55 protein-coding genes and 1 tRNA gene (1 of these 56 running past the window's edge) are annotated in these 56,003 nt (G+C 65.1%); 22 read left to right on the forward strand and 34 right to left on the reverse strand.

Annotated elements, in window-relative coordinates; translation table 11 throughout:
• A partial coding sequence (locus IR187_RS06550) for a DUF1109 domain-containing protein (RefSeq protein ID WP_194953803.1) occupies positions 1-572 on the forward strand: 572 nt, incomplete at its 5' end.
• Positions 573-645: 73 nt separating this feature from the next.
• Positions 646-1,110, forward strand: a complete 465-nt coding sequence (locus IR187_RS06555; RefSeq protein WP_194953804.1) for a YHS domain-containing (seleno)protein — start codon at positions 646-648, stop codon at positions 1,108-1,110.
• 213 nt (positions 1,111-1,323) lie between these two features.
• Here IR187_RS06555 and IR187_RS06560 read toward each other — a convergent pair whose 3' ends face one another.
• Positions 1,324-2,340, reverse strand: coding sequence for a winged helix-turn-helix domain-containing protein (locus IR187_RS06560; protein WP_194953805.1), 1,017 nt, complete (start codon positions 2,338-2,340; stop codon positions 1,324-1,326).
• 137 nt (positions 2,341-2,477) lie between these two features.
• Between IR187_RS06560 and IR187_RS06565 the strand changes: the two genes are divergently transcribed.
• Positions 2,478-3,029 carry a hypothetical protein gene (locus IR187_RS06565; RefSeq protein WP_194953806.1) on the forward strand — a complete coding sequence of 184 codons (552 nt, stop codon included), beginning with the start codon at positions 2,478-2,480 and terminating at the stop codon, positions 3,027-3,029.
• Positions 3,030-3,213: 184 nt separating this feature from the next.
• On the opposite strand, the gene IR187_RS06570 is transcribed toward IR187_RS06565, so the two are convergent.
• Both IR187_RS06570 and IR187_RS06575 read right to left on the reverse strand, forming a co-directional pair.
• Positions 3,214-4,062, reverse strand: coding sequence for a hypothetical protein (locus tag IR187_RS06570; protein ID WP_194953807.1), 849 nt, complete (start codon positions 4,060-4,062; stop codon positions 3,214-3,216).
• Positions 4,063-4,157: 95 nt separating this feature from the next.
• A complete protein-coding gene (locus IR187_RS06575; protein WP_194953808.1) occupies positions 4,158-5,429 on the reverse strand; it encodes a S8 family serine peptidase in 1,272 nt (423 codons plus the stop codon).
• A 124-nt stretch (positions 5,430-5,553) separates the two neighbouring features.
• On the opposite strand from IR187_RS06575, the gene IR187_RS06580 reads away from it, so the two are divergent.
• Positions 5,554-6,042 carry an RNA polymerase sigma factor gene (locus tag IR187_RS06580; protein WP_194953809.1) on the forward strand — a complete coding sequence of 163 codons (489 nt, stop codon included), beginning with the start codon at positions 5,554-5,556 and terminating at the stop codon, positions 6,040-6,042.
• Positions 6,039-6,734 carry an anti-sigma factor family protein gene (locus tag IR187_RS06585; protein WP_194953810.1) on the forward strand — a complete coding sequence of 232 codons (696 nt, stop codon included), beginning with the start codon at positions 6,039-6,041 and terminating at the stop codon, positions 6,732-6,734. Before IR187_RS06580 ends, IR187_RS06585 begins: the two co-directional genes overlap by 4 nt.
• Before the next feature lie 258 nt (positions 6,735-6,992).
• Here the strand turns inward: IR187_RS06585 and IR187_RS06590 are convergent, their stop codons facing one another.
• The 9 genes from IR187_RS06590 to IR187_RS06630 form a co-directional block, all read right to left on the reverse strand.
• Positions 6,993-8,345, reverse strand: a complete 1,353-nt coding sequence (locus IR187_RS06590) for an MFS transporter (RefSeq protein ID WP_194953811.1) — start codon at positions 8,343-8,345, stop codon at positions 6,993-6,995.
• Positions 8,330-9,607: an MFS transporter gene (locus IR187_RS06595; protein WP_194953812.1), complete on the reverse strand. Its 1,278-nt coding sequence runs from the start codon at positions 9,605-9,607 to the stop codon at positions 8,330-8,332. The genes IR187_RS06590 and IR187_RS06595 overlap by 16 nt, the downstream gene beginning before the upstream one ends.
• 21 nt (positions 9,608-9,628) lie before the next feature.
• On the reverse strand, positions 9,629-11,068 hold the full coding sequence (locus tag IR187_RS06600; RefSeq protein WP_194953813.1) for an aspartate kinase: 1,440 nt from the start codon (positions 11,066-11,068) through the stop codon (positions 9,629-9,631).
• Positions 11,065-11,985: an ectoine hydroxylase gene (gene thpD, locus IR187_RS06605; RefSeq protein ID WP_194953814.1), complete on the reverse strand. Its 921-nt coding sequence runs from the start codon at positions 11,983-11,985 to the stop codon at positions 11,065-11,067. The genes IR187_RS06600 and thpD overlap by 4 nt, the downstream gene beginning before the upstream one ends.
• A gap of 31 nt (positions 11,986-12,016) precedes the next feature.
• Positions 12,017-12,430, reverse strand: coding sequence for an ectoine synthase (locus tag IR187_RS06610; RefSeq protein WP_194953815.1), 414 nt, complete (start codon positions 12,428-12,430; stop codon positions 12,017-12,019).
• Between the two features lie 17 nt (positions 12,431-12,447).
• Positions 12,448-13,755 carry a diaminobutyrate--2-oxoglutarate transaminase gene (gene ectB / locus IR187_RS06615; RefSeq protein ID WP_194953816.1) on the reverse strand — a complete coding sequence of 436 codons (1,308 nt, stop codon included), beginning with the start codon at positions 13,753-13,755 and terminating at the stop codon, positions 12,448-12,450.
• A gap of 561 nt (positions 13,756-14,316) precedes the next feature.
• On the reverse strand, positions 14,317-15,669 hold the full coding sequence (locus IR187_RS06620) for a tyrosine-type recombinase/integrase (RefSeq protein ID WP_228765603.1): 1,353 nt from the start codon (positions 15,667-15,669) through the stop codon (positions 14,317-14,319).
• A 107-nt stretch (positions 15,670-15,776) separates the two neighbouring features.
• Positions 15,777-15,851 (reverse strand) — tRNA-Gln (locus IR187_RS06625).
• A gap of 58 nt (positions 15,852-15,909) precedes the next feature.
• Positions 15,910-16,995 (reverse strand): branched-chain amino acid aminotransferase, encoded by a 1,086-nt coding sequence (locus tag IR187_RS06630; RefSeq protein ID WP_194953817.1) that lies wholly within the window; start codon positions 16,993-16,995, stop codon positions 15,910-15,912.
• 79 nt (positions 16,996-17,074) lie between these two features.
• Here IR187_RS06630 and IR187_RS06635 point away from each other — a divergent pair, with 79 nt between their 5' ends.
• On the forward strand, positions 17,075-17,587 hold the full coding sequence (locus tag IR187_RS06635) for a MarR family winged helix-turn-helix transcriptional regulator (protein WP_194953818.1): 513 nt from the start codon (positions 17,075-17,077) through the stop codon (positions 17,585-17,587).
• On the opposite strand, the gene proC is transcribed toward IR187_RS06635, so the two are convergent.
• The gene (proC, locus tag IR187_RS06640; RefSeq protein ID WP_194953819.1) at positions 17,584-18,414 is read right to left on the reverse strand and encodes a pyrroline-5-carboxylate reductase; all 831 of its coding nucleotides are present in this window, start codon (positions 18,412-18,414) and stop codon (positions 17,584-17,586) included. The genes IR187_RS06635 and proC overlap by 4 nt on opposite strands.
• A 16-nt stretch (positions 18,415-18,430) precedes the next feature.
• On the reverse strand, positions 18,431-20,110 hold the full coding sequence (locus tag IR187_RS06645) for an alkaline phosphatase family protein (RefSeq protein WP_194953820.1): 1,680 nt from the start codon (positions 20,108-20,110) through the stop codon (positions 18,431-18,433).
• 92 nt (positions 20,111-20,202) lie between these two features.
• Between IR187_RS06645 and IR187_RS06650 the strand changes: the two genes are divergently transcribed.
• From IR187_RS06650 to IR187_RS06670, 5 genes are all read left to right on the forward strand, one after another.
• Positions 20,203-22,269 carry a protein-disulfide reductase DsbD family protein gene (locus IR187_RS06650; RefSeq protein WP_194953821.1) on the forward strand — a complete coding sequence of 689 codons (2,067 nt, stop codon included), beginning with the start codon at positions 20,203-20,205 and terminating at the stop codon, positions 22,267-22,269.
• A 94-nt stretch (positions 22,270-22,363) separates the two neighbouring features.
• Positions 22,364-23,104, forward strand: coding sequence for a TlyA family RNA methyltransferase (locus tag IR187_RS06655; RefSeq protein ID WP_194953822.1), 741 nt, complete (start codon positions 22,364-22,366; stop codon positions 23,102-23,104).
• Positions 23,105-23,165: 61 nt separating this feature from the next.
• Complete coding sequence (locus IR187_RS06660; RefSeq protein WP_194953823.1) at positions 23,166-23,717, forward strand: TspO/MBR family protein; 552 nt, start codon at positions 23,166-23,168, stop codon at positions 23,715-23,717.
• Between the two features lie 36 nt (positions 23,718-23,753).
• The gene (locus tag IR187_RS06665) at positions 23,754-24,047 is read left to right on the forward strand and encodes an accessory factor UbiK family protein (protein WP_194953824.1); all 294 of its coding nucleotides are present in this window, start codon (positions 23,754-23,756) and stop codon (positions 24,045-24,047) included.
• Positions 24,048-24,186: 139 nt separating this feature from the next.
• On the forward strand, positions 24,187-24,693 hold the full coding sequence (locus IR187_RS06670; RefSeq protein WP_194953825.1) for a type III secretion system chaperone family protein: 507 nt from the start codon (positions 24,187-24,189) through the stop codon (positions 24,691-24,693).
• Positions 24,694-24,729: 36 nt separating this feature from the next.
• Here the strand turns inward: IR187_RS06670 and IR187_RS06675 are convergent, their stop codons facing one another.
• The 5 genes from IR187_RS06675 to IR187_RS06695 form a co-directional block, all read right to left on the reverse strand.
• Entirely contained in the window at positions 24,730-25,683 is a 954-nt protein-coding gene (locus IR187_RS06675) for a right-handed parallel beta-helix repeat-containing protein (protein ID WP_194953826.1), read from the reverse strand.
• Positions 25,684-25,801: 118 nt separating this feature from the next.
• Positions 25,802-28,426 carry a methionine synthase gene (metH, locus tag IR187_RS06680; RefSeq protein WP_194953827.1) on the reverse strand — a complete coding sequence of 875 codons (2,625 nt, stop codon included), beginning with the start codon at positions 28,424-28,426 and terminating at the stop codon, positions 25,802-25,804.
• A 212-nt stretch (positions 28,427-28,638) separates the two neighbouring features.
• The gene (locus IR187_RS06685) at positions 28,639-29,703 is read right to left on the reverse strand and encodes a homocysteine S-methyltransferase family protein (RefSeq protein ID WP_194953828.1); all 1,065 of its coding nucleotides are present in this window, start codon (positions 29,701-29,703) and stop codon (positions 28,639-28,641) included.
• Positions 29,700-30,638, reverse strand: a complete 939-nt coding sequence (metF, locus tag IR187_RS06690) for a methylenetetrahydrofolate reductase (protein WP_194953829.1) — start codon at positions 30,636-30,638, stop codon at positions 29,700-29,702. The genes IR187_RS06685 and metF overlap by 4 nt, the downstream gene beginning before the upstream one ends.
• Positions 30,635-31,627, reverse strand: coding sequence for an ArsR/SmtB family transcription factor (locus IR187_RS06695; RefSeq protein ID WP_194953830.1), 993 nt, complete (start codon positions 31,625-31,627; stop codon positions 30,635-30,637). Before IR187_RS06695 ends, metF begins: the two co-directional genes overlap by 4 nt.
• Before the next feature lie 229 nt (positions 31,628-31,856).
• Here IR187_RS06695 and IR187_RS06700 point away from each other — a divergent pair, with 229 nt between their 5' ends.
• The 4 genes from IR187_RS06700 to IR187_RS06715 all read left to right on the forward strand — a co-directional run bounded on the left by IR187_RS06700 (position 31,857) and on the right by IR187_RS06715 (position 33,594).
• Positions 31,857-32,162: a hypothetical protein gene (locus tag IR187_RS06700; protein ID WP_194953831.1), complete on the forward strand. Its 306-nt coding sequence runs from the start codon at positions 31,857-31,859 to the stop codon at positions 32,160-32,162.
• Between the two features lie 173 nt (positions 32,163-32,335).
• Positions 32,336-32,632, forward strand: coding sequence for an entericidin EcnAB (locus tag IR187_RS06705; protein ID WP_194953832.1), 297 nt, complete (start codon positions 32,336-32,338; stop codon positions 32,630-32,632).
• 75 nt (positions 32,633-32,707) lie between these two features.
• On the forward strand, positions 32,708-32,917 hold the full coding sequence (locus IR187_RS06710) for a hypothetical protein (RefSeq protein ID WP_194953833.1): 210 nt from the start codon (positions 32,708-32,710) through the stop codon (positions 32,915-32,917).
• Positions 32,914-33,594 (forward strand): DJ-1/PfpI family protein, encoded by a 681-nt coding sequence (locus tag IR187_RS06715; protein ID WP_194953834.1) that lies wholly within the window; start codon positions 32,914-32,916, stop codon positions 33,592-33,594. Before IR187_RS06710 ends, IR187_RS06715 begins: the two co-directional genes overlap by 4 nt.
• Positions 33,595-33,737: 143 nt before the next feature.
• Here the strand turns inward: IR187_RS06715 and IR187_RS06720 are convergent, their stop codons facing one another.
• The 5 genes from IR187_RS06720 to IR187_RS06740 all read right to left on the reverse strand — a co-directional run bounded on the left by IR187_RS06720 (position 33,738) and on the right by IR187_RS06740 (position 39,004).
• The gene (locus IR187_RS06720) at positions 33,738-34,499 is read right to left on the reverse strand and encodes a glutaminyl-peptide cyclotransferase (protein ID WP_228765604.1); all 762 of its coding nucleotides are present in this window, start codon (positions 34,497-34,499) and stop codon (positions 33,738-33,740) included.
• Positions 34,500-34,668: 169 nt separating this feature from the next.
• On the reverse strand, positions 34,669-36,312 hold the full coding sequence (groL, locus tag IR187_RS06725; protein WP_194953836.1) for a chaperonin GroEL: 1,644 nt from the start codon (positions 36,310-36,312) through the stop codon (positions 34,669-34,671).
• A gap of 63 nt (positions 36,313-36,375) precedes the next feature.
• Entirely contained in the window at positions 36,376-36,663 is a 288-nt protein-coding gene (groES, locus tag IR187_RS06730; RefSeq protein ID WP_011540765.1) for a co-chaperone GroES, read from the reverse strand.
• Positions 36,664-36,797: 134 nt separating this feature from the next.
• On the reverse strand, positions 36,798-38,231 hold the full coding sequence (locus tag IR187_RS06735; RefSeq protein WP_194953837.1) for an MATE family efflux transporter: 1,434 nt from the start codon (positions 38,229-38,231) through the stop codon (positions 36,798-36,800).
• A gap of 200 nt (positions 38,232-38,431) precedes the next feature.
• Complete coding sequence (locus tag IR187_RS06740; protein WP_194953838.1) at positions 38,432-39,004, reverse strand: Pycsar system effector family protein; 573 nt, start codon at positions 39,002-39,004, stop codon at positions 38,432-38,434.
• 151 nt (positions 39,005-39,155) lie between these two features.
• Here IR187_RS06740 and IR187_RS06745 point away from each other — a divergent pair, with 151 nt between their 5' ends.
• From IR187_RS06745 to IR187_RS06755, 3 genes are all read left to right on the forward strand, one after another.
• Positions 39,156-39,392 carry an acyl carrier protein gene (locus tag IR187_RS06745; protein ID WP_194953839.1) on the forward strand — a complete coding sequence of 79 codons (237 nt, stop codon included), beginning with the start codon at positions 39,156-39,158 and terminating at the stop codon, positions 39,390-39,392.
• A gap of 105 nt (positions 39,393-39,497) precedes the next feature.
• Positions 39,498-40,700, forward strand: a complete 1,203-nt coding sequence (gene spt / locus IR187_RS06750) for a serine palmitoyltransferase (RefSeq protein WP_194953840.1) — start codon at positions 39,498-39,500, stop codon at positions 40,698-40,700.
• A 102-nt stretch (positions 40,701-40,802) separates the two neighbouring features.
• Positions 40,803-42,773: an ATP-binding protein gene (locus IR187_RS06755; RefSeq protein WP_194953841.1), complete on the forward strand. Its 1,971-nt coding sequence runs from the start codon at positions 40,803-40,805 to the stop codon at positions 42,771-42,773.
• Between the two features lie 28 nt (positions 42,774-42,801).
• Here IR187_RS06755 and IR187_RS06760 read toward each other — a convergent pair whose 3' ends face one another.
• From IR187_RS06760 to IR187_RS06770, 3 genes are read right to left on the reverse strand one after another with little or no spacing between them, the layout of a single operon-like run.
• Positions 42,802-43,662, reverse strand: a complete 861-nt coding sequence (locus IR187_RS06760; RefSeq protein WP_194953842.1) for a hypothetical protein — start codon at positions 43,660-43,662, stop codon at positions 42,802-42,804.
• Between the two features lie 8 nt (positions 43,663-43,670).
• The gene (locus IR187_RS06765; RefSeq protein ID WP_194953843.1) at positions 43,671-44,645 is read right to left on the reverse strand and encodes a diacylglycerol/lipid kinase family protein; all 975 of its coding nucleotides are present in this window, start codon (positions 44,643-44,645) and stop codon (positions 43,671-43,673) included.
• 6 nt (positions 44,646-44,651) lie between these two features.
• On the reverse strand, positions 44,652-45,125 hold the full coding sequence (locus IR187_RS06770; RefSeq protein ID WP_194953844.1) for a DUF2141 domain-containing protein: 474 nt from the start codon (positions 45,123-45,125) through the stop codon (positions 44,652-44,654).
• Positions 45,126-45,245: 120 nt separating this feature from the next.
• On the opposite strand from IR187_RS06770, the gene lptF reads away from it, so the two are divergent.
• From lptF to IR187_RS06785, 3 genes are read left to right on the forward strand one after another with little or no spacing between them, the layout of a single operon-like run.
• The gene (gene lptF / locus IR187_RS06775; protein WP_194953845.1) at positions 45,246-46,454 is read left to right on the forward strand and encodes an LPS export ABC transporter permease LptF; all 1,209 of its coding nucleotides are present in this window, start codon (positions 45,246-45,248) and stop codon (positions 46,452-46,454) included.
• Positions 46,454-47,554: an LPS export ABC transporter permease LptG gene (lptG, locus tag IR187_RS06780; RefSeq protein ID WP_194953846.1), complete on the forward strand. Its 1,101-nt coding sequence runs from the start codon at positions 46,454-46,456 to the stop codon at positions 47,552-47,554. The genes lptF and lptG overlap by 1 nt, the downstream gene beginning before the upstream one ends.
• Positions 47,555-47,571: 17 nt before the next feature.
• Complete coding sequence (locus IR187_RS06785) at positions 47,572-47,922, forward strand: hypothetical protein (protein ID WP_228765605.1); 351 nt, start codon at positions 47,572-47,574, stop codon at positions 47,920-47,922.
• A 3-nt stretch (positions 47,923-47,925) separates the two neighbouring features.
• Here IR187_RS06785 and IR187_RS06790 read toward each other — a convergent pair whose 3' ends face one another.
• The gene (locus IR187_RS06790) at positions 47,926-49,032 is read right to left on the reverse strand and encodes a fatty acid desaturase family protein (RefSeq protein WP_194953848.1); all 1,107 of its coding nucleotides are present in this window, start codon (positions 49,030-49,032) and stop codon (positions 47,926-47,928) included.
• 119 nt (positions 49,033-49,151) lie between these two features.
• On the opposite strand from IR187_RS06790, the gene IR187_RS06795 reads away from it, so the two are divergent.
• Entirely contained in the window at positions 49,152-50,321 is a 1,170-nt protein-coding gene (locus IR187_RS06795) for an N-acetyltransferase (protein ID WP_194953849.1), read from the forward strand.
• 4 nt (positions 50,322-50,325) lie between these two features.
• On the opposite strand, the gene xth is transcribed toward IR187_RS06795, so the two are convergent.
• The 6 genes from xth to IR187_RS06825 form a co-directional block, all read right to left on the reverse strand.
• Entirely contained in the window at positions 50,326-51,096 is a 771-nt protein-coding gene (gene xth, locus IR187_RS06800) for an exodeoxyribonuclease III (protein ID WP_194953850.1), read from the reverse strand.
• A gap of 40 nt (positions 51,097-51,136) precedes the next feature.
• Entirely contained in the window at positions 51,137-51,478 is a 342-nt protein-coding gene (erpA, locus tag IR187_RS06805; RefSeq protein ID WP_194953851.1) for an iron-sulfur cluster insertion protein ErpA, read from the reverse strand.
• A gap of 97 nt (positions 51,479-51,575) precedes the next feature.
• Entirely contained in the window at positions 51,576-52,277 is a 702-nt protein-coding gene (locus IR187_RS06810; protein ID WP_194953852.1) for a M23 family metallopeptidase, read from the reverse strand.
• Positions 52,278-52,392: 115 nt separating this feature from the next.
• Positions 52,393-53,184 (reverse strand): ferritin-like domain-containing protein, encoded by a 792-nt coding sequence (locus tag IR187_RS06815; protein ID WP_194953853.1) that lies wholly within the window; start codon positions 53,182-53,184, stop codon positions 52,393-52,395.
• Complete coding sequence (locus IR187_RS06820) at positions 53,184-53,648, reverse strand: peroxiredoxin (RefSeq protein WP_194953854.1); 465 nt, start codon at positions 53,646-53,648, stop codon at positions 53,184-53,186. The genes IR187_RS06815 and IR187_RS06820 overlap by 1 nt, the downstream gene beginning before the upstream one ends.
• Positions 53,645-56,003: the 3' portion of a bifunctional [glutamine synthetase] adenylyltransferase/[glutamine synthetase]-adenylyl-L-tyrosine phosphorylase gene (locus IR187_RS06825; RefSeq protein WP_194953855.1), read on the reverse strand. The gene runs 350 nt beyond the window's last position; 2,359 of the gene's 2,709 nt are visible here — the last part of the coding sequence; its start codon lies beyond the right edge, outside the window — the gene reads right to left on this strand; the stop codon is at positions 53,645-53,647. The genes IR187_RS06820 and IR187_RS06825 overlap by 4 nt, the downstream gene beginning before the upstream one ends.

The following is a 56,003-nucleotide window of genomic DNA, read 5'->3' on the forward strand; positions in this document are numbered from 1 at the left end:
AGCAGGGGTCGCTGTGGGTCCTGCTTGGGTGGGTGGGTGGGGCGACAGCGCTTATCGCCTATGCTGGAATGCGGCGCGATCTTCTGGACGGTCAAATGCCGATGCTGTCGATGCTGTCCTTTTGGCTGATCGCCGGAGTGGGCATGGCCGCAGTGTGGAGCGCGATCCGCATGGGCATGCCGGGTGTCGGCCGCGACTATGGCGGTTGGCGCTGGGCCGGGCTGGTCGCGCTTGCGCTGCCCCTGTCCGCGCTGCTCGTGTCGATGGGTAACAGCCACGCCGCGTTGGAATCGGCGCGCATGGGTGCGGGTACGCGCTGCCTGACCGAGGCGGTCATCTCTGGCCTGGGCGTCGGCGGGGCGCTCTTCGCCTGGCTCAAGGCGGGGGCCCCGACCTCCCCGGAGCGCGCGGGGCTGGTAGTCGGGCTTGCCGCGGGCAGCGCCGGGGCGACGATCGTCGCGCTACATTGCCCGATTGACAACATTGTTCACATTTCGCTGTGGCACGGGCTGGCCGTGATGATCTCGGCCGCGGCCGGGCGGCTTTTCCTTCCGCGCTTCCTGCGCTGGTAGACTCGGACCCACCTCGCAACCGGCGTTGTCGTCGGAGGTAGCTCATCCCTCAATTAAAGTGGAACGAACCTTCATGCGTATCATTATTGCCGCCATCCTGCTCGCCCTGACACCTGCCGCGACTTTTGCTGCGCCGTCACAATCGTCTCCGCCCGTTTCGGTATCCCAAGAGGGCATCGCCATCGGCGGCTATGACGCCGTGTCGTATTTCTCGGACGGCGGGCCGGTCGTCGGATCGCCAGCGTTCGAGCATCGCTGGAACGGAGCAGTATGGCGCTTCGCTTCGGCGGAGGCGCGCGATCTCTTTTCTACGAACGCCGAGGCCTTCGCCCCGCAGTTCGGCGGCTATTGCGCCTGGGCTATCAGCCAGAATTACATCGCACCCGGCGATCCCAAGGTGTGGCGCATCGTCGACGGGCGTTTGTATCTGAATTTCAACGAACGTGCGAAAGAACTGTGGGAGGCTGACCTTGCGGACGCGATCCAACGTGGCAAGGCGAATTGGCCTACCGTTCTTGAACAGGCCGATAATCGCTAAGGCACGCCGCCCACTGCCAACTCCGATGTGTCTCGCATCACACTTGTCGATGGGATAGTTCATCCTGGTTTCGAGGCTCATTGCCGCGGTACCTGCTGCGGCAAATCAAACCGCCATTTCTGTCCAAGCCCCATAAGCTTGCGCATCAGAAAATGTCGTTGTTCCTTTCCAAAAGGAGCAGTGCGTCGAGCAGGAAGAATGGGGTAGCCTATATCAAGCGGACTTCATTGCCCGATTGCGCACAGCGAGGAGGCCTGTTCCAATCGACAGAATGAAGATTTGACATTCGGCGGCGACCGTCAGCCCTATTGCAGTCCTCGTGAGCCCGTCCTCGCCGATTACGATCCCGATTTTGGCGAGATGGAGTTGGGTTCCTGTAAGACCTTGCGCAAGGGCTTGCAGCGAGCCAGCCAGCAAAGTCCCTCCAGAGAAGAAAATGAGGGCGGCCGCGCCAAAGGCTGCGAGCAAGCAAACGGCGATGACTGTCCAACGCGCGCGCCCATCCAGCGCGGCCCAAGCCGCAAAACCCGCGGCGGTGCCGAGCACCACGCCTTCAAAGGGTCCGGTTGCATTCATTACGGACACCCCCGAAAGGAGCCCCACGCTCTCGCGTCCGAGCAGGTTGCCCAGAGCGCCAACGGCAAGGCCGCCGATCGCGGTGCAGGCCACCATCCATCCGTCGGCACGTTCGCGCCATGTGAGAGCGGCAGCCATTCCCGCGCCAAGCCCCGCACCGGCGAGCAGGCCGAGCGCGCCGATCATCGCCGCAAGGACCAGCACCTGCGCGCCGCCACTGGTCGCTGAAATCATGCCGTAGATCAGGCCGGCCAAGGCGCCTGACGCAAGGCCCGCCAAGGTGCAAGCTCCGGCGACATGCGATCCTTGCGCGCGCCCCGTTACCAGCGCCCGCGTGGTTTGATCGGCGATGAAACGGTAGCCATGTTTCGGCACGGTTTCGATGAAGCGCGGATTGGTCGCGTCGTCCTCCAAGGTTCGTCGCAGGGTCCGAATGCACTGCGTCAGCGCTTCGTCCGTTACCGGAATCCCGTGCCAGACCTGATCCATGAACAAATCCTTGGTGACGAGCTCCCCGCGGCGCGAGACGAGCAGGGCCAGCGCGTCGAAATAGCGGCTACCAAGTTCGATCGGCAGACCGTGCTTGCTGAGCTGCCGGTTGTCGCAATCGAGCTGAAAGGCGTCGAAGTGCAGGATGCGGGGCTGTGTCTCCATGATCTCGCGGTCTGGTGCCATCCCGAGGCGGAGGCAAGCGCTGAGCGCTGTTTCAGCCATTGCTCATGAATTGCTCATGCCTTTCACCTGGGGCCGAGCCACGGTCTGCATCAGGAAAAGCCAAACGAGACCCGATCATGAACGACCTTTCTACGCGCCGCGCCTCCCTACTCAACGGATGGCGAATTGCCGGCTGGGGCAGCCTACTGGCCCTGCTGATGCTGCCCGCCCTGGCGATGCAAATAACCCGTGAGGTGAACTGGACTGCGGGCGATTTCGTTTTCGCCGCGATTCTGCTCGGCTTTGTCGGCACCATGGTTGAGCTGGCGGTGCGCTTTGCCCGCCCCGGTGCGCCGCGGATCGGCTACATCATTGCCGGCTTCACCGCCTTCTTCACCTTATGGTCGAACGCCGCGGTCGGCATCATCGGTGACGAGGATAGCATCAACGTCTTCTTTTACCTCATGCTGCTGGGAGCCATTGTCGCGGCTGTGGGCGTCCGGTTCCGGTCCGGAGCCGTGCGCTGGATCGCGGTATTGCTCGCAATCGGTCAGTATGCCGTCGGCATTGCGGCGCTCAACATGATGCCCGGACACGCCGTCGAATGGGGTTTTCTCACTATCTTTGCCCTGCTGTGGCTGACGGCGGCATGGTGCTTTGACCGTGCTGTTATCAAGGCGACCAGTTAGTCGGAGACGTGGTCGGGGTTGCGGCTTCCGGTAATTGAAGGGCAACCTTGGCAATAAACCGTTCGTGAAGCTGCCAGTTTGAAGCCGGCCATTCGCGAACGAAAATTGGGGCGGGCCGCATCAGGGCCCGCCCAGTTAACGATCGGCGTCAAGTGGGGTCGTAGCCGATCGCCCTTTCGGTCGATTACTCGCTGCTATTCTGCTTTTCGGCCGCCTTCTTGAGCTGTCCCTTGGTCATCGCGCTGACGAGCACGTCGCCTGAGCCGGCGAAGCTGGCGGCAGGAAGCGTTGCGGTGCGGTTGCCAACCTCGACCGTCACCGCCTCGACGACGCCGCGCCCCGTCTGGCGCAGTTCCTGCACATAACCGATCACCTTGCCGCGCGGGTCGGTGACGGGCATGCCGGGGGCGACGGCGAACATGCCGTTGCCGCTCGCCGCGCCGCTGCCCGCTGCGGCAAGCTGCCCCAGGCTGCCCTGAAAGCTGCCCGCGGCCGAGCCGGCGCCGCTGGCACTGCCTGAGACGTTTGACAGCGCGCCGTCGGCCCGGTCGCGGACAGTCCCGACCGCACCGCGCGCGGTGTCGGTTGCGGTCGAAGCCGTGTCCCGTGCGGTGCCGACGGCGCCGCGCGCGGTCTGGCCCACGAAATCGGTGCCGACCGCCTGTGCGTCGATGCTGCCGCTGCCCGATGCGCTGCCCGATCCGGCGGCGCTGCCGCCGATCGTGCTGCCGAGCAGATCGGCGCTGCCATTGGCCGAGCCCTTGCCATTCGCATCGGCGCTGCCGTTACCCTGGACGCGGCCCGATCGGCGATCGACGCGGGCGTCGCCGCGGCCCGATCCGGTAACCTCGCCGGAGGTGCCGAGGGTGCCGCCGATCGGGCCGGTGGGGTTGCCGAGCGTGCCGCCCAGCGTTCCGCCGAGGTTGCCGCCAAGCCCGCCGCTGCCGCCGAGCAGCTGCGCCGAGGCAGGCGCCGAAAACGCCATGGCCGACGCGGCCAGCGCGAGGGCCGAGGTGAAAATGCGATTTGCCATTGTCCTTCTCCTTCGTCTTGCGGCCCGGAGGGGAGGGCCTGGCAGGAAGAACGATGGCGCGTTCGCATTTCTTCCCGAAAAAAAATGCCGGACGGTCAGCGGCCGCCGCAATCGCCGCAAATAAGGCCGTGTCCGTAGATTTTATCGCGGCCCCGCTGGCCAAGGTCGCGCGCCTCCATGACGAGCGCGGAAACGGCAGGACCGATGCGATCGATTGCCGGTGTAGGATAGTGAAGCGCCAGTCGTCCCGCGACGAGCGGCGCGGCGAAGGATGTGCCGCGCAGCCGGCCGATGGAGTCTGGCCCGGTCGCCGCCAGCACGGCATCGCCGGGCGCTGCGAAGTCCACGTGGCGCGCGCGCCCAGCCTCCGGAAGCGCGCGGTTCCTCGCGTCGACCCCAGTTACGGCGAAAACACCCCTGTAGGAGGCGGGGTAGGCGGGCGGCGCTGCCGGGCCGTCGTTGCCGACCGCCGCGACGATCAGCATGCCGCGCTGCTGCGCGCGTGAAACCGCGAGCGCCAGCAGCTTGTTATCGGGTCCGACGAGGCTGATCGTCGTCACTGCAACACCGTTTTGCGCGAGCCAGCCGAGCGCGCGCGCGATGGCGCTGGCGCTCCCGCCCGCGGGGTCGGTGCCATAGACGTCGGCGGCGAGCAGCCGCTGCCCGGGCGCCGAGCCGCGCACCGGGCCGCTGCCGACCAGCAGCGAGGCGACGGCGGTTCCATGCCGGCTTGCGGCGGGCGCCCCGGCGGCGAAGCCACGCTGCGCAACGCGTCCGGCGAGCGACGGATGCGCGGCGACGCCGCCGTCGATCACCCCGAGCGATGCCTTGCCGGAGGAGCCGGTCGCCGCGAACGTAGCGGCGGGAAGCAGGCCGCCGCCGGGACCGCTCGTGAAAAAGATATGATCGACATCGATTTCAGCATCAGGAAGCAGCGTGGCAAGCTGCTTTTGCGCGCGCGCGAGGCTTCGTCCGTCGGGGACCGCGAAGCGGACGACGTCGAGGCCCAGACCTTCAATGCGATCACGCTCCAGCAGGCGAAAGCCTTTTCCAGTCGCGCGCGCAATCATCGCATTGTCGATGCCCGTCGCGATCAATATTCCGCGCACCGCGGGCTCGCCGTTGCGGTCGGGTTCGATCTGGTGGCGATGGGTGCGCAGCAGGTTCAGGATCCGGTCGGCCCGCACCTCAGCGAGCGTATCGCCGACGCGCGACAGCGGCTCGGCGCCGACATTCGGCAGGGGCGGAAGTGTTCGCGTGGCGTCGGGCAGTTGGACCGGTGGCAGCGCGATCTGGGCGAGGCCGCGCTGCGCCGGTCCCGGCATCAGCACGATAAAGATCAGAATCAGGGCGGTCCATTTTCGCATCGCTTGTCCTTGCTCGGGCGCGGTTAATCCCTGTCGAATGCACGAGGCCCGAAAAATTTAGCATCATGCGGAAGAAACGATAGGGTGGGATCGTTTCTTCCTCGGATCTGGCGAAAAGGCGAATATGCGCTTCGAAGAGGAACTGGTCGAATTACTGCCGCGACTGCGCCGGTTCGCGCGCGGATTGGCCCGCCATGCGAGCGACGCCGACGATTTGTGCCAGGCTGCGATCGAGCGCGCGCTGAAATCGCGTGACCAATGGCAACAAGGAACGAAACTGGACAGCTGGATGTACCGCATCACCCGCAATATCTGGATCGACGAGCGCCGCGCCGCGGGCCGGCGCGGCTTTCATGCCCCGATCGACGATGCGGTCACGCAGGTCGCGGGCGAAGGCGCGGCCGAGGTTGAGGCCGGGGCGCTGCGCGGCGACGTCGATGCCGCGATGGCGCAGCTTCCGGACGAGCAGCGCGAAGTGGTGATGCTCATTCTGGTCGAAGGCTATGCCTATCGCGAGGCAGCCGCCATATTGGAGGTGCCGATCGGCACCGTTACCTCGCGGCTCGCTCGCGGGCGCGAGGCGCTGATGCATGTTTTGGGAGAAGCGGCATGAGTTTCGACCCTGGCACGATCGCGGCGTTCGTCGATGGCGAACTGGACGACCTGACCGCGCGCCGTATCGAACGGGCGGTAGAAAGCGATGCGGCACTTGCCGCTGAAATCGCCCGCTACCGAGCGCTGACGGCGAAGCTGTCGGCGCATTTTGCTCCCGTTGCCGAGGAAGTGGTGCCAGAGCGACTGCGTGCGCTGCTGGTCGAACCCGGGGTCGATACCAGCCTGGCTGCTCGCCGTCATGCGAAACGCGGGTCGTTTGCACCCGTTCATTGGGGTGCGATCGCCGCATCGCTGGTGCTCGGACTGACGATCGGCCTCAGGCCGTGGGCGCCTGCGGCGGATATTGCTTCTGTGAATGGTAGGTTGGTAGCCTCGGGCGCGCTCGCCGACGCACTCGAAACCCAACTCGCCTCGGACCAGTTGGCGAATGCCGAAATCCGCATCGGGCTGAGCTTCCGCGACAAACAAGGACGCGCATGCCGCAGCTTCGAGGCCCGCGACCTGTCCGGTATCGGCTGCCGCGACGGCGGCCATTGGGCGCTTGAGCGCACGATCGGCGGGCGGGCAAGTCAGGAATATCGCCAGGCATCCTCGGGCGAACTCTTAACAGCGGCCGCAGCCATGATGGCAGGGGATCCCTTTGACGTTGCAGCCGAGCGCGCTGCCCGCGACAGCGGCTGGAGAAATTGAGGAAGTTCTGCCCATCGATGTCGGCCTTGCGGCTCTTGCGATTTCAAACCGGACTGACTGGAATCGGCCACTAACTTTCAACCAGGTAGGCTCGGTGACGTGCGATACGGGATCGCAGAACAATGCGAGGATATCGCCTACGCGCGCCCCTGGCTCTGCCTACTCGAGACTGGGCATCGTCGAGCCAAGGTGCGACCACGACGGATTTGCCCCTTTATGGCGTTCGCGGTCTCCCTTTCCTGCATGGGGGCCTATGGATCAGTTCGGTGCGTCAACATTCTTGCACGCAAAGGGATCATCGCGCAGCGACCGTCCGGCTGTTTCGGGCATATATCGCAGCGCGACGAGACCGACGAGGCAGGCGAGCATCATGTAGTAAGCGGGCATCAGCGGATCGCCGGTCAGGGTGATCAGGCCGCTGCCGATCATCGGCGCGGTGCCGCCGAAGATCGATGTCGAAATATTATAGGCGATCGCGAAGCCCGCGAAACGCACCGCGGTCGGGAACATCGCGGGGAAGGTCGCCGAGATTGTCGCGAGCTGCGGCACATAGAGGAGGCCGAGCGCCATGAAGCCGATCAGTGCGCCGGCGAATCCGGTGCCGATCAGCATATAGAGCGGCACGACGGCGAGCAGCAGGCCGATCAGCGACCAGCGCCACATCGCGCGGCGGCCGACGCGGTCGGACAGCGCGCCCGCGAAGGGCAGGAAGACCATCATGAAGAGCATGCCGATGATCGGCACGAGCAGCGCCTCTTCGTTCGACAGGCCAATGCGCCGCTGGAGATAGGTCGGCATATAGCTGAGCAGCGAATAGTTGACGACGTTGAGGGCGACGACGAGGCCGCCGACGACGAGCAGCGGGCGCCAATAGTCGCGCATAAGGACGCCGAGCCCCGGCGGTTCGCACCGCTCGGCCGACGCCATTTCCTCTCGGAAAATCGGCGTATCCTCCATCTTCGAGCGCACATACATGCCGATGAGGCCGATCGGACCCGCGATCAGGAAGGGAATGCGCCAGCCCCATTCGTGCATCGCCGCGTCGCCGAGGTGCAACGAATAGCCGAGCATCAGCGCAGCGCCGAAGGAAAAGCCCGCGAGCGTCCCGAATTCGAGAAAGCTGCCATAGAAGCCGCGCCGGTCGTCGGGCGCATATTCGGCCATGAAGGTCGCCGCGCCGCCATATTCGCCGCCGGTCGAAAAGCCCTGGAGCATCCGCAGGAGGATCAGCAGGGTCGGCGCCCAGAAACCGATGCTGTCGTAAGAGGGGATCAGTCCGACGGCAAAGGTCGCGCCCGCCATCAGCAGGATGGTCATCGCAAGCACCGACTTGCGCCCAATGCGGTCGCCGAGCGGCCCCCAGAACAGCCCGCCGAGCGGTCGGACGAGGAAAGAGATGGCAAAGGTCGCGAGCGCGAACAGCACCGCCTCCTCGGTATCGCCGGGGAAGAGCGCGGCGGAAATATAGGTCACGCCATAGGCATAGATGCCATAGTCGAACCATTCGACCGCATTGCCGAGCGCCGACGCGCCGACCGCGCGGTGCAGCGGCGAAGGCTTGCGAAAGGGGGGCGGGTGCCCTGGGGCGTGGGTGGTTACGGGCTTTTCCATGGGTCACCTGTTTGCGGATGGGATTGGGTCGATGGGGCGGGAATGTCGGGGCCGGCGGGGTCGAGCAGCGCCGCGACCGGCGTCGTGCGCGGCAGGATCTGGAAATCCTGCTGCGCCGCGCCGGGGACGGGCGCGCTGGCGGCGAGGCGCCACAAGCCGAAGGCGAGCATCATCCCCGCCGCCAATGCGATGAAGAGGAAGAGCCCTCCCACGCCGATCAGCGTCATCGCCCCGGCGGCGCCAAGCGGGCCGAGCGCCGCACCCACCGAATAGAGAAGGACGAGCTGGCCGCTCGCGGTCACGCGCTCCGACGGCAATAGCCGGTCGTTCACGAAGGCGACGCAGAGCGGATAGAGCGCGAAGCTGAGCCCGCCGAACAGCGCGCCGAGACCGAGCAGCAGGGGGCCGGTCGGGGCCATGGCCAATGCGATGCTGACGCCAAGCGTCGCGGCGAAACAGGCGATGATGACGCGCCGCCGGTCGTAGCGGTCGGACAGGCGGCCAAGCGGCCATTGCAGCGCCACGCCGCCGAGGATCACCGTCATCATGAAGGTCGCGGTGTCGCCAAGGCTGAGCCCGATCCGGCGCGCGTAGATGGCGGCAAGGCCATAAAAGGCGCCGAGCAGCAGCCCGGTGATCCCCGCGCCCGCGACGCCGAGCGGGGAGGCTTCGAACAGGCGCCGCAGCGGCAGCGAGGCCGCATCCTCGAGCGTCGGCGCCGCGGCGCGCGTCAGGCAAACGGGGATGATCGCGAGCGAGATCAGGATCGAGGCAAGTTCGAAGGGGATTTGCGGTGCGGTGTTGCCTGACCGCAGCAGCAACTGCCCGATCGCCTGCCCCGAATAAAGCGCGACCATATAGACAGCGAGCACCGTCCCGCGCGTCTCTGCCTCGGCACGGTCGCCCAGCCAGCTTTCGACGCAGATGAACACGCCGGCGATGCACAGCCCGTCGACGAGGCGCAGCCCCGCCCACAGCAACGGGTGCTGGAACAGCGCATAGGTCAGCGTGCTTGCCGACAGCAGCGCGACGAAGGCGGCGAAGGCGCGGATATGGCCGACGCGGCGCACGACCTCGCCCGCGCGCAGGGCCCCCAGCACGAGCCCGGCGAAATAGGCGGTTGCGACCGCACCGATCACCATCGTCCCGCTGCCCGCGCGTTCGAGCCGCAGCCCGATCAGTGTCGAGAGGAATCCGCTGCCCGCCATCATCACGAAAATCGCGACCAGCAGGCTCCGCACGGGCGGGATGATTGCGAACATCGGCCGCGCCCGGCCGCCGCGTCATGCGGCGCGCCGGCCCTCCGCGCTCGCGTCGATGTCCTCGATCAGCGCCTTGTGCAGCACGCGCACCGCCGCATCGAAATCGCGGCCTTCGACGATGAACTGGACGTCGACATTGCGGATCTGATGTTGCATCGCGATCATCACGATGCCTGCATCGTCGAGCGCACGCAGCGCATCGGGGACGAGCCCGGGGCGCGAAATGTCGCTGCCGATCGCCGATACCATCGCCACCGGCTGCGCCGAAATCGCGGCCTCGGGATAGTCTTTCTGCAGGTCGGCGATCAGCTTTTTTACCGCGTCGGCGCTCGCCGACAGATAATGGGTGATCGTGTTGGCATTCGACGATTTGCTGACGATCCACAGGCGGTGGCGCGTCAGCGCGTCGAGGATCGCCATGTCGTAACCCTTCACGCCGACCATATCCTGTTCGAAGAAGGTCAGCGCCTGCAACTGGCGGATTCCGGTGACGATCTCGACGCGCGGGACGTCGGAGACATAATCGCCGGTGACGAGCGTGCCGCTATCCTCGCGGTCGAACGTGTTGCGCACGCGCAGCGGGATGTCGGTCTGGCGCAGGCCGCGCCCGGCGCCGGGATGGATCGCCTCCATCCCCAGGTTCGCAAGCTGGTCGGCGACGTCGTAGTTCGTGCGGCCGATCTTGCGCGCCTTGTCCTCGCCGACCAGCTTCGGGTCGGCGCTCGACAGGTGAAACTCCTTGTGGATGATCGCCTCACGCGCGCCGGTCAGGACGGCGAGGCGCGAAAAGGTCATTTCGGTGTAGCCGCGCGCATAGCGCCGCACCATGCCGCCCTCGCACCCGGCATAGCCGGTGATGATCGGCAGCGTCGTGCGAAGGTCGATCGCGGCAAAGGCCTCCTTGATCCGTTCGTCGAGGCTGCGAAGATCGTCCTGGTCCCACAGCGTGAGGTCGATGAAGCGCGCATCGACGTCGCGGTCGCGAAGCAGCAGCGCGGTGCTGTGCGCGCTATGCGCCTCACCGATCCCGGCGAGCAATTCGCGCACGGTGGCGAGCTGGTCCTTGAGTCCGAAGCGCCCGTGGCTGCGCAGCCGCGCGAGATCGTCGAGGCAGGCGGTGACGGCATCGATGCGCGCATCGACGAAGCGGTCGGCCTCGGCCCGGCTGGCGCCGCGCGCGAACATATCCGCATTGCGCGCGTGCATCGCGGCGCGCACGGCTGCCATGCTGCGCCGCCACGCATCGGCATCGTCGTCGTCGACGAAATGCCCATAGACGCCGGGTGCGCCCGTCTTCTTGTTCTCAAGGAGCAGGTCGGTCATCCCGGCATAGGCCGAGACGACGAAGATGCGGTTATACAGATCGGCGCCCGATCGCCCCGCGATCAGCACATTGTCGAACAGGGTCGCCGTCGCGGCCATCGACGTGCCGCCGACTTTCTCGACGCTATGCCCGGTCATGCCGGCACCGTCTCGGCGATCGGGCCGCGTTCGATCGCCAGCGGTTCGGGCTCGCCGCGATGCGCGAGGAACCAGGGACGCGGCTTGAGGGCGCCGAATGGCTTTCCGAGCCGGTTGCTGACCGCATTATAGACGAGGAAGGCGTTGGCGCGCGGAAAGGGCGTGATATTGCCGTTCGACCCGTGCATCAAATTGCAGTCGAACAGGATGACAGTGCCGGGCTTGCCCGTCGGCGCGACGATGCCATGCTTGTGTGCAAGCTCGGCGAGGCTTTCCTCGTCGGGCACGCCATATTCCTGTTTCTTGAGCGAGCTTAGATAATGGTCGTCGGGGGTTTCGCCGATGCAGGTGAGGTAGGTGCGGTGCGACCCCGGGATCACCATCAGCGGCCCGTTGTGCGGGGTGTTCTCGGCCAGCAGCACCGACATCGACAGCGCGCGCATCCGCGGCATGCCGTCCTCGACGTGCCAGGTCTCGAAATCGCTGTGCCAATAGAACTCCTTGCCCTTGAAACCGGGCTTATAGTTGAGCCGCGACTGGTGGATATAGACCTCGTCGTCGAGCAGGAAGCGCGCGACATCGGCGAGCCGCGCGTCGGCGGCGAGCCGCGCCATCACCGGGCTCTGCGCGTGAATCTCGAAGATCGAGCGAATTTCCTTGCCCTGCGGCTCGGTGACGATCGTGTCGCCGTCGAGTGCCGCCGGATCGGCGAGCAGCTTGCCCGCAGCTTTCTGCAGGAAGGCGACTTCCTCGGCCGAGAAAATATCCTCGAGCACGATATAGCCGTCGCGGTCGAACTGCGCGGCCTGGCGCGAGCTGATCGGCGCGTCATTGCTCCATTGACTATGGACGACGGGATCCTGCCGGGGCCGCATTTCGGCTTCGGCGGCTTGGCGCGAGGGGTAGAGGTCTTGCATCGGACGTCTCCCTTTCTGGTTCGGGTGAAGGTCAGTCGGCGGCGACGGGCTCGCGCGCGAGGTCCGCGTCGGTCGGATAGGCGCCGCTTTCGTCATGCACCTCTTGGCCGGTGACCGGCGGGTTGAAGACGCAGGCGGTCAAAATGTCGGTTTCGGGCCGCACGATATGGCGATCATGGTCGTTGAGCGCGTACATCACGCCGGGGCGCAGCGCGTGAACCTCCCCGGTCGCCAGATCCTCGATCGTTCCGGTCCCTTTCAGCACCAGCACCGCCTCCAGATGGTTCTGATAGTGCATCTTGAGTTCGCTGCCTGCGAACATGGTGGTGCAGTGAAATGAAAAGCCCATTCCATCGTCCTTGAGCAACAGCCGGGCGCTGGCCCAGCCGTCCGAGCGGACGTTGCGGTCGGTCTTGCGGATGTCGCCTAAATTGCGAACGATCATGTCGGTTTCTCCTGTTTTTATTCGGCGGCGACGGCGTAATCGGTCGCTATCGCCTCGCGGATTTTGGTTTCGAGGATGTCGAGCCCGGCGCCGAGCACCGCATCGTCGATGACGAGCGGCGCAAGCACCTTGATCACCTCGTCATGCGCGCCGCTGGTCTCGATAATCAGCCCCGCGTCGAAGCAGGCGGCGGTCACCGCGCCGGCGAGTTCGCCCGATCCGACGTTGACGCCGCGCATCATCCCGCGGCCGCGCACCTCGAACCCATGTTCGGCAGCGATGCGGCCCAGCCGCGCCGCGAGCAGGTCGCCGCGGCGGCGCACGTCGCGCTGAAAATCGTCCGTTGCCCAGAAATGACGGAGCGCGGCGGTCGCGGTGACAAAGGCGTGGTTGTTGCCGCGGAAGGTGCCATTATGCTCGCCCGGCGACCATTGGTCGAGCTCGGGGCGCAGGAGGGTCAGCGCAAAGGGCAGGCCCATGCCCGACAGCGATTTCGCCAGCGTGACGATGTCGGGGGTGAAGCCCATATCCTCGAAGCTGAAAAAGCCGCCAGTGCGCCCGCAGCCCGCCTGAATATCGTCGACGATCAGCAGCGCGCCATGCGCCTTCGCAATCTCGGCAATGCGGCGCAGCCATTCGGCCGAGGCGGCGTTGAGCCCGCCTTCGCCCTGCACCGTCTCGACCAGGATCGCCGCAGGGGCGTCGAGCCCGCTCGACGGATCGGCGAGACGTTGTTCGAGCAAGTCGGCGGTGTCGACCTCGGGCCCGTAATAATCATAATAGGGTTCGTGCGCGGCGTGGCTGAGCGGCACGCCCGCGCCGCCGCGCTTGGTGGCATTGCCGGTGCAGGCGAGCGCGCCCAGCGTCATCCCGTGGAAGCCGTTGGTGAAGGCGACCACCATTTCGCGGCCGGTAACCTTGCGCGCGAGCTTGATCGCGGCTTCGACGGCGTTGGTGCCGGTGGGGCCGGTGAACATCACGCGATGGTCCAGCCCGCGCGGTTTCAGGATCAGTTCCTCGAAGGTAGCGAGGAAATCCTGTTTCGCATCGGTGTGCAGGTCGAGCCCGTGCGTGATGCCGTCCGCGCCGATATAGTCGAGCAGCGCCTGCTTCAAAATCGGGTGATTATGGCCATAGTTGAGCGTCGAGCAGCCCGACAGGAAATCGAGATAGCGCCCGCCCTGGTCGTCGTGCATCCACACGCTTTCGGCCTTGCCGAACTGGCGCGGCATCGAGCGGGCATAACTGCGGACCGCCGATTCGCGGCGCTCATAGATAGTCCTGTCCGGAATCGCGCCGGACGGCTGGGGTGTCGTAATCATCATCTTATCCCTGTTCTGCGTCTATCTTCATGCGGTCGATCGGCCCGATGCGGGCCAGATAACCAGCAAATCTCGATACCCTAGAGAGCGAGCGGTTTGGCTCGCGGCAGAACGTCCGCTCTCTTTGTTTGAAATCTAAAAGCTGACTGTCTCCAACCGGCCAGACTTGACCGTAATCAGCCTCATATATTCGGCCAATCCTCGACATCGGCTTCCCGCGTTGATCAGGGCAGATGCTTAAGTAGATTCCACGATTTTCCTCTCGAAGTCATGCGGCTATTTCATAGCTGTCTGTGGAAGAGCTGTATCGCCTCCCACCGCGAAGACGGTGAGTTACGAACACAGCGATGATGCTGCGGACACGGCTTGCGGCGTCCCCGGAAGCATCTGTTCGACCCGAACAGAGGGACCAAGGGGACGTCGCAAGTTTCGCACCGGTCCCATCACTCGCAGTGTGCCGGCTCGCGCGCCAGCCTGTGCGATCGGACATACGGCGAGGGACGTTCTCGACGAGCCGCCGCCCAGGAGCAGCTGGTCAACAGGCGATCAGCCATTCTACGCAAGCTAGCCCCTTTCGCAAGCCCAAGCGCCTTTGCGTTCGGCCTCGTCGAGATAATTGGCCCACCATTGCATCATCGGCCTCCGGTGCGCCAAATATCGCGCGGCGTTATAGGCTGCCCGAATGCCGCGGGGTTGATGCGCCAGCTGGATTTCGATCCAGTCGGGTTCGAACAGTCCACTCTCATTCAAGACTGTGCTGGCCAGGCCGCGAAACCCATGGACCGTTGCCTTGCCACGCAAACCGAGCCGATACATGATGTCCAGCATTCGGTTCTCACTGATCACTTTCGACTTCGTGTAGGCCACCGGAAATAGGTAGCGACCGAGCTTCGCATTCCCGGCTTTTCGATAGACGTTGATATCTTCGATCTCCGCGAGAAGATCGAGTGCCTGACGAGGTAGGGGGACGAGATGCTCCGAACGCATCTTCATGCGCTCGGCCGGAATGCGCCACATTGGGTTGGGGCCATCGAGGTCTTCGAACTCTTCCCACTCGGCAAAACGCGTCTCCTGCGTGCGGACCATGGTAAGAATGGTCCAGCGCAGCGCGAGATGGCTCATGCGTTCGGCTCTGTCCGCGTTAAGCTTGGCAAAAAACGTTGGCAGATCCTTGGCCGCAACCTTGGGATGATGCTTGACCGGCCGCGCCTTGGTGAGCGCCGGAGTGAGGTCACGGCACGGATCGCTCTCGCACCGCCCGTCCGGGATCGCATAACGAAAAATCTCGCTGCAGTGGTTCTTGACCCGGTGCGCCATTTCGATCGCCCCGCGCGCCTGGATCTTGCGGATCGCCTCGAGTATCTGCCGGGGTGTAATGGTGTCGATATCGAGATAGCCGATAACCGGAAATATATCGGCTTCAAGCCGCCCGACCACAAGCGCAGCATAGCGCGGAGACCAGGCGAGCATGCGCGTTTCGAGCCATTCGCGCGCCACATGCTCGAACGTGTTGACGACCTCGGCTAGCGACGTCGAGGTTTGCGCCTTGGCTTTCCGGCGCTCCTGAGACGGATCAAGCCCGAGCGCGAGCTGATGCTTCATCATGTCGCGCCACGCCCGCGCAGCGAGGATCGTAGTCGCGGGATAAGGTCCGCCCGAAAGCAGCTTCTGTTTTCCCCCATAGCGGTAGGCAAAGCGCCAGACCTTTCCGCCGTTCGGTTGGACAAGGATGAACAGCCCGCCGCCATCGGACTTCTTGTAGGGTTTAGCGGCCGGTTTGAGCGCCTTGAGCGCGACGTTGGTAAGCATGTTGGTACCTTCCCCGCGTGCTGCAACTTCGAATCCTGCGCACGGAAAAATTGTTGGTAAGGGCGAAATGCGTACCAACAAATTGACCAAAAACGGGTCGAGCTGCAAGGGGACGGCCTGAGCGGAATCGCGAATCCGTCTCAAGATAAATCATTGTTTTTATTGGTTTAGTTGAGACGCTCTGCGGCCTCGTGAGCGCTTCTGGAAACACCGGCTGGCTGGGGCGGCAGGATTCGAACCTGCGCATGGCGGTACCAAAAACCGCTGCCTTACCGCTTGGCTACGCCCCAACGGCCGGTGCGACGCGCGCTCTATAGCGCGTCGCCGGCTAATGCAAGGCAGGTCGCGTCAGATCCGGTTTACCCAGCCGTAAGGGTCAGGCGCGCGGCCGCGCTGGATCGCGACGAGCTTGTCCTTCAGCATCGCGGTGACCTGGCCGGGGCCGCCGGCGCCGATGGTGAAGCTGGTCTGCCCACGCGTCACCTTGCCCACCGGCGTCACCACGGCAGCGGTGCCGCACGCGAAACTTTCGGTCAGTTGTCCGCTCTCTGCATCGGCCTGCCACTGGTCGATCGCATAGGGTTCCTCGCGCACCGTCAACCCGGCGTCGCGCGCCAGGGTGATGATCGCGTCGCGGGTGATGCCGGGCAGGATCGTGCCGGTCAGCGGCGGGGTGACGATACTGCCGTCGGCGAACACGAAGAACATGTTCATGCCGCCCAGTTCCTCGATCCAGCGGCGTTCGACGGCGTCGAGGAACACCACCTGGTCGTGCCCCTTGCCGATCGCCTCGCGCTGCGCGATCAGGCTGGAGGCGTAATTGCCGCCGCATTTGGCGGCGCCGGTGCCGCCCGGCGCGGCGCGAGTGTAGTCTTCGGACACCCACAGCGAAATCGCCGGTGCGCCCGATTTGAAATAATTGCCCACCGGCGAGGTGATAACGAGGAACTGATATTCGGCCGCGGGCTTGACCCCCAGGAACACCTCGCTTGCGAACATGAAGGGGCGCAAATAGAGCGCGCCTCCGTCGACGGGCGGGAACCAGGCAGCATCGGCGGCGACGGCTTCCTTGACCGCGGCAATGAACAGTTCCTCGGGCAGTTCGGCCATCGCCATGCGGCGCGCGCTGGCGTTGAAGCGCGCGGCGTTAGCCTCGACCCGGAACAGCGCCATCGATCCATCGTCGAGCCGGTACGCTTTCAGCCCTTCAAAAATTTCCTGCGCATAATGCAGCACCGCGGTCGCAGGATCGAGGGTCAGCGGACCGCGCGGCATCACCTGCGCATCGTGCCAACCCTGCCCCTCTGTATAGCGGATCGACACCATATGGTCGGTGAAGACGCGCCCGAACGCCGGATCAGCGATCGCCGCCGCGCGCACATCGTCCGCAACGCGATCAGGGTGCGGCAGATGGGTGAAGGCGGGAGCGGACATGCAAAATAATCCCTGTGGCTGGGGGTCGATGGAGCGCGCCTCTTGCCAAAGACCGGCGGCGCGCGCAACGGTAGTGACCATGGCCGAGGAAAATTTTCTTTCGCAAACCCCCGCTGCGTCTGCTCTTTTCTTACGCGAAGACGAAGTGCGCCGCGGCATCGAATTTCTGTTTTTCGCCCACGCATCGCTGTGGCGGTCGATCGACGCACAGCTGGCCGAACAGCAATTGGGGCGCGCGCATTATCGCGCGCTCTATTTCATCGCGCGCCAGCCGGGGCTGACGATCTCTGACCTGCTCGCGCTGCTGGGGATCACCAAACAATCGCTCGGCCGCGTCGTGAAGGAACTGGAAGCGCGCGCGATGTTGACGACCCGCCCGGGCAATCGCGACCGGCGGCAAAAGGAACTGCGGCTGACCGATGCCGGCCGGGCTGCCGAGGCGGCGATTTTCGTGCTGCTGCGCGACGCAATGAGCCGCGCCTATACCCACGCCGGTCAGCAGGCGGTGACCGGATTCTGGCACGTCAGCGAGGCACTGATCCCCGTGCGTGACCGCAAGCGCATCGCGGCGCTGGGAAAGGAAGCGGTCTAGCCCTCGCCGCGCGCCAGGTCGGCCAGTTCGCGTCCGCGGTCGCGCGCGGCCCGCAGGACGTTGGTGAGCAGCGCGGCAAGCTGTCCGTCGCTGTCGAGTATGTCGAGCCCGGCCTGCGTTGTGCCGCCCTTGCTGGCGACCTGCGCGATGAGCGTCCCGGGCTTTTCGCCGCTGTCGGCAAGCAGCGCGGTGGCGCCGCCAAAGGTGGCCGTGGCCAGCGCGAGCGCATCCTCCGCCGACAGGCCAAGTCGCTCGCCCGCCGCAGCATAAGATTCGATCAGCCGGAACACGAACGCCGGACCGCTCCCGGTAAAGGCGGTGACCAGATCCATCGTCGAATCATCGGGCAATGTTACCGTCCGGCCCAGTATGTCGAGCAGCGCGGCGATTGTTTCATGATCGACGTTCCCCAGGGTCGCGACCGCAGTCACCCCGGCGCCGATGCGTGCGGCAAGATTGGGCAGGATGCGGACATGCGCCCTCGCGCCGGAAAACCGTGCCGCGAGATCGGCGAGCGACACCCCCGCGAGGATCGACAGCAAATGGACGTCCCCGGTCGCCAGCGGCGCCAGCGTTTCGGCGATCTCGCCCAGCTGTTGCGGCTTCATGCCGAGCATGATCCAGTCGGCGACACCCCCAGCGGCCTGCCATTCGGCGAGGGACGCGTATTGGACGACACCGTCGCGCGGCGCCGCAAAGGGATCGACGATCGCCACCCGGGCGCCGTCCAGCCCGGCCGCCAGCCAGCGGTCGAGCATCGCACCCGCCATATTGCCGCAGCCGACGAGCAGCAGACGGCCCGAAAAATCTTGCAAACCTTGGTTCATATTCCTGTTTCTAATTCTAACGACAGCTGGTTTCCGGTCCCGGGATCAGGTCGAGGCAGCGGCCGTCGATCGTCGCCGTATCGACCGGCAGCCCGATCAGCGACGCCAGCGTCGGCATGATATCGACCGTCATCACGGCATTGGGTTGCTCGAACCCGGTCATCCCCTTGCGCCAGAAGAGGATCGGAACGCGGCGGTCATAATCCCACACCGATCCGTGCGTCGCGACATAACCGACGCCCGGTTCGGCAATCGGGGTGACCCGCGGTTTGAGCGCGATGATGAAATCACCCGAACGCTCCGGATGAAACGACGCGCGCAGCTTGTCCATCAGCGTCCAGACGTCGGCCGGACGCTTCGACACCGGGTGCGCGGCGAGCTCTTCTTTCGTCACCACGCCCTCCACCTGCGGGTGCGCGCGCAGGCGCGGGAGAAGTTCGGCGAGCGCGGCCTTGCGCTGCGCTGCCGTCAGCGACTTGGACAGATAATAGTCGCCGCCCTCGCCCAACATCAGCGGCTGGGGCAGGCCGAGCTTTTCGGCGACCGCCTTGCCGAGCGCTTCGGGGTCGAGCGCGCGATCGACGCGCTGCGCGTCGGGCCAGGCATTCTGACGGTTGCGTTCGGGCAGGTCGTGACCGCCATGGTCGGCGGTGAGCACGACTGCATAGTCGATGCCGGTCGCGTCAAGGCGCGCCAGGAAATCGCCAACCTCGCGGTCGAGCCCCGCCATCTGCAGGCACATCTCGCTGCCTTCGGTGCCGGTGCCGTGGCCGACATAGTCGGTCGCGGCCAACCCGACGATCAGCAGGTCGGTGGCATCGCCCTCGCCCATTTTGCGCGCCTGGCGCAGCGCCGCGGCGGTCGCGAGAACCGCGCCGTCGGCTTCGGGCGAGGCGAGGAAGCGGCGGAAATCGCCGGCGTCGCGCGCCATCCGCCCCGTGCCGACGTTGCCCTTGCCGCCGTCGAGCGCCACCGCAATGTCCTGCCGTTCGCATTCGGCGGGCAACGTCAACGGCCCGCGCGCGGTGGCGATGGCGCCGGCAATCGCGGTGCTCGCCTGCTGCGCCACCGGCGACAGCGCAGTCCCGCGATAGGTGGCGAGGCCGCCGGGTGCGAGCCACATGACCTCGTCGGCCTTGTGCCCGGCCATCATGATCGCCGATCGATCCTTGCCGGCAACCGACACGACCTGCGCCCGCGGGTCGCGCGCCTTCATCAGGTCGCCAAGCGTCGGGACGAGCAGCTTGGCGACCGAGGGCGCATATTGGCCGCTGCGCGAACTGGTGCCGGGAACGGTTTCGTCCTCGGCGCAATAGACGCGCTTGTCGTCGCGCGGCGCGTCCAGGTTGAAATAATTGTTGGCGACAATGCCGGTGCGCGACGGATGGCCGCCGGTCAGAATGGTCGAGTGGCCGGGACAGGTTTCGGTGGCGCCATGCGCCTGATAGCCCGACGGAAAGACCACCCCGCTGCCGAGCCGCGCCAGACCGCCGCCGAACCGGCTGCGATATTCGGCGTAGAGATCGGCCGACAGCTGGTCGACCGCGATCACCACGAGCAGCTTGGGCGCGGGCGTTGCGGCGGTGACCTTTTGCACCTGAGGTGCGGCATTCTGAGCCTGGACGGCGCCGCCGCTGCCGATACAGAGGGTGGCGGCGAGGGCGATTTTGAGAAGGTTCGGCGTCACGAGCGGCATCTCCGTTGCACAAGGGTATCAGCGCGGGCTGTCCTCTCGACGAAACCCGCCTATATGGCAAGCCTCGAGAGACAGGTGACAGCGGAACCGGCATGGATCGCGGCAAGGACGTTTTTGTGACAACGCTTTGGCATTCGGTGCTCGCGCTGCTGGCGTTTGCCTTGCTCGCACTCAGCCCTGCCAAGGCCCGAACAATCCATATCCAGCCGCAGCTGGTCGCCGAATCGACCGCCCCGGCGCCTGGCGGCACAACGACGCTGGCGCTGACGATGACCCCCGACAAGGGCTGGCACGGCTATTGGATCAATGGCGGCGATGCCGGGTTCGGGCTGTCGGTGGAATGGAACTTGCCGGAGGGCGTGACGGTAGCGCCGCTGCGTTATCCGGTCCCCGAGCCGCTGATCCTGTTTGGCATGATGAACCATGTTTACGAGCATCCTTATGCGCTGCTTGCCGAAATGGAAGTTGACGAAAGTGTCGCGCAGGGAACCGATCTGACGCTTTCGGGGGTCGCCAACTGGCTCGCCTGTACCGACAAGGTGTGCGTGCCCGAGCGCGCCGTTGTTTCCGTCACGCTGAAAGCGGGCGACGGCGCCGTTCCCGCCGCGGCGCGGGCGCGCTTTGACGCGTGGCGCGCGCTGTTGCCCCAGCCGCTCGACCGCAAGGGAAGCTGGGATCGGCGCGGCGATATGGTGCGTTTTGCCATTCCGCTGCCCGCCGGATCGGCGCTAGAGGCACCCTATCTGTTCGCCGAGACGCAAAATCTGGTCGATTATGTCGCGCCGCAGACGTTCAGCCGCAACGGCGATTTCATCATCGTCGAGACACGCGCCAAGGGTACGGCGAGCGGACCGGTCGCGGCGCTGCTGAAACTAGGCGACGGACGCGGGCTTTCGGTGAACTTCGAACCCGGCGCGGTGCCGGCGGCGGGCGAGGCGATCGCGGGGCCGACGGATGCGATCGACATGGGGCTGTTCTGGGCCGCGCTGGGCGGGGCAATCCTGGGCGGGTTGATCCTGAACCTGATGCCCTGCGTCTTCCCGATCCTCAGCCTCAAGGCACTCAGCCTTGCCCGCTCGGGCGGCGATGCGCGGTCGGCGAAGATCGAGGCGCTCGCCTACACCGCGGGCGCAATCGTCACCGCGCTGCTGCTCGGCGCCGCGCTGCTGGCGCTGCGCGCGGCGGGGGAGCAGGTCGGCTGGGCGTTTCAGTTGCAGCATCCGGTCAGCGTGCTGGCGCTGCTGATCCTCGCGATTGCGATCACGCTCAACCTGCTCGGTACCTATGAGCTGCCGTCGTTCGGCGGCGGACAGGCGCTGGCGGGCAAGGAGGGCGCAGCGGGCGGTTTCTGGACCGGCGCACTCGCCGCCTTTGTTGCGACGCCGTGCAGCGGGCCGCTGCTCGGCGCGGCGTTGGGCGCGACGCTAGTGCTACCTGCATGGGCGGCGCTGCCGATCTTTGGCGGGCTGGGGCTGGGCCTCGCCCTTCCCTTCCTTGCGGTCGGGTTCGTCCCGGCGCTGAGAAACCGGCTGCCCAAGCCGGGGCCGTGGATGGACCGGTTCCGTAAATGGATGGCGCTGCCGATGGGGTTGACCGCGCTCGCGCTCGGCTGGCTGCTGTGGCGGCAACTCGGCAGCGGGTCGCAGCTGATCTGGCCGATCGTCGCGGTCGCCATGGCGCTGGTGCTGCTCACCCATTATGGCGCGATGCAGCGCGGTGACCGGCGGTCGTGGTTGCTGATCACGGCCGGACTGCTTTTCGTTGTTGGCCTTGGCGGCACCGTCACGGAAGTTGCCGACACCGAACGCGCGACTGCGGCGAGCGGCTCGACCTTCTCGCCCGATGCGCTGACCAAAGCGCGCGCGACCGGCAAGCCGGTGTTCGTCTATTTCACTGCCGACTGGTGCCTGTCGTGCAAGGCGAACGAGGCGGGCGCGATCAACCGAGAGGCGGTGCAGGACGCGTTTGACGCGGCGGGTGTCGTCACGCTGGTCGGCGACTGGACCAACGGCGATCCGGTCATCACCCGGACGCTGGCCGAACATGGCCGCAACAGCGTGCCGCTGTATCTGTGGTACGCGCCGGGTGCAGCGAAGCCTGAAATCCTGCCGCAGATCCTGACGCCGGGGATGCTGACAGATTTGGCGGAAACGAAATGACATCAGGTTCGTCATTGCGAGCGGAGCGAAGCAATCCAGAGCGGTTTACGCTACTCTGGATTGCTTCGCTCCGCTCGCAATGACGGAGGGAATTATGGCCAAGATCCGCGCCGACCAGTTGCTCGTCGACCGCGGCCTCGCCGAAAGCCGGACGCGGGCGCAGGCGCTGATCCTCGCGGGGCTGGCCTTTGTCGGCGACCGCAAGATCGACAAGGCGGGGCAGCAGGTGGCGGACGACGCCGACATCAGCGTCAAGGGCCGCGACCATCCGTGGGTGTCGCGCGGCGGGGTCAAGCTCGACCATGCGCTGACGCATCTCGGCTGGGACGTGACGGGCGCGGTCGCGATCGACGTCGGGTCGTCGACCGGCGGCTTTACCGACGTGCTGCTCAGCCGCGGCGCGGCGCGGGTTTATGCGGTGGATTCGGGCACCAACCAGCTGGCGTGGAAGCTGCGGCAGAACGACCGCGTCATCGTCCACGAACAGACGAGCGCGCGCATCCTGACGCCCGCGCATATTCCAGAACCCATCGACCTGATCGTGTGCGACGCGAGCTTTATCGCGCTGTCCAAGGTGCTGCCGGTGCCGATGTCGTTCGCCAAGCCCGGCGCGCGCATCGTCGCGCTGATCAAGCCGCAATTCGAGGCCGAACGGCACGAGGTCGGCAAGAAGGGGGTCGTGCGCGATGCCGCGGTCCACGCGCGGGTGTGCAGGGATGTGCGCGATTGGCTGGAACAGAATGGCTGGACGGTCGTTGAAACGGTCGAAAGCCCGATCACCGGGCCGGAGGGTAATGTCGAATTTCTGATCGCCGCAATCAAAGCTGCCGCTTGACGCCAGCCCCGCCCGCCGCGACACCTCTAAACAACCGCTTCCCGCGTAAAGGACCATGTGCATGACCGAGATCGCTACACCGGGCCAGCTTCGAATGTCGTACCTGCGCTGGGCGCTGGTCACCGTCCCCGCGATCGTCCTGATCGGCAGCCTGATGGGCGTGCTGTCGAACAGCGGTTACGGCAATCGCTGGTTCGCCTCGCTCGACCTGCCTGCGATTACGCCGCCCGGGTGGGTGTTCGGGGTCGTGTGGCCGATCCTCTATATCATGCTCGGGCTGGCGCTGGCGATGATCCTGCACGCGCGCGGCGCCAAGGGACGCGGGCTGGCGCTGACCTTGTTCTTTGTCCAGCTGATCGCCAACTTTGCCTGGTCGCCGCTGTTTTTCGGGCAAAATCAGGTGACGAGCGCACTGTACCTGATCATCTTCATCCTGCTGATGACGATCGCGACTGCCTTTGCCTTTGCGCCGATCCGCAAGGCGGCGGCGTGGCTGCTGGTCCCCTATATGGTATGGCTCAGCTTTGCCGCGATCCTGAATTTTCAGATCGATCAGCGCAATCCCGACGCCGAAACCCTTGTCCCCGCGGCCGCGAGCACCCAGATAGGGTAACGGCAAGGGATCGAACGCCCACGAAGGAATTTTGAGATGCAGAGCGAAAACCGCTTTTTCGACGATCTGGCCAAGATGGTGAACGGCGTTGCCGGAACCGTTGCCGGCGCCGGCCGCGAGGCCGAAGCCGCGATGCGCGAGCGCGCCAAGGAATGGGTCGGCCGGATGGATTTCGTCAGCCGCGAAGAATTTGAAGCGGTGAAGCAGATGGCCGCGACGGCGCGCGCCGAGACCGAGGCGTTGAAAGCGCGGCTCGACAAGCTGGAAGGCGGAGCGAAGCCTGCGGCGAAGCCCGCTGCTGCGAAACCGGCGCAGAAGCCCAAGCCCTGATTTCGTCATCCCGGCGCAGGCCGGGATCTCGACTGAGCATCATCACGCAACGGCGAGACGCCGGCCTCCGCCGGGTTGACGGTTTGTTGGTGAGCTGTACGGACTCGCTACGGCGCGAAACACCCGCTAAAGCGCCCCTATGAGTGACGATATTTACGACGACGAAGACGGCCAGGACGCCGCGCCGATGGACATGCTGGCGTCCTATTTCGCCGCGCACGACTGGCCGCACGAAATGGTTGGCGAGGACGAGATCGTCGCGACCGCGCAGGGCAGCTGGACGACCTACGAACTGCGCGCGGTGTGGCGCGCCGACGATGGCGTGATCCAGTTGCTCGCCTTTCCCGACATCCGCGTGGTCGAGGAAAAGCGCGCCGTCGCGCATGAGGCGCTGGCGCTGATCAACGAACAATTGTGGCTGGGCCATTTCGAGCTCTGGTCGAACAGCGGCACGATCCTGTTCCGCCACGGCATGTTGCTGGGCAGCGATGCGTCGCTGCCGCTCGACCTGGCCGAAACGCTGATCGAAACCGCAATCGACGAATGCGAGCGCTTTTACCCGGTGTTCCAGTTCGTGCTGTGGGGCGGCAAATCGCCCGCCGAGGCGCTGGCGGCGTCGCTCATTGAAACGCGCGGGGAGGCTTAACGCTCACCCCCGATCCGTTCGTGTCGAGAGGGTGCGTTATCTTTTCTCGAACCGCGCCAGCCCCGCCCCCAGTTCGTTCGCCCCGATCGCCAGCGCCTCGCCGCTCCAGTCGGCGACAAACACCGACCGGCGATCCATACCCGCAGGCAGACTGGCGCGATTGCCGGTGATCGACAGGCCGCGCGACGGGTTCTTGCGCTCCTCGGCGGCGACCGCGATCAGCGCCGAATAATTTTCCTTGTCGCGCCCCTGAATGAGCAGATTGTTCGCGATCTGGCCGACCGACCCCGACGGCAGATCGATCATATAATTGGTGCCGGTGCCCTGCGTGTCGTCGAAACTATTGTCGTTGATGTCGACGGTGATCGCCCGGGTTTTCAGATAATGGCCGCCGCTGCCCTTTTCGAAGCGGGTCCGCGTGACGACGACCCGGCCATATATGCCCGTGTAAACGCTGTGCGCGCAGCTGAGGCCGCGGTCGCAGCGGCCGAGACGCGAGAAGGTCGAGCGGTCGATGGTCAGCGTGGCGGCGGGATCGTCGGCGGTCAAAATACCTTGTTCGCTGTTACGGAACATCGCGTTGACGATGTCGAGGTTGCTGGTTTCGAGGCGGATCCCCGCGCCATTGCCGTCGGGGACGCGCATATTCTGGAACACCAACCCGTTGACCCGGGCGCCCGCGCCGCGCAGCACCAGCGCCGCCTTGCCCTCGCACGTCACCCCGTCAAACACCGCGCGGCCGGGTTCGGCGGCGACAAAGGCGATGCGGCCCGCCGTCTGCACGGCGCAGTCGCGGTGATAGCCGGGCGCGATGCGGATCGTCCCCTCGCCTTCGCCGATGGCATCGACGGCGTCCTGCAAGCGGTTGAAACCGCGGCCATCGACGCTGTAGGGCGCGCCGCCGGTCTGCGCGGGCAGCGGTGCCGGGGCGAAGAGCAGCGGCAGGGCGAGCAGCGGCAACAGGGGCCGACGGAAAAGGGGCTTGAGCATGGGTGGGCTATAGCGGTTTTTAGGTCGCCAGTCGTGGGCGAAGCTGGTTAATCCAAAGCGTGTCCTGTTGTCGGACAGTAACGAGTGGGCAAGTTAACTCGTCGCCCCGGCGAAGTCCTCAATCCAGATTGGGCCGCAGCCAGCGGGTTGCGGTTTCCAGATCGACGCCGCGGCGGCGCGCATAATCTTCCAGCTGGTCGCTGCCGATGCGGGCGACGCCGAAATACTGGCTTTCGGGGTGGCCGAAATAGAAGCCGCTGACCGCCGCGGTCGGCAACATCGCGAAACTTTCGGTCAGGACCAGCCCGGCATTCTCCTCGGCCTGAAGCAGGTCGAACAGGATCGGCTTCAGGCTGTGATCGGGGCACGCGGGGTAGCCGGGCGCCGGGCGGATGCCGCGATATTCTTCCTTGATCAGCGCCTCGTTGGTCAGTTGTTCGCCGGGCGCATAGCCCCAGAGCGTTGTGCGGACATGCTGGTGCAGCCGCTCGGCAAAGGCCTCGGCGAAACGGTCGGCGAGCGCTTTGAGCAGAATGTCCGAATAATCGTCCTTGTCGGCACGGAAGTGTTCGGAATGCGGCTCGATGCCATGGATGCCGACCGCGAAGCCGCCAATCCAGTCGCCCGCCGGGTCGATGAAATCGGCAAGGCACATATTGGCGCGGTCGCGGCTTTTCTTGATCTGCTGGCGCAGGAAGGGGAGCGTGACATGGCGTTCCTCGTCGGCAAGGTGGATGGTGACGTCGTCGCCATCGCGCGCGCAGGGCCAGAAGGCGCAGACGCCGCGCGCGGTCAGCCATTTTTCGGCGATCAGCTGGTCGAGCATCGCATCGGCGTCGGCCTTGAGCGCCACCGCGGTCTCGCCGACAACTTCGTCGTCCATGATCGACGGCCAGGTGCCGTGCAATTCCCACGCGCGAAAGAAAGGCGTCCAGTCGATACACTCGCGCAAATCGTCGAGCGACCAGTCGTCGAAGCGGTGCAGCCCCGGCTGGAGCGGCGGCGCGGGCTTGTCGCTCAAATAGGCGTCGTAATAATTGGCGCGCGCCTCCTCGAGGGTGTGGAGGACGCTCTGCCCCTTGCCCGCGCGCACGTCGCGGATATGGGCATAGTCGTCCTTGTAGCCCGTAACATAGGCGTCGCGCCCGGTGTCGCTGACGAGCGCGGTGGCAACGCCGACCGCACGGCTGGCGTCGAGGACGTGGAGCACCGGCCCCTGATAGGCGGGATCGATACGGAGCGCGGTGTGGACCTTTGACGTCGTCGCGCCGCCGATCAGCAGCGGCATCGTCATGCCCGCGCGCTGCATTTCCTCGGCGACCGTCACCATCTCGTCGAGCGAAGGGGTGATCAGGCCGCTGAGCCCGATCATGTCGGCGTCATTCTCGTTCGCGGCTTCGAGGATCTTGCTCCACGGCACCATCACACCGAGGTCGACGATCTCGAAGCCGTTACATTGCAGCACGACGCCGACGATATTCTTGCCGATGTCGTGGACGTCGCCCTTGACGGTCGCCATCACGACCTTGCCCTTGCCCTTCGCGCCCGGCTCCTTCGCCGCTTCGATAAAGGGGAGCAGGTGCGCGACCGCCTTTTTCATCACGCGCGCCGATTTGACCACCTGCGGCAGGAACATCTTGCCCGACCCGAACAGGTCGCCGACGACGTTCATGCCGTCCATCAGCGGGCCTTCGATCACCTCGATCGGGCGGTCCATCTGCTGCCGCATCTCCTCGGTATCGTCGACGATATAGGCGTCGATGCCCTTGACCAGCGCATGTTCGAGGCGTTTGGCGACCTCCCAGCCGCGCCATTCCTCGGCGGCTTTTTCCTGCGCGGCGGTGGTGCCCTTGTAGCGTTCGGCGAGCGCAATCAGCCGCTCGGTCGGGCTGAGCTCTTCGCCGGGGACTTTGCGGTTGAGGATCACATCCTCGCACGCGGTCCTGAGTTCGGGATCGATCGTGTCGTAAACGTCGAGTTGGCCTGCGTTGACGATCGCCATGTCGAGCCCGGCGGGGATCGCGTGATAGAGGAACACGCTGTGCATCGCGCGGCGCACCGTCTCATTGCCGCGGAAACCAAAGGACAGGTTCGACAGCCCGCCCGAAAAATGGACATGCGGGCAGCGAACCCGGATGATCTTCACCGCTTCGATGAAATCGACCGCATAATTGTCATGCTCCTCCAGCCCCGTCGCGACCGCGAAGATATTGGGGTCGAAGATGATGTCCTCGGGCGGAAAGCCGATCGTCATGAGCAGCTTGTAGGCGCGCTCGCAAATCTCGATCTTGCGCTCTTTCGTGTCGGCCTGTCCGACCTCGTCGAACGCCATCACGACGACGGCGGCGCCATAGGCCATGCACTTTTTCGCATGGTCGAGGAACTGCTCCTCGCCCTCCTTCATGCTGATCGAATTGACGATCGGCTTGCCCGGAACGCATTTGAGGCCGGCCTCGATCACCGACCATTTCGAGCTGTCGATCATCACCGGCACCCGCGCAATGTCGGGTTCGGCGGCGATGAGTTTCAGAAAGGTCGTCATCGCATATTCGGCGTCGAGCAGGCCTTCGTCCATATTGACGTCAATGACCTGCGCGCCATTTTCGACCTGCTGGCGCGCGACTTCGACCGCCGCGGCGTAATCGTCGGCAAGGATGAGCTTTTTGAACGCCGCGGAGCCCGTGACGTTGGTGCGTTCGCCGATGTTGACGAAATTGGTGGCGGAGGCGGTGGTTTCGGTCATCGTTTATCCAAAATCCTCCCCACTTGTGGGGAGGGGGGTGTACGGGTTGGCTTGCCCCCGGCAAGCCAAGATTGTGCCCGGGGGGCACAATCGAACCGTGCACCCGCGAAGCGGTGGTGGAGGGGGTTCTCGTCAAAAAGCTTGGCTGCTGACCGAGAACCCCCTCCGTCAGCGCTGCGCGCTGCCACCTCCCCGCGAGCGGGGAGGATCAATCAAGCCGCCATCGTAAATGGCTCCAGCCCGGCCAGCCGCGTTCGCACCGGCACTTCTGGAATGTGCCGCGGCGGCAATCCTTCAACCGCCTTCGCCATCGCGGCGATATGCGCGGGGGTCGAACCGCAGCAGCCGCCGAGGATGTTGACCTGGCCATGATCGGCCCATTCGCGGACCAGTTCCGCCGTCGTTTCGGGCAGCTCGTCATATTCGCCGAGTTCGTTGGGCAGCCCGGCATTGGGGTAGACCATGACCAGCGCATCGGCGATGTCCGACAGCACTTTCACATGCGGGCGCAGCTGCGCGGCGCCGAACGAGCAGTTGAGCCCGATGGTCAGCGGTTTGGCGTGGCGCACCGCATACCAGAAGGCCTCGACGGTGTGCCCCGACAGGTTGCGGCCGCTGAGGTCGGTGAGCGTCATCGAGATCATCAGCGGCAATTCGCGCCCGACCTTTGCCTCTGCTTCCAGTGTCGCAGCGATCCCCGCCTTGGCATTCAGCGTGTCGAAGATCGTTTCGATCAGGATGAAATCGGCACCGCCCTCGGCCAGCGCGACGACCTGTTCCAGATAGACATCCTTCAGCTCGTCGAAATCAATTTCGCGAAAGCCGGGATTGTTGACGTCGGGCGACAGCGACAGCGTCTTGTTCGTCGGCCCGACCGCGCCGGCCACGAAGCGGCGGCGACCGTCGATGCCTTCATATTTGATCGCCGTCGCGCGCCCCAATCGCGCGCTTTCATGGTTGATGTCGGCGACGAGATGTTCGGCGCCATAATCGGCCTGGCTGATCCGGTTGGCGCTGAAGGTATTGGTCGACACGATGTCGGATCCGGCCGCCAGATAGGCCTCGCCGATCGCCGCAACGATATCGGGGCGGGTCAGCGCGAGGATGTCATTATTACCCTTTTGGTCGTGCGTCAGACCCAGCGAACCCGCATAGTCGGCCTCGCCCAGTTTGCGGTCCTGGATCTGCGTTCCCCAGCCGCCGTCGGTGAGCAGGATGCGCTCCTTCGCTGCGGCCAGCAATGCTTCACGTGCACCCTCGGTCGAGTTAAGCGTCATGCGGCCTGATCCTTCGCGGGCGATACCGGCCGCAGCCCCAGCAGATGACAGATGGCATAGCTGAGTTCGGCGCGGTTCAGGGTGTAGAAGTGGAAATCGCGCACGCCGCCTGCATAGAGGCGGCGGCACATTTCGGCGGCGACGGTCGCGGCGACCAGTTGGCGCGCGCCGGGAAGATCGTCGAGCCCGTCGAACAGCGACACCATCCACGCCGGGATCGCGGTGCCGCACATGTCGGCCATGCGCCGCGTCTGCGACACGTTCGAAACGGGCAGGATACCGGGGATGATCGGGGCGTCGATCCCTGCCGCCGCTGCCGCGTCACGAAAGCGCAGGAAGCTGTCGGGCGCGAAGAAAAACTGGGTGATCGCGCGGTTCGCCCCCGCGTCGAGCTTGCGCTTGAGATTGTCGAGATCGGCCTGCGGACAATCGGCGTCGGGGTGCGTTTCGGGATAGGCGGCGACCGAAATGTCGAACGGTGCGATTCGCTTGAGTCCGGCGACCAGTTCGACCGCGTTGGCATAGCCGTCGGGGTGCGCGCGATACGGCGCGCCGCCCGGCATGTCGCCGCGCAGGGCGACGATATGGCGTACTCCGGCCGCCCAATAAGCCTCCGCCACTTCGTTGATTTCGGCGCGCGATGCTTCGACGCAGGTCAGGTGCGCCGCAGGCGCCACGGCGCTTTCCGCGGCGATGCGGGCCACGGTGGCATGCGTACGCTCGCGCGTCGAGCCGCCGGCACCATAAGTGACCGACACGAAACGCGGCGCCAGCGGTTCCAGCGCGCGGAACGTGTCCCACAGCTGCGCTTCCATCTTTTCGGTCTTGGGCGGGAAGAATTCAAAGCTCACGCCGATGTCACCGTCCAGATTGGCGAACAGCGGCGATGCCGCGGCGCGGCGCGCCTCCGCCAGCGAGTTCAAGTTCGACGTCATGCCGCGAGCCTTTTGGGTTGGCCGTCGCCATCGGGGGCGACCGGCGATTGATCTTCGTCGCTGCGACGGCGGCCGAGCCACAGCTTGACCGCCAGTTCGCCGCCTTCGAGCGTCCGGGTATTTTCGAGCAACAGACCGGCCGAGGCGAACCAGCCGCGAATCTGCGCGTCCGAAAAGCCGAGCCTGGCGTGCGCGGCCAGATCGCGCAGCGCCTCGTCCTCGTGCGGCGCAAAATCGACGATCAGCAAATGGCCGCCACCGCGCAGCACCCGGCTCGCCTCGGCAATCACCCGGTCAGGTTCGTGCGCAAAATGCAGCGCCTGATGGATGACGATGGTGTCGACACTGGCATCGGCGACCGGCAAGTTCAGGAAATCGCCCTGCACCAGATCAACCGGCACCAACTGCCCCGCCAGTTTGGTACGGGCGATGCGCAGCATTTCGGGGCTGCGGTCAAGCGCGGTGATACGTCGCGCAGTTGGCGCGAATATCTCCGCCATCCGGCCGGTGCCGGTGCCGATGTCGAGCAGATGGCCAAGACGGCGGTTGTGCATCATCGCCAGCATCGCCGCCTCGACCTCGCTTTCGGCGACATGGCGCGAGCGAATAGCATCCCATTCGGCGGCATGTTCGGCAAAATAGCGTTCCGCCGCCGCCGCGCGTTCCTGACGCACCGCCGCCAGACGCCGCGCGTCATGCGCAATGACCAGCGCCTCGCGCGCCGAAAAAGGCCATTTGTCGGCTTGCCCGATCACCTCGGCCACCGGGCCTTCGCCGACGATCCGCAGAAACACCCAGCTGCCTTCGCGGCGGCGCTCGACAATTCCCGCTTCAGCGAGGATACGGACGTGGCGCGAAACGCGCGGCTGGCTTTGGTCGAGCACGACCGCGAGCTCGCCGATCGCCAGTTCCATCTCGCGAAGCAGCGCCACGACTCGCAGGCGTGTCGGATCGGCCAAGGCGCGGAAGATATCGATCAGCTCGCTCATCGCGAAAGATATAAAGCTTTCTTTATATGTGGTCAACTGCGCAACAGGCGCCTATTTCCGCGGCGAGCGGCGCCCGCATCGGCCGATTGAGTCAAAACATGGAGGAGCCTTTAAAAAACCGCGTTGCGCGGTTTTTTGCGAAGGCGTAAATCTCGCTGCGATTGGCATGATCGGAGATCGATCAGTTCCTGTGCCGGTCGATCAGTTCAAATCGAGAGGGGTTTCCCACATGAAAAAATCAATCACTCTGTCGCTCGTCCTTGCCGCGTCGATGGGCCTCGCCGCTTGCGGTGAAAAGGCTGCCGACGACACCGCCGCGACCACCGAAGACGCCGCGACCGTCGAGGGCGCTGCTGATGGCGCGATGGAAGCAGCCGAAGGCGCTGCCGACGCTGCTGCGGCGGCCGATGGTGCCGCCGACGCTGCGGCTGCCGGCGATGCCGCGACCGCAACCGACAAGGCCGCCGAAGCTTCGGCTGCTGCCCAGGAAGCTGCCGACGCTGCCAAGGGCGCGATGGAAGAAGCCAAGAAATAAGCTTCTTTCCGGCTTTTTTGCCGAAAACAGTCAAGGGGGTCGTCGGTTCGCCGACGGCCCCTTTGTCCTTTTGGGACAGGGGTCCGCAGCGCTGTTGCAAAGCCCCCGATCCGCCGCTAACCCTCTGACGCCATGACCGGTCGCCCGGTCATTGTTTTCGAAAGGAATAACCCATGCGCAAGATTCTTATCGCTTCGATGGCCGCTGCGGCCTTCAGCCTGACCGCCTGCTCGGAAAAGACCCAGGACGCCGCCGGTGAAACCGCTGACGCGATGGCCGACGACGCGGCTGCCGCCGGCGACGCCATGGCCGAAGGCGCTGCCGACGCCGCCGACGCGACCGCCGAAGCTGCTGCCGATGCCGGCAATGCTGTCGAAGGCACCGTGAACGCCGCAGGCGACGCCGCCGCCGCCGCGGGCGACAAGATCAAAGAAGAAACCGCGAAGGCCGAAGCCAACGACAAGAAGTAAGTCGCAGGCTTGCCTTCGGGCCGGTATCAAGGGCTCCGTCCGCAAGGATGGAGCCCTTTTTTGCTGGAGAATGAGATGCGCCGTACCGGTTACACCCTCGTCGCCATACTGCTGCTGGCCGCATGCAGCCGGACCGACAACGAGCCTGGTCCCGGCGGGGTTACCGTCAGCGAAGCCAAGGCGCTCGACGATGCCGCCGAAATGCTGGAAAGCCGCGGCGGTGCGGCGGCAGTCGGCGATGCGGGCGCCGGGGAAAAAACGTCCGGCAAGGAAAGATCCGAATGACCGATCGTTCGACCCATATCGTCTTTCTGCTGTTTCCGGGCATCACCCAGCTCGACTTCACCGCGCCTGCCCAGGCATTTTGCCGGATGCCGGGCGCAAAACTGGTCGGAGCGGCAAAGACCGCCGACGCGATCGCCACCGACAGCGGCTTTTCGATCGTGCCGACGCATGACTTCGCGTCGGCGCCGCAAGCCGACATTCTCTGCATTCCGGGCGGCCACGGCGTCGCCGACGCCCTGCATGACGCCGCAACGATCGATTTCATTGCCCGGCAAGCCGCAGGCGCCGCGTGGGTGACGAGCGTATGTACCGGCGCCTTCCTGCTCGGCCGCGCGGGACTGCTCGAGGGCAAGCGGGCGACGACGCACTGGGGCTATACCCATCTGCTCCCGCTTGTCGGCGCCGTGCACGAAGCCGCGCGGGTCGTCGAGGACGGGCGTGTCGTCACCAGCGGCGGGGTGACTTCGGGGCTCGATTTCGCGCTGACCCTGATCGCGCGGATGCAGGGCGATGCGGTGGCGCAGGCGATCCAGCTGGCAATCGAATATGATCCGGCGCCGCCCTTTGCCGGTGGCCATCCCGACCGCGCACCGGAGGCGGTCACTGCTGGGTTGAAAGCGCGCGTTTATGATGCGGCAGCGGCGCGGATGGAGCAGGCGTTGGGGCGTCAGATATGATCCTCCCTGTCGCGCAGCGATGGGGAGGTGGCAGCGCGAAGCGCTGACGGAGGGGCGTTAGCACGACCCTCGCAAAGCCCCTCCACCATCCGCTTCGCGGACGGTCCCCCTCCCCATGGCTTCGCCACAGGGAGGATCTTTTGCTAGCCGCAATCTGCGAGCGCAATCTCGTAAAGTTTCGGCCAGTATTTGCCGGTCACGAACAATCGTTTTCTGTCGCTGTCCCAAGCGATCCCGTTGAGCACGCTGTCATGGCCGGTCGCACCAGCATCCTCCTTGAGCCCCGACAGGTCGACCCACGCGCGGATCGCGCCGCTTGCCGGGTCGATCCGCACGATCATGTCGGTCATCCAGACATTGGCCCAGATCTCGCCGTCGATCGTCTCCAGCTCGTTGATCATCGCCAATGGACGGCTGCCGAAACGAACGGTCACGCGGCGCTGTTCGGCCATTGTGGCGGGATCGAAAAAGCGCAGCTCTGACGTCCCGTCGCTGAGCACCAGACTGTCGCCGACCATGGTGACGCCCCACCCCTCGCCGGCGTAACGAAAAGTGCCGACAGGCTTCAGATCCTTTATCCGCCAGCGATGGCCGACCCCGCCCTGCCAGGTGACGCCGATGATCTGGTCGCCCCAGCGGGTAATGCCTTCGCCGAACTGGTCGTATGGCAATTTCGTTTGCGCCAGCGCCTTGCCGGTCTTCAGGTCGATCTGCGCGACGCGCGAGCGGCCATATTGGCCGGTGGATTCGTAGAGATGGCCGCCGTCCCAGAACAGCCCCTGGGTAAAGCTGGTCGCGTCGTGCGGATAGGTCTGGACGATACGATAGCCGCAGCGCTCGATAGGTTGCGGCGCGGGCGCAGCAACGGCGGGTTCAGCGAACAGCGCGAGGGCGAAGACAAACATCATTGCTCCCTAGCTATGCCGCATCGCCTTAACCGGCAATGTCCCACCGCTCCGAGCCTGTCCTGCCGGACCCTTTGCCATCACAAGGCGGACGCGGTGAAACGAAAAAGGGCCGGAGGATTGCTCCCCCGGCCCGATTTCTGTTGGCTGAGCGCCGAACGGCTTGGACTTAGAAGTCCATGCCGCCCATGCCGCCCATGCCGCCGCCGCCCATGGGCATGGCGGGCTTGTCTTCGGGCGTTTCGGCAATGCCGGCTTCGGTGGTGATCAACAGACCGGCGACCGAGGCAGCATCCTGCAGCGCGGTGCGCACGACCTTGGTCGGGTCGATGACACCCGCCTTGACCAGGTCTTCATAGACGTCGGTCGAAGCGTTGAAGCCGAAGTTGCTGTCGTTCTGGTCGAACAGCTTGCCCGCAACGACGCCGCCGTCAAAGCCGGCGTTTTCGGCGATCTGGCGGACCGGAGCCTGCAGCGCACGACGGATGATGTCGATGCCGCGGGTCTGGTCTTCGTTGACCCCCGACATGCCGGCCAGCGCCTTGGTCGCATAGAGAAGCGCCGTGCCGCCGCCGGGGACGATGCCTTCTTCGACCGCAGCGCGGGTCGCGTGGAGCGCGTCGTCGACGCGGTCCTTGCGTTCCTTCACTTCGACTTCCGAAGCGCCGCCGACCTTGATGACCGCAACGCCGCCAGCGAGCTTCGCCAGACGTTCCTGCAGCTTTTCCTTGTCGTAATCGCTGGTCGTCGTTTCGATCTGCGCACGGATCTGTTCGACGCGGCCCTTGATCGCATCATGGTCGCCAGCACCATCGACGATGGTGGTGTTGTCCTTGTCGATCGTGACGCGCTTGGCCTGGCCGAGCATGTTCAGCGTGACCGATTCGAGCTTGATGCCCAGATCTTCGCTGATCATTTCGCCCTTGGTCAGGATCGCGATGTCCTGCAGCATCGCCTTGCGGCGATCGCCGAAGCCCGGCGCCTTGACGGCCGCGACCTTCAGGCCGCCGCGCAGGCGGTTGACCACCAGCGTCGCCAGCGCTTCGCCTTCGATGTCTTCGGCGATGATCAGCAGCGGACGACCCGACTGGACCACGGCTTCGAGGATCGGCAGCATCGACTGGAGGTTCGACAGCTTCTTTTCGAAGATCAGGATGTACGGATCCGACAGCTCGACGAGCATCTTTTCCGGGTTGGTGATGAAGTAGGGCGACAGGTAACCACGGTCGAACTGCATACCCTCGACGACGTCGAGCTCGAAATCGAGGCCCTTCGCTTCCTCGACGGTGATCACGCCTTCCTTGCCGACCTTTTCCATCGCTTCGGCGATCTTTTCGCCGACTTCGGTGTCGCCATTGGCCGAGATGATGCCGACCTGGGCGATTTCAGCGGTGCCCGAGACGGGCTTCGACTGCGCCTTGATCGTTTCGACGACCTTGGTGACCGCGAGGTCGATACCGCGCTTCAGGTCCATCGGGTTCATGCCGGCGGCAACCGACTTCATGCCTTCGCGCACGATCGCCTGGGCGAGAACGGTCGCGGTGGTGGTGCCGTCGCCGGCCTTGTCGTTCGCCTTCGATGCGACTTCGCGCAGCATCTGGGCGCCCATGTTTTCGAACTTGTCCTTCAGTTCGATTTCTTTGGCGACGGTGACGCCGTCCTTGGTGATGCGGGGCGCGCCGAAGCTCTTGTCGATCACGACGTTGCGGCCCTTGGGGCCGAGGGTGACCTTCACCGCGTCGGCAAGGGTGTCGACACCCTTCAGAATGCGTTCGCGCGCGTCGCGCGAGAATTTGACGTCTTTAGCAGCCATGTGCTTGTTCCTTTCAAAGGCGCAGGAAACTGCGCAACTTCACTCTCGATTCGATGAAATCGCTCAGGCGATGACGCCGAGGATGTCCGATTCCTTCATGATCAACAGCTCTTCGCCGTCGACCTTGACTTCGGTGCCCGACCATTTGCCGAACAGGATGCGATCGCCAGCCTTGACGTCGAGCGGGGTCACTTTGCCGTCATCGGCGCGGGCGCCGGTGCCGACCGAGACGACTTCGCCTTCCTGCGGCTTTTCCTTGGCGGTGTCGGGAATGATGATGCCGCCAGCCGTCTTTTCTTCGGCTTCGATACGGCGGACGAGCACGCGGTCGTGCAGCGGACGAAATTGCATGGATTTCCCTCCAGAAGTGCAATGGATGTCGCTTAGCACTCACAAGGTGCGAGTGCTAACAGCGGCCATATGGGAGGGGCTTGTGCCAGCGTCAAGACAGGCGCGCGGAAATTTTTCCCCCGCGATCATAAATCTCAGATGGGGAGTGAAGCGCCCTGCCGCAAGGGCGCCGCAACGGGCAGCAAGCCCAGCCGCGCGCGCTGCATCCAGCGGGTGAGCATCAGCACCGCGACGATGCCGAGCCCCGTCGCCAGGCCGGTCCAGATGCCGACGCCGCCCCAGTCGCGCTCGAACGCCAGCCAGGCGCCGACGCCGATGCCGATCACCCAATAACCGAACAGCGCGAACAGCATCGGCACGAACGTGTCGTGCAGGCCGCGCAACATTCCGGCACCCACGACCTGCGCCCCGTCGGCGATCTGGAACAGCGCGGCGACGATCAGGAAGCTGACCGCCAGTTCGGCGACTTCGGCATTGGCGGGGTTGCTGCGGTCGATGAAAAAGCCGGTGAGCGTGCCGGGGATCGCCAGCATCAGCAGCGCCATCAGCGCCATGAAACCTGTCCCCATGGCAAAGCTGGTCCAACCAGCACGGCGGATATGCGCGGCATCGCCGCGGCCATGGCCAATGCCGACACGCACCGTCGCCGCCTGTGCCAGTCCCATCGGCACCATGAAGGTCAGCGAGGCAAGTTGCAGCGCGACGGCGTGTGCCGCGACCGCAGCGGTGGAGATCCAGCCCATCAGCACGACCGCGGCGGAAAAAACGCCTGCCTCGAACGCGTGGCTGACCGCGATCGGCGTGCCGATGCGCGTCATCTGGAAAAAGCGCGGCCAGTCGCTGCGCCACCAACGGCCAAGCAAATGATAGCGCCGGAAACGGCGATGGCGATAGACGACGATAATCATCAGCATCAGCATCATCGCATTGGTGAGCACGCTGCCGACCCCGGCGCCGACGACGCCGAGCGCGGGCATCCCGAAATGGCCGAAGATCAGCGCGTAATTGAACAGGATGTTGCCGAGCACACCGACGACACCGACGACCAGCGACCACATCGGGCGTTCGAGCGCAGCAAGAAAGTTGCGAAAGACGAGCGTCGCCAGAAACAGCGGGATCGACCACATATAGGCGCGGATATAATCCTGCGCGAGCGCCGCGAGCCCGGCGTCCTGCCCGAGCAGGAGCAGGATCGCGCCGGTGTTCCACAGGATGAGCAGCATCGGCACCGAAAGCATCGCGACGAGCCAGAGCGCCTGGCGAAAAGTGCGGCGGATATCGCGCACCGAATGGGCGCGACGCCCGATCTCGCTGGCCATCAGCGGCGATGCGCCGGTCACCAGACCCATGCCGAAAATGGCAAGCAACATCGACAGATTGAACCCCAGCGACGATGCCGCCAGCTGCGTCGGCCCGAGCCAGCCTACCATCAGCACGTCGGTCGCGCCGATCAGCGACATGGTCAGGTTGGTCAGGATCAGCGGCCAGGCGAGCGCCAGCGTCGCGCGAAATTCGGCGCGCCATTCTTGCGGTTTTTCCGCGGTCGAGACCGTCGTCTGCTGCAACATGGCCGGACCGGATAGGCCCGGCGGTCCGGCGGTTCAATCACGGGTAGTGATGGGCGGGATTTTCGGGGGCGGGGGTGGCAAAAAGGCAACAGAGGTGCCAAGCAAGTCGTCATTGCGAGCGAAGCGAAGCAATCCAGAGCGGTTTACGCAACGGCTCTGGATTGCCGCGTCGCTTCGCTCCTCGCAATGACGAAACTATCTCACCCCCGCCACATCTCCACCATCTCGAACGCAAACGCCCCGAAGGTCAGCGTCAGCCCGACGACGAACAACCGATACGCATAGGCCAGATAGCGATATTTGCGCCGCGCCAGCACAATGCCGTTCTGATAGGTGTCGCGCAGCATCGTTTCGTACAGATCCTCCTCGGTCCGCAGCCGCGCCTTGACCGCGTCGATGAACTCATCCTCCTCCATCTGGGCGAAGCGTCCGAAGAACAGGATGTTACTGTGATCCTTGCCGTCCTTATAGACGATCGGCGGCGCCTTGCCGACGCGCGGGAGGACCGCCGACACCGCGAGCAGCGCCGACAGGAAGGAAAAGGTCGCAAGGATCGTCAGCGGCATCGCGAGCGCCCCTGCCCCGGCGCGCGCCTGTCCCACCGCAAGCGTGAACACGACGAACGTCGCGCCCATCAGGATCGACGCCTTTTGGTCGGCCATCTGCGACAGCTGCATCGTCAGTTGCTGGTTGGTGCGCACCAGATGCACCGCGTTCGGCGGAAAAGACACCGCAGGCGGCGGCGTCGGTGTCGATGCGTTTTCGCTGTCCATGGTGTCTCCCCCTGTCAGCGACCCGTCACCGCGATGCCATGAAGTGCCGCCAGCGGCAAGATGCTGCCCTGTTCCCGCCGCATTCGCTTGCCAATCGGGCGGGAGCGCGGCATTCCCGCGCGCAACTTTATGCCTTTATGGGACGCACCACATGAGCACCGCCCTCACCGACCAGATTTATGGCCTGATTGCCCCCTTCAACAAAAAGGGGGTCGAGCTGACCGATGCGACAACCTTTGCCGGCGACCTTGAATGGGACAGCCTGACGGTGATGGATTTTGTCGCCGAGGTCGAAGACACGTTCGACATCATCATCAGCATGAACATGCAGGCCGAGATCGAGACAGTCGGCCAGCTCGTCGCGGCGGTGGCAAAGCTGCAAGGATAGCCCCGATGCCGTTCGCATCGAGCGAAGTCGAGATGCCCCTCGACCTTACGCCATGCCGACGGGTGTCTCGACTTCGCTCGACACGAACGGGCCAAGGATATTGATATGACCGACCTCTTCTCGAAATTCGACCCCCTGATCCAGCAGCGCGAGGCGCTGCTGGCGACCGGGGTCACCGATCCGTTCAGCCTGGTGATGGAAAAAGTGCTCTCGCCCACCGTTGCGATCTGCAACGGCCGCGAGACGATCCTGCTCGGCACCTATAATTACATGGGCATGACGTTCGACGAGGATGTCATCGCCGCGGGCAAGGACGCGCTCGCCAAATTCGGCAGCGGCACCACCGGCAGCCGCGTGCTCAACGGCACCTATCAGGGCCACAAGGAGTGCGAGGACGCGCTGAAGGAATTTTACGCCATGGATCATGCCATGGTGTTTTCTACCGGATACCAGGCGAACCTGGGCATCATTTCGACGATCGCTGGCAAGGGCGACTATGTCATCCTCGACATCGACAGCCATGCGTCGATCTACGACGGGTGCAAGATGGGCGACGCCGAAATCGTTGCCTTTCGCCACAATGATGTCGAGGCGCTGGAAAAAAGGCTAAAGCGCCTGCCTCCCGAGGCGGGCAAGCTCGTCGTGCTCGAAGGCGTCTATTCGATGCTCGGCGACGTCGCCCCGCTGCAAGAGATGGTCCGCGTGTCGAAGGAAGCCGGCGCGATGGTGCTGGTCGACGAGGCGCATTCGATGGGCTTCATCGGTGAACATGGCCGTGGGGTCGCCGAGGCGCAGGGGGTGATCGACGACGTCGATTTCATCATCGGCACGTTCAGCAAGAGCGTCGGCACGGTCGGCGGCTTTTGCGTGTCGAACCATCCGAAGTTCGAGATCATGCGGCTGGTCTGCCGTCCCTATGTGTTCACCGCGTCGTTGCCGCCCAGCGTCGTCGCGACCGCCGCGACGAGCATCCGCAAGTTGATGCACGGGTCGAACAAGCGCGCGCATCTGTGGGAAAATTCCAAGGTGCTGCACAAGGGGCTGCGCGATCTGGGCTTCACGCTCGGCACCGACGAGCCGCAGTCGGCGATCATCGCGGTGATCATGCCCGACCTGGAGCGCGGCGCGATGATGTGGGAAGCGCTGCTGGAGGAAGGGCTGTACGTCAATCTGGCGCGCCCGCCCGCGACCCCCGCGAACATGACTTTGCTGCGCTGTTCGCTCTGCGCCGAGCATAGCAGCGAGCAGGTCGGCGAGATCCTCGACCGCTTCGAACGCGCCGGCAAGCGCGTCGGGATTATCGGCTGAACCGAGCCGCTCCGCCGACCAGCGGATTCCTTTTCACGGCGAACCGAGGTTTGCCGGTGTTCGGCCCTTTGCGGCGCCGCGCATGTCCGGTAAGACGAGCGCGTGTTCGAGCGGGTTGGCGATACGGAAACCGAGACACGGCGGGAGCGACTGCGCACCTGGCTGACGATCGGCATGGCGACGGTCCTGACGGGGGTCGTCGCGGCGCTGGTGCTGTTGCTGGCCCGCGCCAGCGACAATTACGACCAGTCGCTGCGCTGGCAGACACAAAGTCTGGAGGTCATTTCGCAGACCCGGTCGCTCGACGCGGCGCTGGCGCGGGCCGAGGCGGCGCTCGGCCGTTTTGCGGTTGGTTTGCAGAAAGAGGACGGTCGCGTCTATGAACAGCAATGGGGGCTGGCGCGGCAGTATCTGGCACGGCTCGACCGCGCCGTCCGCGACAATCCGGCGCAATCCCAACTGGTCGACCAGCTGACCACCGAAATGGATACGCGCGGCCGCCAGCTGGGCGACGCGGCGCTGAGCGCCAATTACAACCAGACCGTCGCGGCGATCTCGAAATATCATGCGGCGGGGCATGACGCCGGGCTGGGACGCATCGACCGGCTGTTGACGCAGATCATCGCCAACGAACGCGCGCTGCTGCGCCAGCGCAACCAGACCGCCGCCGCCGACCGGACCAACCTCGACCAGGCGATCCTGTTGTTCACCCTGCTCGGCGCGGCGATTGCAGTGGTCGCCATCGGCGCCACTTTTTCCTTTGTCCGCGCGGTTGCCGAACGGCGGTTGGCGCGGCGCGAACAGGCCGCCGAGGCCGAACGCGCAATGCAGCTGGAAGAAGCGGTCGAGGCGCGCACCGCCGAGCTGGAACAGGCGAACATCGCGCTGCGCAGCGAAATGACCGAACGCGCCGCGGCCGAAGCGCAGTTGCGGCAAGCACAGAAAATGGAGGCGGTTGGCCAGCTGACCGGCGGCATCGCGCATGATTTCAACAATATGCTGGCGGTCGTGGTCGGCGGGCTGGAACTGGCGCAACGCTGGCTGCCCGGCGAGCCCGAAAAGGCGCAGCGCCATCTGGTCAATGCGCTCGACGGTGCCAACCGCGCCGCCGACCTGACCCGACGTCTGCTGACCTTTGCCCGTTCGGAGCCGGCGCGCCCCGAAATGACCGCGATCGACGCGTGCATCGCCAGCTTTGCCGAGTTGATCGAACGCACGATCGGCGACCGCATCGCGCTGACGCTCGACCTGCAAGCGGGCGACGTCGCCTGCTGGCTCGACAAACAGCAGTTCGAAAACGCCCTGCTGAACCTGGCGGTCAATGCCCGCGACGCGATGGACGGGCATGGCGCGCTGACCATCCGCACCCTCGACGACGGCGACGGCAAGGCGCTGGCGGTGCAGGTCATTGACACCGGCTGCGGCATGTCGCCTGCGGTGCTGGAGCGCGTGTTCGACCCCTTCTACACCACCAAACCCGCCGGTCAGGGGACGGGCCTTGGCATGAGCCAGGTGTTCGCCTTTTGCCGCCAGTCGGGCGGCGAGGTGCAGATTTCGTCGACCGAGGGCGAAGGAACCAGCGTCGCGATGCTGTTACCGGTCGCGGCGACACCGGCGGACAATGCGACCGAGCCCGTCGCCGCGGCGCTCGACGGCAACGCCGAACCCGCCGAAGCGCTGAAAATTCTGGTGGTGGAGGATGACGAACGGGTACTGACCGCCACCGTCGATGCGGTCAGCGAACTGGGCCACACCGCCGTCGCCTGCGCCAACCCGCTCGAGGCCGAAGCGCTGGTCGAGGGACGGCTGGCCGAAGGCAAGGGGTTCGACCTGATCCTGTCGGACGTGCTGATGCCCGACCTGACCGGCCCCGAAATGGTCGCGCGACTGAAGCAGCGCTGGCCCGAGCTATCGGTGCTGTTCGTCACCGGCTATGCGGGCGATGCGAGCGAGGTCGCCAGTTTCGGCGACCATGATGTGCTGCGCAAACCCTTCACCCTCACCGCGCTGGATCAGGCGATCCGGCGGTGCGGCGATGCGCGCGCGGTCGAGGGGCAGCGGCTGGCGAGCTAACCGCTTTGGTCGTCGCAGCGACAAACAATTACCGGATCGCGCCGCCCTTGATCAGACGCGGCACCAGCGTCAGTGCGGCGACGAGCGGCCAACGGCGTTGCCACGGTTTGATCTCGATCGCCGTCCCCGCGTGGCGGTTGATCTTCCACGCCAGATAATCGATGCCACCGGCATAGGTCAGGCTGGCCTTGGCGAGCCGCGCGATGCTGAGCGCCTTGCCCTCGATCCGTCGCCGCCCCCACGCGCCGCCACGGGTGCCGGTCGGAATTGCCGCGATCGCCGGAAGGCTGAAGCGCTCGTAACGATCGGCGTCGGCGTCGACCACTGACTGCGCACGGCCCGTCCGTTCGGCGCGCAGTTCGACCGAATAGGTCAGCGAAAAAGCGCGACGCCACCAGTCGAGCGGCGCCTCTCCCGCGACCTTCCCGGCGGCCGCAAGCAAGGTTGGCGCGGCGCGCGCCACCGCCGTCACGGCGTGTTCGCGCGCGGTGTCATCGACCGCCCACACCAGCCGCGACGGCTGGGCAAAGCGCGCCCACACCGACACGTTGCGCGTTTCCGGCCCGTTCAGCCGGTGAAAATCGGCCTCGCTGAGCACCGCATATTTGGCGATCAGCCCATCGTGCTGAAACGGAAAGACATTGGGCGGGATCAGCCGGTTCGCCGCCGCCAGCCAGCGCTTGGGATAGGCGTCGCCGTAATCCGAAACAATCAGATAGAAATCGAGCATCAGCCCGTCGAGCGCGCTTTCGCGAAGGCAGCTGCCGTAAAACAGCACCGCGCGCGCGCTGCCCGGATATTGCGCGGCGATCGCCTGCGCCATCGCCGTCACGCGCGGATCTACGGGAACCGACAGTTCGGCGCGGACAAGGTCGGCCAGACCGGACATGCGGACGCTCAGGCGGCCAGGCGCAGGAACGGCACCGGCTGCGTCGAGGTCAGGATGATCGGCGCGCCTTTGTTCGCCTGAAAAATCTCGCCGTCGAGGATGACGTTCGACCGTTCGCCTTCGATGCGGATTTCGTCGCCCTGCTGGAAATGAACCCCCGCCAGCTGGTGCTGGCCGAGCGTGCCGCGCCAAGTGGCGCCGAGCATCCGGAACAACGCCCCGATGCCGCGTTCGACCGCCAGCAACTTCATCTGCCCGCTCTGCCCCGCGCCGTCATTGGTGCGAATGCTGAGCAACAGTTTTTCGAGCGTGGTGACGATCAGCAACGAAAATTTACCCTGGAACTCGCCCTGGCGGATCAGCGATACCGTCATCGGCGATGGCGCCGGCGGCAATCGCCCGCCGCCCAGCCCGAACATCATCGCGAACAGGCCCAGAATCGCCGCCAGGAAATGCGACAGGCCGTTGGGCAGCCCCAGCGGGTAGATGCGGTTGCGGCAATAGAGCATGACATCGGCGAGATAGGCGCCGCCAAGAAACATGCCGAGCACCGGACGACCGGTATCACCACGGTCGAGCGCGATCAGCTGGCGGCGGATGACATGATCCTCCAGCCGACCCGACGCAACCAGTTCGATGACGCGTTCGAGCGCCTTGATCGGGTCGCCTTCGGCACCCAGGTCGAGCGCGATCAAATTGGTCTTGCCGTTCGGCAGCACCGCGACCGGCGGCGGCGATCCGCCGAAATGGCCGCCCGAATACAGCTCGGTCAGCGCCGCCTGCACCGTGCCGTCGCCGCCGTTGATGACGACGATACGCGGGCTGACCATCGCGATGGTGCGGATCGCCTCGCCGATCTGGTCGACATGTTCGACTTCGTAATGAAAAATGTCGGGGTGCGCCGCGCAATATTCGCGAACCCGCGGCAACAGGGCACGGTTGCCCGTCGAGCGCGGATTGGAAAGGAGCGCGACGCTGGCCATTCGCCCCTACATATACCGCATGGCGATAGAGATCGTTTTGGGGCCGTTGCCGACCTCGAACGCTGTCCGCCGGACATTTGGCTTGCCAAGGTTGAACACGTTGATGCTGGGGTTGTTCGACATCCCGCCACCATCGGAGCGCAGGTCGGTCTTGCCGTTGCCGGTGACATCGTGGCGGACCGCGATGGCATAGCTGCCCGCGTCGGGCAGCGGGACGCAGACGGTCATCGAACCGGCGCGGGCGGGTACCTCGATGCGGTTGATCCACCGACCCTTGGCCAGCCAGTCCTGTTGCGTCGCGCGATAGCTTTGCACGCGCACCATCCCGGTGCCGGCCTTGATTCCGTTGATCTGGACAATCGTCGACGGTCCGCTCCGGCACTTGGCGGGATCGTTGGCAATGACCTGGCCGCTTGCCTGCGCCGCTACCGAAACACTCAGCAGGGCCAGGCAGAGCGACGTCGACAGAAATTTCGACATGACGCACTAGCTCCTAATGGTTATACCGCCCTCAGCCACGCTGGCGCGGGTCCCTGTCGCCCTTGCATCGGCATATCGGAACCATTTGCGGCCAAATCATGGTGATGGGGCGACAAAAGATTGAATAAGCTGCCTGCCATCGACCGCTATATCGCGCGTCTCATCTTCTTTCCCATGCTCGGCACGCTGGTGCTGTCGGCGATGCTGCTCGTGCTGGAAAAGATGCTGCGCCTGTTCGATTTCGTCGCAACCGAGGGCGGCCCGGTCAGCGTCGTGTGGCGAATGCTCGCCAATCTGATCCCCGAATATCTGTCGCTCGGCATCCCGATCGGACTGATGCTGGGTATCCTGCTCGCCTTCCGCCGGCTCGCGACGACAAGCGAGCTCGACGTGCTGAAGGGCGTGGGGATGAGCTTCGGGCGGCTGATGCGTATTCCCTTTGCCTATGCGGTCGGGCTCGCCGCACTCAATCTGGCGATTGTCGGTTTCATCCAGCCGGTTGCCCGTTACGCCTATGAAGGCTTGCAATTCGAGCTGCGTTCGGGCGCGCTCGGCGCGTCGATCAAGGTCGGCGAGTTCACCAAGCTGGGCGATCGAATGACGCTGCGGATCGAGGAAAGCTATAATGCGGGGCGGAGCTTGCGCGGGATTTTCGTCCGCGGCGACAACAAGGACGGCCAGCGCGTTTCGGCGACCGCGGCGCGCGGCCAGTTCCTGGCGACCGACGATCCCGAAACGATCATTCTGCGCCTGTCGCAAGGTGTTTTGATCCACGAATCGCCGAAGTTCGCGGTGCCGCGGGTGCTGACCTTCGACAACCACGACCTGCCGATCCCGCTGCCGAAGATCGAGGCGTTCCGGTTGCGCGGCGGCGCCGACCGCGAAATGACGATTCCCGAACTGTTCGTCGCGGGGCGTGACCGGAACCAGCCCGAACAGACGCGGCTGGAAACAAGGGCAAACTTCCATTTCCGCATCGTCGAGGTGATGTCGATGTTCCTGATCCCGCTGATCGCGGTGGCGCTGGCGATCCCGCCCAAACGGTCGACCTCGTCGCTCGGGGTTTTCCTGTCGATCGTGCTGCTGGTGACACAGCACAAGATCAACCAATATGCCGAGGATCTGGGCGCGCGCGGCACCGTGGACCCGGTCATCGCGCTATGGGTGCCATTCCTGCTGTTCGCGGCGCTTGCGGTCTGGATGTATTACACCGTCGCCCATGTGCCCGGCGGCCAGCCGATCGGCGCGCTCGAGCGCGTCGCGGCCAAGGCGGCGCAGCGTGTCCGCGCGCTAGTGACCCTTTTCCAGCGCAAGCAGCGGCTGACCTGATGCACCAGCTTTCTTTTTTTCCCTCGCGGACGATGGCGCTTTATGTCGGGCGGCTGTTCCTTGTCCGCTCCTTTTCGATCCTGTTCGCGCTGGTGCTGATCCTCCAGACGCTCGACCTGCTGGGCGAAAGCGGCAAGATTCTGGCGGTCGCCGGCAACAGCGACAGCGACGTCTGGCGCTATGTCGGGCTGCGCCTGCCGCAGATCATCGAGACATTTCTGCCCTTTTCGGTGCTGCTCGGCACCATATTGACACTCATCACGCTCAACCAGAACAGCGAGGTGATCGCGATGAAGGCGGCGGGCATGTCGGCGCATCAGGTGCTGGCGCCGTTGTTCCTCGCGGCGTTGCTGGTGGCGGGGATCAGTTTCACCTTCAACGAACGCATCGTCACCCGCTCGACCGCGGCGCTCAGCGCCTGGCAAAAGGTGAGCTACGCCCAGGTGCCGAAAGACAGCGGTATCCGCAGCAACATCTGGGTGCGCGACGGCGACAATCTGATCAACGCGGCGACGGTCGAAACCGCGGGCCCGGCGATCGTGCTGCGCGGCGTGACGATCTACGAACGCACCGGCGGGGTGCTGTCGTCGATGCTGAAGGCCGACAGCGCGCGCGCGCTGCCCGGCGGCGGCTGGGAGATGACCGGTGCACAGCGCTTCATGCGCCGCTCGGGGACGCTCGAACCGCTCGGCACGATCGTTGCGGCAAAGTCCGTGCGCCCCGACCAGTTCACGCTGGCGCAAGTCAACGGCGACGAACTGCCGTTCCTGCGGTTGAAGGCGGCGATCGACGATCTGGAGGCGGCGGGTCGCCCGGTCGATGCGCTGAAAGGCGTGCTGTGGCACAAGATTTCGGGACCACTGTCGGCGATATTGATGCCGCTGCTCGGCGCGGTCGCGGCGTTCGGGCTGGCGCGATCGGGCAAATTGTTCGTCCGCGCGATCCTGGGGATGGGGCTGGGTTTTGCCTATTTCGTCGCCGACAATTTCGCGCTCGCGATGGGCGATCTGGGGGCTTACTCGCCGTTTCTCGCGGCGTGGGGACCGTTCATCCTGTTCGCGCTGATCGGCGAGATGATTTTGATCAGGACCGAGGAATAGGGCTCGGAGGCCGTCAATTGATGGAGATCAATTTGGACCGGCGACTGATTGCGCGCTGGAAAACTGCCGCGACCAAGCTTGGAATAGAAGTCGTGGCGCCTGTCGAGTTGCAGGACGCGGCAGGAATAGCCTTTTCTTGTGAAGTCTTTTTGCCTGACTTTGGCTCGGACAACGGCGCCTTGATTGTGAGCCCGAAAACAGAACGTCGAATCAGGCCGCAACTCCGCAGCCTGTCCGACACCATCTTCATCGTGCACGAAAGTGGGTCGGCCTACAAACAAACCCATGTCGTCGAAGAACTGATGGATTTCGGCTGGTTCGGAAAACCAGGCGAAGAACCGGACTGGTATATCATGCGACGAGGCTGACGGTCAGGCAGCAGCCCCACGCGCCGAACCCGCCACCAGATTCGCTACCAGCTTCGGCAGGCTGTCGTAATTCGCGCCATGATACTGCGAATCCGCGGGCAGCACATCCTTCAACCGGCGATGCGCCTCGGCGAGCGAATGATAGGGGACGCCGGGCAGCAGATGGTGCAGCGCGTGATAGCGCAGCCCCACCGGCGCCCACAGCTCGGGCAGCAGGCCCGGCGGCGGGACGTTGACGCTGTCGAGAAACTGGCCGGTCACAGTCAGTACCTCGCCGTCATTTTCCCACAGATGCGCCACCAGCGTGCGGATCTGGTTGAGCACCAGCGTCGCCGCGGCGATCGCGCCGAAAATCAGCAACGCGCGCAGCGGCACCCAGCCGAAGACGCCCGCGGCGATCAGCAGGCTCGACCACGCCCAGGCGCCGCCTTCCTGCCACGCCCACATGCGCCGAAACTCGCCGTCGGGCGCCTTGCGGCGGAACAGCGGGTTGATGATCATGCCCGAATAGCGCTCGACAACGATCCGGCGCAGCGGCGGGATCAGGAACGACAGCGGGGTCAGCACCGCATAGCGGATCAGCAAGGCGATTGGCGCGAACGCCGCGGCGACGACGAACAGCGGCACCGTCCACGGCTTCATCAGCGCGAGCGGCAGATATTCGGGATCGTCGACCGTGCCATATTTGGTGCGGTTGTGGTGCAGGCTGTGGATGCCCTCATACATGTACGACGGGATCAGCAGCGGCACGCCGACGAGCAGGTTCCACGCGAAGCGGAAGCCCGGCAGCGCGTTTTTGCGTATATGCGTCAGCTCGTGAATGAAGCTGCCGGCGCGATACAGCGCGAGGATCGCGACCAGCGCGGCGACCAGCGCCCACGCGAGCGTCGGCGCCAAAATGGCGCCCGCAACGCCCGCATAACCGATGACGGTCGATGCCAGAAAGTCGGTCCAATAGATGCGCGGGCTGGGCGTGACGAGGTCGCGCGTCAGCTCCGACGCGGCGCGGATCATCGCCATATCGTCGGCAATCGCCGACTTGGGTGTCTTTACCGCGGCAGGCGCGAAAGGCGTCGCGACCCGATCGGCGGGGGGATTGATCGTCGTCATAACGCTCGCTCTTCACCATCATTTCGTGGCAGCAAAATGGCCAAATGCGGGTCGCATCGGGCACCGCAATGCCCTAATGCCTGCGCTACAATATAGGTCAGCGAGTTCAGGAAACCAGTATGAGCGGACATTCGGGCGCCCCGGTCACCATCCATCCGGTGAAGGACAAGAACGACCGGCGCGAATTTGTCGAGCTCGCCTTCCGGCTCAATCGCGGCGATCCGGCGTGGGTGCCACCGCTGAAGGGCGAGGTGTTCGACCTACTGACCCCCGGCAAGAACCCGTGGTACGAACATGGCAAGGCGCAGCAGTTTCTGGCGCGGCGCAGCGGCCGCACGGTCGGGCGTATTTCGGCGCATATCGACGAGCTGGCGCTGGCGCAGCCGGTCGAGCAGGGGATGGGCCCGGGCACCGGCAACTGGGGCTTGCTGGAGGCCGAGGACGAGGAGGTCGCGCAGGCGCTGCTCGTCACCGCCGAGGACTGGCTGCGCAGCCAGGGGATGCAACGCGCGCTCGGCCCGCTGTCGATTTCGATCTGGGACGAGCCTGGGTTGTTGATCGAAGGGTTTGACGAACCGCCGACGATCATGCTCGGCCACAACAGCCCGCTGTACCGGCCCTGGATCGAAAATTCAGGCTACCGCCCGGTCAAACAGCTCAAGAATTTCGCAGTCGATATCGTCGACGGCTTTCCGCCGCTGGTGAACCGCATCGTCGCGGCGGGCGAGAAAAACGCGCGGATCCGCATCCGCCGTGTCGACAAGCGGCAGTTCGATGCCGAAGCGCGGCTGATCATGGGCATTCTCAACGATGCCTGGTCCGACAATTGGGGCTTTGTGCCGCTGACCGACAGCGAGATTGCCCATGTCGGCAAGAAGTTGAAGGACATCGTGTTCGAGGATCTGATCCGCGTCGCCGAACTCGACGGCGAGCCGGTCGCGTTCATGATCGTGCTGCCCAACATCAACGAGTTGCTGATCGACATGGATGGCTCGCTGCTGCCGTTCAACTGGGCGCGGCTGCTGTGGTGGCTGCGCAAGCCGAAAAGCCGCACGCTGCGCGTCCCGTTGATGGGGGTCGTGAAAAAGCTGCAGAACAGCCGCATGGCGAGCACCCTGGCCTTCATGATGATCGAATTCATCCGCCGCGACGCGGTGCGCGACTATGGCGCCGAGCGCGGCGACATCGGCTGGGTGCTCGACGACAATCAGGGGATGAACGCGGTCGCCGAGGCGATCGATGCCCGGGTCAACCGCGTGTACCAGATTTACGACAAACCGCTCGCCTGACGGGTCAGGACAGCACCACCCACGTCGGCGCGTGATCGCTGGCCTTTTCGCGGCCGCGGTGGTCCTTGTCGACCCCGGCGTCGACCAGCCGGTCGGCGAGCGCCGGGCTGAGCAGCAGATGGTCGATGCGAAAGCCGTGGTCCGTCTCCCACCCACGCGTTTTGTAGTCCCAAAAAGTCCACACCTTCCCCGCCGGATGGCGGCTGCGGATCGCATCGGTCCAGCCGTCGCCGAGCAGGCGAAAATAAGCATCGCGCGATTCGGGCTGCATCAGCGCGTCGGTCGCCATCGCGCGGGGATCCCACACATCGTCGTCGTGCGGGATGACGTTATAATCGCCGGTCAGGATCGTCGGGATTTCGGCGGCAAGCAGCGCCTTTGCCCGCTCGCGCAGCCGCGCCATCCAGCGCAGCTTGTAATCGAACTTCGGCCCCGGCTGCGGATTGCCGTTGGGCAGATAGATCGACGCGACGCGTATCCCGTGGACATCGGCCTCCAGATAACGCGACTGCTCGTCCTCATCCTCGCCCGCCAACCCGCGCTGGGTTTCGACGGGCTCCGCATCCTTGGCGAGGATCGCGACGCCGTTGAAGCCTTTTTGGCCGTGATAAAGGAAGCCATAGCCCGCCGCCTCGATCTCCCTGGTCGGCATCGTCTCGTCGCTCGATTTCAATTCCTGCAGGCAGGCGACGTCGGGCTGCGTTTCCTCGAGCCATTCGATCAGGCGCGGCAGGCGGGCCTTGATCCCGTTGATGTTGAAGGTGGCGATTTTCATGCCCGCACCTATGCCAGCAAGCACCGCGCGGCGAAAGGCGTCAGATCGAGAAGCTCGAACCGCAGCCGCAGCCCGACGCGGCGTTGGGGTTTTCGACCTTGAACGACGATCCGCCCAGCGAATCGACGAAATCGACGATGCAGCCGCGCACCAAGTCGATGCTGACCGGATCGACGACCAGCTTCACCCCGTCGGTTTCGGTGACGATGTCATCGGCATCGATGCTTTCGGCGAGGCCGAAGCGATAGGTGAAGCCCGAACAACCGCCGCCATCGACCGCGAGGCGCAGCGCCGCTTCGCTTTCGCCCTTGCGGTCGGCGATCCAGCGGACGCGGGCCGCGGCGGCGGGCGACAGGGTGATATCGGAAAGCTGCGTGGCCATGACAGCTAGATAGGAGTTTGTGGCCAAATGAAAAGGGCGCCGCGACGGTTATCCGTCTGGCGCCCCTCCTCTCCGACCCGGGAAAGCTCGTCTATTCTTATTCGGGACCGCCCATAGCGACATTCTTGCCGGTGATCGCGGCGATCGCCATCTGGTCCGACCGCACGAACGGCATCGGATTGACCGGCGCGCCTTCGATGCGGACTTCATAATGGAGATGGTTGCCCGTCGACCGCCCGGTCGAGCCGACATAGCCCAATATGTCGCCCTTTTTGACCTGCTGGCCCGGAACCACGACGTACGACGACATATGGCCGTAGCGCGTCTGGATCATGTTGCCATGTTCGACCTCGACATAATTGCCATAGCCGCCGAGGCGCTGGGCGCGGCCGACGATGCCGTCGGCGGTGGCGTAAATCGGGGTGCCATGCGGCGCGGGAATGTCGATGCCGTTGTGGCGCGCCAGCTTGCCGGTCACCGGGTGAACCCGCATCCCGTAGGACGACGACAGCGACATATTGTCAATCGGCTGGCGCGACGGCACTGCGACGCCGATCGAAGCGGCAAGGCCGGTGTCGAGACGCTTCCATGCCTGGAAAATCGCCCGCGCTTCACTGTCTTCGGCGGCCGAAGGGATGCCCGCGGTAAAGCTGTCATCATCGGGTTCATCGGGGACGATCACACCGGCGTCGGCACCCGATTCGGCGGCTTGCACGGCAGGCGTTGCCGTCAGGAAACAGGCTGCTGCACAGACAATTGCGACTTGCTGGAACTTCTGCGCCAGAAGAGTGTTACTCAAAACGACGACCCCGCGTTTGCCATGTCGCCAAAGTCCGAAAAAGGCCTTGGCGCCGGTTTTTGTTGGTTTGGATGATTGCTCATCCCCCGCGGAAGCCTGTGTGCTGCCTCAATGGTTAAGACGCAATAACGGCATAGTATTCTTGCGTTAAACCGGCGTCGTGGCGCGCCGAGTCGTTGAACGGCGGCTTAAGCACTCCCCGAAAACGCGATTTTACGAGGCTTTGCCACGTTTCGACGGCGTGGAATCCCCGTTCGTCGCACAACCAGCCGAACCAGTCTGTGCCCGCGCGCACATGGCGGATTTCATCGACGTAGATCCGCGACAAGATTTTCGCCGAAGCCTCGTCGCCAACGGCGCGGAAGCGATCGACTGTGGCCGGGGTGACATCCAGCCCGCGCGCTTCGAGCACCATCGGAACGATCGCGAGCCGCGCCAGCGCGTCGTCCGCCGTCGATCGCGCCGCTTCCCACAATCCGGCGTGCGCGGGCAGCGCGCCATAATGGCTGCCCAATTGGCGCAGACGGCGATCGAGCAGCGCAAAGTGCATCTCTTCGTCGGCGGCCACCGCCACCCAGTCATCGACAAACGCGCGGGGAAACTGGTCGCCGAACCGCCCGACCAGATCGACCGCCAGATCGATCGCGACAAATTCGATATGGGCGAGCGCGTGGAGAAGCGCGATCCGGCCGCGTTCCGATCCGCCCTTGCCGCGCTTCGGCATCTGGTTCGGTGCCAACAGCTGCGGCCGTGCCGGCCACGCGGGCTGGTCGGGCAGCGCCGCGGTGCAGCGATGGTCGATCTCGCCCCGCCGCCACGCCCGCGCAAAGGCGCGCGCGGCGCGGCGCTTGGCATGCGGGTCCGCCGCCAACAATACCGCCCGCGCCGCTTCGTCAAGCGAAGGCATCAGAGCGCTTTTGCCGCCTCCAACACCGCATCGGCGTGGCCCTTCACGCGCACCTTGCGCCACTCCTTGGCCAGCTTGCCGTCGGCGCCGAACAAAAAGGTCGAACGCTCGATCCCCATGTAGGTGCGGCCGTAATTCTGTTTTTCGACCCAGGTGCCAAACGCTTCACACACCGCGCCGTCTTGATCGGATGCGAGGCGAACGGTCAGACCGTATTTGTCGCGGAACTTGCACAGTTTTGCCGGCGCGTCGCGCGATACCGCCAGCACCTGCGCGTTCAGGTGCGCAAAGTCGGGGGCAAGCCGCGTGAAATCCTGCGCCTCGGTCGTGCAGCCGGGTGTGTCCGCCTTGGGATAGAAATAGACGACCAGCGGCGCGCCTTTCATCGCGGCAAGGTCGATCGTCGCGCCATCGGCGTCGAGCAGCTTCACCGGCGGAATGGCATCTCCGATTGCGAGGGTCACGGCTTTGTCTCCTGTTGCGAAGGGCGAATCGACGCCCACCAGTCGGCGATCTCCTGCCGCGCCGCGTCATGCGCGGCAAGCAGTTGCGGCCAGCCGGGCTCGCCGCACTGGCTGGCGACCAGTTGACGCGCGGCGGCGGTCGCCGGTTCCCCCTCGGGCGCGGTCAGGCGCAGCATCACGAGCATCCGCGCGAGCAGGCCGTGCGCTTCGCACACACTATCGGGCACGAGACCCGCCGCCTTCATACAGGCGAGCGCGGCGGCAATATTGGGATCGTGGCATCGCCCGCTGGCGAGCTGCGTCACCTGCAGCGCAAATTCGAGGTCGACGAGCCCACCGGGTCCGCCCTTGATGTCGAGCGGTCCCTGCGGCGGCTTGTGCGCGGCGATCTTGTCGCGCATCTCGGCCGCGTCGGCGGCGAGCTTGGCGGCATCGCGCGGCGCCGCGAGCAGATCGGCGATGATCCGCTCGACTGCGGCACGCGCCGCGTCGGAACCATAGACCGGCCGCGCACGGAGCAGCGCCATATGCTCCCACGTCCACGCTTCCTCGCGCTGATAGCGTTCGAAACTGTCGAGGGTGACGACCAGCGGCCCCTGCGCGCCCTGCGGCCGCAGCCGGGTATCGACATCGTAGAGCTTGCCCGCCGCGGTCGGCACCGACATCGCCGCCGTCACCCGCTGCGCGAGGCGGTTGTAGTAAGTTGTCGCCCCGAGCGGGCGTGCGCCGTCCGATTCGGCCAGATGATCGCCGGTGAACAGATAGATGAGGTCGAGGTCCGACGCATGCGTCAGCGCGCGTCCGCCAAGCCGCCCGAGCGCCAGCACGACCAGTTCGCTGTCGGCGATCCGCCCGTGCGCGGCCTCGAACTCGGCGACGGTTGCATCGGCGAGCACTTGCAGCGCCGCCTCGGCCAGTTCGGAATAGCCCGCCGCAATGACCAGCGGATCGGTCGCGCCCGCAACGAGCTGGACGCCATAGGCAAAGCGCCGTTCGCCGACGTGGTCGCGGACGCGGTCGAGCAAGCGTTCATAGTCGAGCGCCGCGAGCCCCGGCGCCCATTCGGCCAGCAGCACTGCCTTGTCCGCCGGGGCATCGAAAGCGCGGCTGTCGATCAACCCCTCGATCAGTTCGACCCGCGCGCCCAGAGCATCGGCCAGCGCCGGTGCCAACGCCAGGATGCGCGTGGCGATCCGCGCAAGCGCGGGCTGCGCGGCGAGGAGATGGAAGAAATTCACCGCGCTGGGCAGCCCCCCGACCAGCTTGTCAAAGCGGAGCAGCGTGGCGTCGGGATCGGGCGCTGCCCCCAGCGCCTTGACCAGTTCGGGCAGCATCGTTTCGAGTGCATCGAGCGCCGCGGGGCTGCGCAGCGCGCGCGCCTTGCCGGAGCGCCAGTCGGCAATCGTGCGCAGCGCGGCGTCGGGGGGATCGAACCCCGCCGCCGCCAGCGCCGACGCCAAACCGTCATCGTCGCGCGGCAGCCCGGTGGTTACCGCACGTTCGGCAACCAGCCGATCGTAACAGGCGCCGACATCGGCAGTCACCGGTTCGAGCATCGCGAGCAGTGCCGCACCGTCGGCTAGCCCGTCGAGCCGCGCGACACCATCGAGCGCCGCCGGCTGAACCGGCAGGCAGTGCGTCTGCTGGTCCTCGACCATTTGCAACCGGTGCTCGATCCGGCGCAGCGTCACATAATGGCCCGACAGTCGCGTCGCCACCTCAGGCTCGACCCGCCCCGCCGCCGCGAGCGCCGCGAGTGCATCGACCGTCGCCGGGACGCGCAGCGACGCATCGCGCCCGCCATAGATAAGCTGGTGGACCTGCGCGAAAAACTCGATCTCGCGGATGCCGCCGCGCCCGCGCTTCAGGTCATATCCGGGGCCGAACGCCTGCCCCTGCGCGAAATGGTCGCGGATCCGGTCGCTCATCGCGCCGATTTCCTTGAGCTGGCGGAAATCGAGGCTGCGGCGCCAGATGAACGGCTGGATCGCCGCCAGAAATTGCGCGCCAAGCGCGCGGTCGCCCGCCGACGCGCGGCTGCGGATGAACGCCGCCTGCTCCCACGCCAGGGCTTCCGATTCATAATAGGAAATCGCGCCGTCAATCGAGAGCACGATCGGCGTCACCTCGGGATGCGGGCGCAGGCGCAGGTCGACGCGTAGCACATGGCCGTCGCCGGTGCGCGCCGACAAAATCTCGGTCATCCGTCGCGCGATCCGGACCGCCGCTTCGGTCGGGTCGTCGCGCGACCGGCGCGGCAGCGTTTCGGGGTCGAAGATCAGGATCGGGTCGATGTCGGACGAATAGTTGAGCTCATGGCTGCCGAGCTTGCCGAGCGCAATCACCGCCAGCCCG

The organism is Sphingopyxis solisilvae (assembly GCF_015475875.1).
GTDB classification, from domain to species: Bacteria; Pseudomonadota; Alphaproteobacteria; order Sphingomonadales; family Sphingomonadaceae; genus Sphingopyxis; species Sphingopyxis solisilvae.

Coding starts and splice junctions, on each gene's coding strand:
- IR187_RS06555 (WP_194953804.1), top strand. CDS start 646: ATGCGTATCATTATTGCCGCCATCCTGCTCGCCCTGACACCTGCCGCG.
- IR187_RS06560 (WP_194953805.1), bottom strand. CDS start 2,340: ATGGAGACACAGCCCCGCATCCTGCACTTCGACGCCTTTCAGCTCGAT.
- IR187_RS06565 (WP_194953806.1), top strand. CDS start 2,478: ATGAACGACCTTTCTACGCGCCGCGCCTCCCTACTCAACGGATGGCGA.
- IR187_RS06570 (WP_194953807.1), bottom strand. CDS start 4,062: ATGGCAAATCGCATTTTCACCTCGGCCCTCGCGCTGGCCGCGTCGGCC.
- IR187_RS06575 (WP_194953808.1), bottom strand. CDS start 5,429: ATGCGAAAATGGACCGCCCTGATTCTGATCTTTATCGTGCTGATGCCG.
- IR187_RS06580 (WP_194953809.1), top strand. CDS start 5,554: ATGCGCTTCGAAGAGGAACTGGTCGAATTACTGCCGCGACTGCGCCGG.
- IR187_RS06585 (WP_194953810.1), top strand. CDS start 6,039: ATGAGTTTCGACCCTGGCACGATCGCGGCGTTCGTCGATGGCGAACTG.
- IR187_RS06590 (WP_194953811.1), bottom strand. CDS start 8,345: ATGGAAAAGCCCGTAACCACCCACGCCCCAGGGCACCCGCCCCCCTTT.
- IR187_RS06595 (WP_194953812.1), bottom strand. CDS start 9,607: ATGTTCGCAATCATCCCGCCCGTGCGGAGCCTGCTGGTCGCGATTTTC.
- IR187_RS06600 (WP_194953813.1), bottom strand. CDS start 11,068: ATGACCGGGCATAGCGTCGAGAAAGTCGGCGGCACGTCGATGGCCGCG.
- thpD (WP_194953814.1), bottom strand. CDS start 11,985: ATGCAAGACCTCTACCCCTCGCGCCAAGCCGCCGAAGCCGAAATGCGG.
- IR187_RS06610 (WP_194953815.1), bottom strand. CDS start 12,430: ATGATCGTTCGCAATTTAGGCGACATCCGCAAGACCGACCGCAACGTC.
- ectB (WP_194953816.1), bottom strand. CDS start 13,755: ATGATGATTACGACACCCCAGCCGTCCGGCGCGATTCCGGACAGGACT.
- IR187_RS06630 (WP_194953817.1), bottom strand. CDS start 16,995: ATGTCCGCTCCCGCCTTCACCCATCTGCCGCACCCTGATCGCGTTGCG.
- IR187_RS06635 (WP_194953818.1), top strand. CDS start 17,075: ATGGCCGAGGAAAATTTTCTTTCGCAAACCCCCGCTGCGTCTGCTCTT.
- proC (WP_194953819.1), bottom strand. CDS start 18,414: ATGAACCAAGGTTTGCAAGATTTTTCGGGCCGTCTGCTGCTCGTCGGC.
- IR187_RS06645 (WP_194953820.1), bottom strand. CDS start 20,110: ATGCCGCTCGTGACGCCGAACCTTCTCAAAATCGCCCTCGCCGCCACC.
- IR187_RS06650 (WP_194953821.1), top strand. CDS start 20,203: ATGGATCGCGGCAAGGACGTTTTTGTGACAACGCTTTGGCATTCGGTG.
- IR187_RS06655 (WP_194953822.1), top strand. CDS start 22,364: ATGGCCAAGATCCGCGCCGACCAGTTGCTCGTCGACCGCGGCCTCGCC.
- IR187_RS06660 (WP_194953823.1), top strand. CDS start 23,166: ATGACCGAGATCGCTACACCGGGCCAGCTTCGAATGTCGTACCTGCGC.
- IR187_RS06665 (WP_194953824.1), top strand. CDS start 23,754: ATGCAGAGCGAAAACCGCTTTTTCGACGATCTGGCCAAGATGGTGAAC.
- IR187_RS06670 (WP_194953825.1), top strand. CDS start 24,187: ATGAGTGACGATATTTACGACGACGAAGACGGCCAGGACGCCGCGCCG.
- IR187_RS06675 (WP_194953826.1), bottom strand. CDS start 25,683: ATGCTCAAGCCCCTTTTCCGTCGGCCCCTGTTGCCGCTGCTCGCCCTG.
- metH (WP_194953827.1), bottom strand. CDS start 28,426: ATGACCGAAACCACCGCCTCCGCCACCAATTTCGTCAACATCGGCGAA.
- IR187_RS06685 (WP_194953828.1), bottom strand. CDS start 29,703: ATGACGCTTAACTCGACCGAGGGTGCACGTGAAGCATTGCTGGCCGCA.
- metF (WP_194953829.1), bottom strand. CDS start 30,638: ATGACGTCGAACTTGAACTCGCTGGCGGAGGCGCGCCGCGCCGCGGCA.
- IR187_RS06695 (WP_194953830.1), bottom strand. CDS start 31,627: ATGAGCGAGCTGATCGATATCTTCCGCGCCTTGGCCGATCCGACACGC.
- IR187_RS06700 (WP_194953831.1), top strand. CDS start 31,857: ATGAAAAAATCAATCACTCTGTCGCTCGTCCTTGCCGCGTCGATGGGC.
- IR187_RS06705 (WP_194953832.1), top strand. CDS start 32,336: ATGCGCAAGATTCTTATCGCTTCGATGGCCGCTGCGGCCTTCAGCCTG.
- IR187_RS06710 (WP_194953833.1), top strand. CDS start 32,708: ATGCGCCGTACCGGTTACACCCTCGTCGCCATACTGCTGCTGGCCGCA.
- IR187_RS06715 (WP_194953834.1), top strand. CDS start 32,914: ATGACCGATCGTTCGACCCATATCGTCTTTCTGCTGTTTCCGGGCATC.
- IR187_RS06720 (WP_228765604.1), bottom strand. CDS start 34,499: ATGTTTGTCTTCGCCCTCGCGCTGTTCGCTGAACCCGCCGTTGCTGCG.
- groL (WP_194953836.1), bottom strand. CDS start 36,312: ATGGCTGCTAAAGACGTCAAATTCTCGCGCGACGCGCGCGAACGCATT.
- groES (WP_011540765.1), bottom strand. CDS start 36,663: ATGCAATTTCGTCCGCTGCACGACCGCGTGCTCGTCCGCCGTATCGAA.
- IR187_RS06735 (WP_194953837.1), bottom strand. CDS start 38,231: ATGTTGCAGCAGACGACGGTCTCGACCGCGGAAAAACCGCAAGAATGG.
- IR187_RS06740 (WP_194953838.1), bottom strand. CDS start 39,004: ATGGACAGCGAAAACGCATCGACACCGACGCCGCCGCCTGCGGTGTCT.
- IR187_RS06745 (WP_194953839.1), top strand. CDS start 39,156: ATGAGCACCGCCCTCACCGACCAGATTTATGGCCTGATTGCCCCCTTC.
- spt (WP_194953840.1), top strand. CDS start 39,498: ATGACCGACCTCTTCTCGAAATTCGACCCCCTGATCCAGCAGCGCGAG.
- IR187_RS06760 (WP_194953842.1), bottom strand. CDS start 43,662: ATGTCCGGTCTGGCCGACCTTGTCCGCGCCGAACTGTCGGTTCCCGTA.
- IR187_RS06765 (WP_194953843.1), bottom strand. CDS start 44,645: ATGGCCAGCGTCGCGCTCCTTTCCAATCCGCGCTCGACGGGCAACCGT.
- IR187_RS06770 (WP_194953844.1), bottom strand. CDS start 45,125: ATGTCGAAATTTCTGTCGACGTCGCTCTGCCTGGCCCTGCTGAGTGTT.
- lptG (WP_194953846.1), top strand. CDS start 46,454: ATGCACCAGCTTTCTTTTTTTCCCTCGCGGACGATGGCGCTTTATGTC.
- IR187_RS06790 (WP_194953848.1), bottom strand. CDS start 49,032: ATGACGACGATCAATCCCCCCGCCGATCGGGTCGCGACGCCTTTCGCG.
- IR187_RS06795 (WP_194953849.1), top strand. CDS start 49,152: ATGAGCGGACATTCGGGCGCCCCGGTCACCATCCATCCGGTGAAGGAC.
- xth (WP_194953850.1), bottom strand. CDS start 51,096: ATGAAAATCGCCACCTTCAACATCAACGGGATCAAGGCCCGCCTGCCG.
- erpA (WP_194953851.1), bottom strand. CDS start 51,478: ATGGCCACGCAGCTTTCCGATATCACCCTGTCGCCCGCCGCCGCGGCC.
- IR187_RS06815 (WP_194953853.1), bottom strand. CDS start 53,184: ATGCCTTCGCTTGACGAAGCGGCGCGGGCGGTATTGTTGGCGGCGGAC.